The sequence below is a fragment of the Methylobacterium nigriterrae genome, from assembly GCF_037106235.1.
Lineage (GTDB): Bacteria > Pseudomonadota > Alphaproteobacteria > Rhizobiales > Beijerinckiaceae > Methylobacterium > Methylobacterium nigriterrae.
In genome coordinates this window covers 1-56,768 of sequence record NZ_JBAWTG010000029.1, presented here as the reverse complement: position 1 = coordinate 56,768, position 56,768 = coordinate 1, and the positions used below count along the sequence as shown (strand labels likewise).

Sequence of the window (56,768 nt, the reverse complement as noted above, 5' to 3'; positions counted from 1 at the left end):
TGCCGAGCGACAAGCTGCCGATCGACATCGATCCGGCCACCGGCGCCCAGACCACCTCGATCCTGCTGCTCCGCGTCGGCGAGGGCGAGCAGGGCGTGGTCGGCCTGCAGAAGTCGGGCGTGACCGGCGAGATCGAGCCCGGCCTGTCGGTGCGCTACATGGGCACCAACGACCACTCGATCGCCTCGCACCTCGTGACCCGCTACTTCTCGGCCGCCGTGCTGGTCGAGGACGCGATCGCCCGTCTCGATAACGTGCTGCTGGGCAACTACCATGACTACGCCTGACGCGTCGGCCTTCGGCCTGCCGATGGGCAGCCCCGTCGAGCTGGCGCACGCGGATCTCGTCGGGTGCCTCGCCCGCGAGATCTACGGGCAGGGGCAGGCGGCGAGCCAGCCCTTCGCACCGGAGCTGCCGACGAGCCCGCAGGCGCCGCAGGGCTTCGAGAGCCTGCCGCAGGGCTTCGAGAGCCCGCCGCAGGGCCCTGGCGGCGCAGCCCTGCCGGGCGCCGACCTCAGCGTCCCCTCGGCGCCCACGGCCGGCCCGCGGTTGGGCCTGCAGCCGGACGCCTCAGCGCTCGCCGCCCGATCCTTCGGAGCGCCCCCCGTCGCCCTGCCGGGCATGACGGGACCCTCCATGCCGAACCCCGTGCCCGCGGGCCCGGGCTCGTTCGACGCGGCGATCCCCTCGGTCCACCCGCTCGCCGACCCGTTCGGCTCGCGCCGGAGCCTGCCCGAGTTCTTCGTGCCGAGCGTTCCCGAGGTGGCCGCGGCGCTGCCGGGCGGGCGGGACCTGCACCGCCAGATCGCGGCCGACCACCCGCGGGCAAACGCCTTCGCCCACGCGCTCGCCCCCCAGCTCGTCCCTGCCGACCCGTCGCGCCAGGGCACCGACCAGGCGCAGGAGAGCTTCCGGCGCACGGGGCGCCTGTCGCGCGCGCCGGAGCCTGCCGCCCCGGCCGCCGACTACTACTTCCTGGCGCCCGCCCCCGCGCGGCCGGCGCGGGCGACCCACGCGCAGCCCCGCGTCGAGCCCTCGCGCCATCCCGGCCCCGCCCCGCGCGCCACCTCGCACGGATCGAGCCCGGTTGCCGCACCCTTCGACGTGGAGCGGGTGCGCCGGGACTTCCCGGCCCTCCACCAGAGCGTCAACGGCCACCCGCTCGTCTGGCTCGACAACGCGGCGACAACCCACAAGCCGCAGAGCGTGATCGACGCGACGGCCGAGTTCTACGGCCGCCACAACTCGAACATCCACCGGGCCGCGCACACGCTCGCGGCGCGCTCGACCGACCTGTTCGAGGGCGGCCGCGAGAAGGTGCGCCGCTTCCTCAACGCGCCGTCGAAGGACGACATCATTTTCCTGCGCGGCACCACGGAGGCGATCAACCTCGTCGCGAATTCCTACGGCCGCGCCACTATCGGGCCGGGCGACGAGATCATCGTCTCGACGATCGAGCATCACGCCAACATCGTGCCCTGGCAGCTGCTCTCGCAGGCCACCGGCGCGACGCTGCGGGTGATCCCGGTCAACGACCGCGGCGAGATCATTTTCGAGCAGTTCGCCGCGCTCCTGTCGGGCCGCACGAAGATCGTGTCGGTGACCCATGTCGCGAACGCCCTCGGCACGGTGAACCCGGTCCGCGAGATCATCGCGCTGTCCCACGCCTACGGCGTTCCGGTGCTCGTCGACGCGGCGCAGTCGACGCCGCACATCCCGATCGACGTGCAGTCGCTCGATGCCGACTTCGTGGTCTTCTCCGGCCACAAGGTCTTCGGCCCGACCGGCATCGGCGCGCTCTACGGCAAGAAGCACCTGCTCGAGGCGATGCCGCCCTGGCAGGGCGGCGGCCACATGATCGAGGACGTCACCTTCGCGAAGACCGTCTACAAGGGCGCGCCCGAGAAGTTCGAGGCAGGCACGCCCGACATTGCCGGTGCGGTGGGCTTGGGCGCGGCGCTCGATTACCTCGAGAGCGTCGGTCTGCCGGCGATCGCCGCCTACGAGCACGACCTGCTGGACTACGCGCAAGCGGGACTTGCCGAGGTGAAGGGCCTGCGCCTGATCGGCACGGCGCGCGAGAAGGCGAGCGTGATGTCCTTCACCATCGAGGGCCAGGAGAACGAGGCGGTGGCCCACCACCTCGACGCGCACGGCATCGCGGTGCGCTCGGGCCACCATTGCGCCCTGCCGGCTTTGCGCCGCTTCGGCGTCGACCAGTCGGTGCGCGCCTCGCTCGCCTTCTACAACACCAAGGCAGAGGTCGATGTCTTCCTGAAGGCGCTGCACACCCTGCCGCGCCACTGATCCGCGCCTTTGGCTCCGCTCCTCGCGGGATGCGGTGCCCGTGCGAGACGTTCTCGAGGATCTGCCCTCGAGTCTCGGTCCCGAGGGTCAGCACGAGCGGGGCCGCGATCAGGAAACCGGCTGCGCCGACCTGGAAGGCGGCGGCCATGCCGCCTGCCTGAACGAGGACCGGAACGATCATCGGGTCTCATCGCTGAAGCAGACGTCAAAAGCGACGCTCCGCGGCGTTCCCGTTTCCGGGTTCGGAGTTCTCCCGCATTGCCTGCGTTCGGAAGAAGCGAGATGGCGTCCCCGGCCGGGGCGTCCTCTTCAGACCGCTCGGGCCAAGGGGGTTGAGCCCGCACGGAAGGCATGGGCGGCGTGGCGGGCAGGCAGCCTGTCGCCTCGATCGAACAGCTTCGCCCGTAGCGACCCGTCCGCATAGGCGGTCTTGTAGAGCCCGCGATCTTGGAGCTCGGGGATCACGATGTCGATGAAATCGGCGAAGCTCTCCGGCACGACGATGCGGCTGAGGTTGAACCCGTCCACCTCGGCATCCTCGACCCAAGCCTGCAGTTCATCGGCGATCGAGACGGCATCACCGACGAGCACGCTATAGCGCCCGCCGAGTTCCAGTTCCCCGAGGAGGTCGCGCTTCGTCAGCCGGCGCTGGGCCGCCGCCGCCGTGGCCGACTGGATAGCATTGCCCGGGCCATAGGGAATCGGATCGTCGAGCCCGTAGCGGGCGAAGTCGATGCCGGTAGAGGCGGAGAAGTGCGCGAGACCTGCCTCCGGGCTCGCATGGCGCAGGTATTCGGCGCGCTTCTCCTCCGCCTCCGCCCGGGTGCGTCCGGGAATGACGGCAATGCCGACGAACACCTTCACGTCCTCAGGAGCCCGCCCGGCCTTCACGGCTTCGGCGCGGATGGCGCGGCTGGCCTCGCGCGCCGTCGTCCGGTCGCGGGCGGAGATGAACACGCATTCCGCGTGGCGTCCCGCGAAGGCACGGCCGCGGCCCGACGCTCCGGCCTGATAGAGCACCGGTGTGCGCTGGATCGAGGGCTCGGACAAGTGGTAGCCCTCGACGTCGAAGAATTCACCACGATGCGATACCGGACGGATGCTGGCGGGATCGGCGAACAGGCGTGCAGTCCGGTCGCGCCGTACGGCGTCGTCGTCCCAGCTTCCTTCCCAGAGCTTGTAGAGGACCTCGAGATACTCGTCGGCGAAGTCGTAGCGCCGGTCGTGGTCGGGCAACGTGCCGCCGCTCTGGCCCCGGTGAGCGCTGTCGAGATAGCCGGTGACGATGTTCCAGCCGATCCGGCCCCGGGTCAGATGATCGAGCGTCGAAAGGCGCCGGGCGAAGGTGTAAGGCGCCTCGTTGTGGACATTGACCGTGATGCCGAAACCCAGATGCTTTGTCGCTGCCGCCATCGCGGGGACGAGCAGGGTCGGTTCGTTGACGGGAAGCTGCGCGGCCTCCCGCGCGGTCACATCGATGCCGCCGCCATAGACGTCGTAGACGCCGATGATGTCGGCGATGAAGAGACCGTCGAACAGGCCGCGCTCCAGGAGCCTCGCCTGATCGATCCAGTAGTCGAGCGTGTTGTACTCCGCCGATCGGTCGCGCGGATGGGTCCAAAGTCCGTGATTGATGTGACCCACGCAGTTCATGTTGAACGCGTTCAGCCGGATCTGCTTCCTGACCGTCATCCGGGTGCTCCCTGCCGCGACCATCAGCGTGCTCTGAGCCGGCGCACGGCGGCGTCGCCCGCGAACTGCACGACGCAGACCAGCGCGATCAGGATCGCGATGACCGCCATCATCACCGCGGTGTCGAAGCGCTGATAGCCGTAGCGGATGGCCACATCCCCGAGGCCGCCTGCGCCGACCGCCCCGGCCATGGCCGAGGCGCCGATCATCGAGACGACCGTGATGGTGAAGCCCCCCACGATCCCCGGCAGCGCCTCGGGCAGCAGCACGTGGACGAGGATGTGCCGGCGCCGGCAGCCGATGGATTGGGCCGCCTCGATCAACCCGGCATCCACCTCCCGGAGCGAAACTTCGGCGATCCGCGCGAAGAACGGGGTGGCGCTGACCGAGAGCGGCACGATCGCCGCCCACACGCCGATGGTGGTGCCCGTCACCAGCCGCGTGAACGGGATTAGGGCGACGAGCAGCACGATGAAGGGCACGGCACGGAAGCCGTTGACGAGCGTGCCGACCACCTTGTGCGCCTTCGGCGCCGGGACGATGCCGCCGGGCCCCGAGGTGACGAGGAACAATGCGAGGGGGGTCCCGACGAGCACCGCGATGCCGGCGGAGATGCCGACCATGAACAGCGTGTCGAGGAAGGCCTGCCAGAGGCGATCAATCATCTGCGGCGACATAGCCGATCCTCTCGACCTCATCCCCGAGCGCCCGCAGCCGCTCCTCCAGGACCCGGTCGCCCTCGCCATCCGCGACGGCGATCAGCATCCGGCCGACCGCGCGCCCCTCGATCCGTTCGATGCCGGCCTGGATGAGCCGCACCGGCGCGGCCGCGGCCGCGGCCAGGCTTGAGAGATCGGGAGAGATTTTTCCGGAATAGGTGATCCGCAGCACGGCCGTCGCGCCGGGCGCGGGATGCGGCAGCAGCCGGGCGACCAGGTCCTCGGGCAGGCCGCGGATCAGAGGTTCGAGCAGCGCCCGGGTTGCCGGATGCTCCGGGCTCCCGAAGACGCTCCAGACCGGACCCGTCTCGGCAATCCGGCCCTGCTCCAGTACCACCACGTCGCTGCAGACCTCGCGGATCACGCTCATCTCGTGCGTGATCAGGATGATGGTGATCCCGAGGCGCCGGTTGATGTCGCGCAGGAGGCGCAGGATCGAGAGGGTCGTCTCGGGATCGAGGGCTGAGGTCGCCTCGTCGCAGAGCAGGATCTCGGGATGGCTAACGAGGGCGCGCGCGATGCCGACCCGCTGCTTCTGTCCGCCGGACAACCGCGACGGATAGGACTCAGCCTTGTTCTCGAGGCCGACCAATCGGAGCACCTCGTCTACGCGGGAGCCGATCTCCGCACTCGGAACGCCGGCGACCACGAGGGGCAGTGCCACGTTCTGGCGCACCGTCTTGGCCGAGAGCAGGTTGAACTGCTGGAAGATCATGCCGATCCGGCGGCGCAGGGCCACGAGCCCTGCCGTGTCCAGCGCCGCGATCGGCTCGCCGTCGACCAGCACCTGGCCGGACGTCGGCTCCTCCAGGCGGTTGACGGTGCGCAGGAGGCTCGACTTGCCGGCGCCCGAGCGGCCGATGACGCCGAAGATCGTGCCGGCTGGTATCTCGAGGTCGACGCGATCGAGTGCCCGAACCTCGCCGGACGCCGAACGGTAGGTCTTCGAGACGGCCTCGAACACCACGGTGCCGGCAGCCCGATTCTCGGCCGCCGTCCGCGCGGCTGGCACGGCGCGTGCCTCGACCGCGCTCCTCGCGATCCAGTTCGCAGGACCGCGGATCGCGTCGAATGCCAGGCCCGCCATCAGTTCAGCCACGCCAGCACGTAGAGCTTATCGCTGTTGGCGAAGGATCTGTGGATCTGCGTCCTCACGGCGTCCGATCCCTGGAAGATCTCCACGAACTTCCGAATCGCGGGGTCGTCCTTGCGCGCTGCCCGGGTGACGAAGCTCACTGCGAAGAGCCTGTCCTCGACTCCGGAATAGATGAGGCCGCTGGTCGGGTCGAAGGTGCCGGCCGCGACGATGAAGTGCGGATAGCCCTGCGCGAGATCGACATCACCGGTGATGCGGGCGAGCTGCGGTCCCTCCACCTCGGTGAACTTGAGCTTCTTCTTGTTCTCGACGATGTCGTCGAGGGTGCCGAGGAAGCCGACGCCGTCCTTAAGCCTGATCAGCCCGGCCTTCTGGAGCAGCAGCAGGCCGCGCCCCTGGTTCACCGGATCGTTGGCGATCGCGACGGTGCCGCCGAAGGGGACCTGGTCGAGGCTCTTGTGCTTCAGGGAGTAGATCCCGAGGTTCTGCAGGATCCCGAGGCCGACGACCTCGAAGTCGTAGCCCTTCTGCTTCTCGGCATTCTCCATGAAGGGCTTGTGCTGGAAGAAGTTCACGTCGATGTCGCCGGCATCCAGGGCGACGTTCGGCGTCGTCCAGTCGCTGAATTCGATGACCTTCACGTCGAGCCCCTTCGCCTTGGCCTCGCCCACCACGGCGTTGACGGCATCGGCATAGGCACCGGGCACGACCCCGATCTTGAGGCTCTCCGCCCGGGCGGCCATCGCGCCGAGCGTCAGGGCGGCGATGGCGAGCAGTCTCAGGAAGGTCATCGGACGGCACTCTTGGGGTTGCGGCTCGACCGAGCCAGGATGGGAGGTTGCGGACAGCGATCCGCAAAGCTACTCGGCAGCGTTGCGCAGGAGCGCGTGGCGCCGGTGCTCCGGCCGTTCAAGGCCGAGGTGATCCCGAAGAGTCGTGCCGGCGTAGCCGGTACGGAACAGGCCGCGGCGCTGCAATTCGGGGATGACGAGGGTCACGAAGTCGTCGAGGCCGCCGGGCAGCGTCGGCGGCATGATGTTGAACCCGTCGGCCCCGTAGGCCTCGAAACGCTCCTGCAAGGCGTCGGCGATGCGCTCCGGCGTGCCGACGAGCGTCCAGTGGCCGCGGGCGGTCGCGGCCCGCAGATAGGTCTCGCGGATGCTCAGACCCTCGCGCCGGGAGAGCCCGACGAACAGGTCCTGCCGCCTCTTGCCGCCGTCGGTCTCGGGCAGGTCCGGCAGGGGCGCCTCGTCCGGATAGCCCGAGAGATCGGCGCCGGTGAGTTGTTCGAGGAGCGAGCGGCCGACGACCGGATGGATCAGCTCCTGCAGCGCGCCGAACTTGTCCTGCGCCTCCGCCTCCGTCCGACCGATCACCGGGAAGGCGCCCGGCATGATCTTGAGCGAGGCCGGATCACGGCCCAGGCGCTCCAGGCGGCCCTTCACGTCGCCGTAGAAGGCGACAGCGTCCTCAAGGGTCGCTTGCGCGGTGAAGATCACCTCGGCGGTGCGTGCGGCGAGCGCCTTGCCGGCTTCCGAGGAGCCGGCCTGGACCACCACCGGATGTCCCTGCGGCGGGCGCGGCACGTTCAGGGGGCCGCGCACCGAGAAGTGCTCGCCCTCATGCGCCAGGAGATGCAGCCGATCCGGGTCGAAGAAGCGGCCGGATGCACGGTCGCGCAGGAAGGCGTCGTCCGCGTAGGAATCCCAGAGGCCGCGCACCACGTCCACGAATTCCTCCGCTCGCGCGTAGCGCTTGGCATGCGCGAGATGGCTCTCCCGGCTGAAGTTCCAGGCCTCGCGCGGATCCGCGGAGGTCACGAGGTTCCAGCCGGCCCGGCCCCCGCTCAGATGATCGAGCGAGGCGAACTTGCGCGCGACATGGAAGGGCTCGTTGTAGGTGGTCGAGGCCGTCGCCACGAGGCCGATGCGCTCGGTCACCGCCGCGAGATGCGCGAGCAGGGTCAGCGGCTCGAACTGCCCGACGTAGCGGATCGCGGTGCGGCTCAGCGCCTCGATGTCGTCACCGCGGATGCTGACGCCGTCGGCGAGGAAGATCAGGTCGAAATGCGCAGCCTCGGCCGTGCGCGCGAGTTGCCGGTAATGGGCGGGATTGACGCCCGCATCGGCCTGCGACGACGGGTGGCGCCACGCGGCGACATGGTGGCCGCCCGGATAGAGGAAGGCGCCGAGATGCAGGCGCTCGCTGCGGCGGGGCATGCGCGTCTCCCCTCAGGCCGTGCCGACGCGGTACTGGCGCGGCGGTTCGCTGCCGTTGACCGCGAAGGCGCCGACGATGCGGTCGCGGTAGATCCGTGGGTTGTGCGAGGCGATGGTGCGGGCGTTGCGCCAGTAGCGGTCGAGGCCCAATCCCTCCTTGACCGCGGAGGCGCCGAGCGCGTCGAACAGGCCGGTCGTCGCGTCCAGGACGAGGTTCGTCACCACCGTCACCGCCTGGTTGACCTCGACGTCGGCGAGCGCCGTGGCGCGCTCGGCCGCCGCGCTGCCGGCACCCGTCAGATGTGCCTCATGGGCCCGCTGCAGGGCGTCGGCCGCCTTCAGGACCACGGCGCCCGCGGCGTAGGCGTTGCCGCGCACGCGGCCGACCACGGCCTGGACCTGCGGGTCGTCGGCCGTGCGCCCGGCATTGCCGTGGCTGTAGACGCGCGTGCGCTCGGCCACGAGCCGGGCCACGTCATCGGCCGCAGCCCGGCCGATGCCGGCGAGCGTCGCCAGATGCACGAGCTGGAAAAAGCCCATCGCGTAGGGGAAGCGCGCCGGGTCCGGCTTGATCAGATCGGGTGCCAGCACGACACCCTCGAAGCGCGCCGTGCCGCTCGCGGTGAGTGCCTGACCGAACCCGTCCCAATCGTCCACGATCGCGACGCCGGGAGCCCGGGTCGGCACGGCGGCGACCACCGGCTGACCGTCCTCGTCCTGCGCCGAGAGATGGATGTAGTCCGCGAACAGCGAGCCCGTCGTGTAGAACTTCCGGCCCTCGACCACGCGCTCGGAGCCGCGCTGGCGCACCACCGTGTCGAACTGGCCGACCTTGGCCGGCCCTGTCTCGGATACGCCGCTGCCGACCGTTTCGCCCCGGCCGATCCGCTCGATCCAGCGGGCGCGCCACTCGGGCGAGGATGAGCAGAGCACGTCCTCGGTGAAGCCGAAATGCGCGCGCAGGGCGTTTGTCACGTTGGAATCGGCCTGCGAGAGCTCGATCAGCAGGTTGAACAGTTCCGGCAGGCTCGCACCATGTCCGCCGGATGCAGGATCGAGGCGCAGGGTGGTGAAGTTGGCCTCGCGCAGCCAGCCGATCTCCGCATGCGGCAGGCCATGCCTGCGGTCGCGCTCGACCGCCGTGGCGCGGATCTCGGCGAAGGCCGGGCGAAAGCGGCCGGCCAGGTCCTCGTAGCGCCCGCTCGGTCCGGCTCCCCAGCCCGCATCCGTCTGCGACATCGCTTCGGCGTCCCATCCTGGTTCGTGGCGGCGCGAGAGACGCCTGCCGCCCTGCATCGCGGCGGCTTTCGTCGGTCCCGCAGCGCCGATGTATCGCTGCTCCAGGCTCGGACGGTCAATGAAAACCGGATGCTTATTTGCAGACAATCGGAGATGTATTTGATCGTCTTGCTGTTATCGGCAGAACAATCGTTCTCGCGGCCCGCTCGACTCGGGTTACTATGCGCGGAGACGCGAGCGGGCAGGCTCGCGGGGTTTGCGATGTTGGGCAGGCAGAATGTCCCCTTCTGCGCGCGCCAGGGAGGACAGTCATTCCGAAGGGCGGGTAAAATTGCAAATACATTCCGTTGATCGGATGGCGCTTCCGCGTCTTTCATAGACTAGGCCGAGCAACGAGCAGCGTTCCGCTCGGCTTTTCCCTGAGCCGGAGCACACGATGACCGACGACGCCTCGCGCAGGCTTGCGACCACCCGCCGTTCGGTGCTGCGTACGGGTCTCGGCGTGGTGGCGGCCTCCGTTCTCGGGATGCCGGCCGTTCACGCCGCCGAGCGCGTGGTGAAGATCAGCATGCAGCGCTCCTCCGTGCTGTTCACCGTGCTCAAGGTTCGCGGCACTCTGGCGGAGCGCCTCGCCCCGCTCGGCTTCGCGCCGTCCTGGCACCTCTTCACCAGCGTCATCGAGCCCATGAACGCCGGTGCCGTTGATATCCACGCGGACGTGGCGGACGCGGTGCCGATCTTCACCCAATCCGCCGGCGCCCCCCTGACCTTCTACGCCCGCGAGCGCGGCGCCCCGTCTGCCGAGGCCATCATCGTGCCGGCCGATTCTCCGATCCGCACGATGGCGGATCTCAAGGGCCGCACGGTCGGCGTCTCGCGAGGCTCAGGCAGCCACTACGTGCTCGCCGCCGCCCTGAAGCGCGCGGGGCTCACCTTCGCCGACGTCAAACCGGCCTATCTCCAGGCGCCGGAAGGGGCCGCAGCCTTCGAGAAGGGCAGTATCGATGCGTGGTCGATCTGGGATCCCTTCCTCGCCTTCGCCGAGGCGAAGCGGCCCGTGCGCACCCTCGCCGACGGCAACGGGCTGACGAGCTACCACCGCTACTATCTCGTCAACGACGGCTTCGTCGCCGAGCACCCGGAGGTGGTCTCGGCGGTCTACGAGGCGCTCGTCGAGGCGGGGCGTTGGGCGAAGGCCAACCCTGACGCGGCCGTGGCGCTGCTCGCCCCCGTCTGGGGCGATCTGCCGCCGGCGGTGGTGGCGGCGGCGAATGCGCGGCGCACCTACGCGGTCGAGCCGGTGCAGCGGGCGCAGCTCGGCGAGCAACAGGACATCGCCGACGCGTTCCTGGAGGCCAGACTCATCCCGCGCCGGATCGACGCCACGGCGGTGACGATCTTCCAGCCGACCGCCGTGAAGGGCTGAGCGGCGATGTCCGACGCCCCCCGCTTCGGCATCTGGGCCGCCGTGCACGGCTCGCGCGCCGCCCACCACGACCCCGACGAGCCCGACGACGCCAGTTGGGAGCGCAACCGCGCCCTGGTGCTGGAGGCCGAAGCCCTCGGCTTCGATTCCGTCCTCGTCGCCCAGCACACGGCGAACCCGTACGACGACGCCCGCGATCAGCTGGAAGCCTGGACCTCTGCCGCCGCGCTCGCCGCGCTGACCCACCGCATCGAGATCATCGCGGCGATCAAGCCGGGGCTCTACCACCCGGTCGTGCTCGCCAAGATGGCGCTGCAGGTCGAGCACATCGCCCGAGGTCGCTTCGCCCTGAACCTCGTGAATGCCTGGAACCGGACCGAATTCGAGCGGGCCGGGCTCCCCTTCCCGGCACATGACGACCGCTACGCCTATGGCCGCGAGTGGATCGGCCTCGTCGAGCGACTGATGCGCGGCGAACGCGTCTGCTTCGAGGGCCGGCACTTCCGTGTCGAGGACTACCAGCTCCGGCCTGCCGGCACCTTCCGCCCCCGCCCGCGGATCTATCTGGGCGGCGAGTCCGAGCCGGCTCGGGCGCTGGCGGCGGACCACGCCGACGTCTGGTTCATCAACGGCCAGCCGCTGGAGGACGTGAAGGCGCTGATCGCCGACGTCGCCCGCCGCCCGGCCGCGAACGGACCGCTGCGCTACGGCCTCTCGGCCTTCGTCATCGCCCGTGCCACCGACGCGGAGGCGCTGGCCGAGCAGGCACGGCTCCTCGCCCTGGCGCAGCGCGACGCGGCCCTGCGCGCCGACACGCGGGCGCGCACGGACGCCGCGAGCGTGATGTTCGCCAAGACCGACGCGGCCTCCGCCCGCCATGTCGGCACCAACGGCGGCACCGCGGCCGGGCTCGTCGGCAGCTACGAGACGGTGGCGAACCGCATCCGCGCTTTCCACGAGGCCGGCATCGAGCTGTTCATGCTGCAGTTCCAGCCCTTCGAGGCTGAGATGCGCCGCTTCGCCGAGCACATCCTGCCCCGCATCCGCTGAGGGCATGGCCATGGTCGCGCGACAGTGCCGCCTCGAAGTCAACCTGCCGCATTCGGGCGTTGAGCCGCCGCCGACGCAGTCTTCTCGCTGGCCCAGACCGACGCCGAAGGCGTCGCCCGCGCGGAGGACCGGCGGGCGATAGACAGATTCCGCCGCGGGCCGGCCGATCGAGGACAGATCTCGGCAGTCCGGACGGAGACAATCGCCGCGTACGGAAGAGTTCCGACAAGTCCATCGGACGAACTTCGCGTTTTAGTTGCAGTTCTCTCCAAAAATGGAGCGAACCATGCGGCTCTCCACGATGGCCCTGATCGCGCTGGCCTCCACGGCTTCGGGAGCGCTCGCGCAGACCCGCGATCCCAAGCTTCTCGACGACGTGCCGCGCGCGCCGGCCACCAAGCAGCAATCCGATCTCGACCCGCTGACGCTCGCCTCGGCCCAGCGCGAGCGCGCCCGTTCGGTGGAGGAGCGCACCAGCGGCCTCTGGCAATCCTGGCTCGTCTCGATCTGCCAGGGCTGCGGTGAGGCGCCGCGGCGAACCTTCGTGCCGCCGAGCCTGCTGCAGGCCGAGCGCGCGGCCCAGAACCGGCAGGTGGCCGAGGCCCAGGCCCGGCTGCGCGCCGGCGGCTCGAGGCGGCACTTCGATCTCTATTCCAGCCTGTCGCCGGACGCGGTCGGCCAGATCCGCGTGATGCCGGGGCACTGAGGGGGCGGGCGTCACGCGGGTCGGCCCGGCCTCGGTGCGCAAGCGCTCCGACGCGTCGCCTCCGCCGTCGCTCCCACGAACCCGCGAGCATGCTCGGCCGTTACGGTAGGCGCAGCACGCGCGATGCCGAACCGGCTCGCCCGTCACCGGAGCCGGACGGCGCGAGGAGACGCCCATGCCCACGGAAGCCAGACGCGCCGAGTTTGCCCAGAAGGCGCTGGATTGCCACGCGCGCGCCCATGTCGCGATGCGCCGCTGGCGCTCGGCGCCGGCCAACGACGACATCGCCGAATGCGACATCGTCGACCTGATCACCGATCTCCTGCTGCTCGCGCGCCTCAAGGGCCACGACCCCGCGACCATCGTCAGCAAGGCGGAGCGGCACGTCTATGCGGAGACCGGCCATCAATTCGGGCCGTGAGGCCGCGGGGGGTCGATGTGCGGCACGGCACGCCGAAACATTCGGAGCCGTGCCACGAAACATTCGCGCAAACACCGTCCCGTACGACGCTTGCGTTCACGGACCCAGGCGGAGGCGGCACCGATGACCCTCGCAGTTCAGGCCCATCGCGTCATCGTCGTGGTATGCGCGCTCGCCCTGGCGATCGCGCCGATCGCCAACCCGCTTCTCGTCGCCCTCACCCTCATCGTCGGCGGTGCCTTCGCGGCCTACCGGGGCGCGGGCGATCTCGTGGCCATCGCCCGCGAGGACGAGGTGATGTTCCGCCACTACGTCTGAGCGGATCGCGCGGGTCGCCCGTCCCGCACGGGAGAGGTCAGGTCCGCGTCAGCGGACCGGGCGAGGGATCACGCGGACGCCGTATCGGCGAGCCCGCGCGGCGGCTGAGCGGAGCCCGGATCCGCCGTCCCGGATGGATCAGACGGCGGCTGTATCAGAAGAAGATCGGCCGCGCGCTCGCGAGGTGCTCGCCCAGGATGCTGCCCGTCGCCGGGTCGACCTCCTTCAGCACGACGTCGTAGCCCCACAGATCGGCGAGGTGCTGGAGCACGCGCCGGGCATCGTCCCTCTGCAGGGTGATGCGGTTGAGCGCCTTGTGATGCAGGATCAGGCGGCGGTCGCCCTCGAGGTCGACGTCGACCACCTCGATATCGGGATCGAGCCAGGCGACGTCGTACTGGCGCGCGAAGGAGCGGCGCAGCCTGCGGTAGCCGCGCTCGTCGTGGATCGCCTCGACCCGCAATTCCGGCTCGTCGGGATCGTCGACCACGTGGAAGAGGCGCAGGTCCCGCATCAGCTTGGGCGAGAGGAACTGCGCGATGAAGCTCTCGTCGCGGTAATTGGCCCAGATGTCGCGCAAAACCGCCATCCCGTCGCCGGTGCCGGCGATCTCCGGGAACCATTGCCGATCCTCCGCGGTCGGGTTCTCCACGATGCGGGCGATATCCTGCATCATGGCGAAACCGATCGCGTAGGGATTGTGGCCGCCGTAGGAGCGGTCGTCGTAGTTCGGCTGCCGGATGACGTTCGTGTGCGACTGCAGGAACTCGAGATAGGCCGCCTCGCCGATCTGGCCCTTCTCGGAGAGCGCGTTCATGATCCGGTAGTGGCAGTAGGTGGCGCAGCCCTCGTTCATCACCTTGGTCTGGCGCTGCGGGTAGAAGTACTGCGCCACGAGGCGCACGATCCTGAGGATCTCGCGCTGCCAGCGCTGCAGCCGCGGCGCCGCCTTCTCCAGGAAGTAGAGGATGTTCTCCTGGGGTAGTTCGAGGAGCGCGCGGCGGCGCTCGGCGGCGAGATCGGTGCGGGTGCCGCCGGCCTTCTGCGGCAGGGTGCGCCAGAGGTCGTTGTAGATCTGCTCGCCGTGCTCGATCCGCTCGCGCTCGCGGCGCTGCTCGGAGGCGAGGTCGGGGCGCTTCTTGCGGGGATAGCGGTGCACGCCCTGGCTCATCAGGGCATGGGCCGCGTCGAGCACCTGCTCCACGGCCTGATGGCCGTAGCGCTCCTCGCACCGGGCGATGTAGTTCTTGGCGAAGTCGAGATAGTCGAGGATGCCCTCCGCGTCCGTCCACTGGCGGAACAGATAATTGTTCTTGAAGAAATGGTTGTGGCCGAAGGCCGCGTGGGCGATCACCAGCGTCTGCATCGTCGCCGTGTTCTCCTCCATCACGTAGGAGATGCACGGGTCCGAGTTGATGACGATCTCGTAGGCCAGCCCCATCAGGCCGCGGCGGTAGCCGGCCTCGTGCTGGGCGAAGTGCTTCCCGAACGACCAGTGCTTGTAGAAGAGCGGCATGCCGATCGACGCGTAGGCGTCGAGCATCTGCTCGGCCGTGATGATCTCGATCTGATTCGGGTACCAGGACAGACCGAGCTCGGGCCCGGCGACGGCCTCGCAGGCGTCGTGGATGCGGCGGATCGTGTCGAAATCCCAGTCGTTGCCCGTGAACAGGGGCTCGGCGGGTCCCGAGGTCGTCCGGGGCTGTCTACGGGTCGGGCTGTCCAGCACGGAAAGGGCCTCTCTCGACACCATCCCCCTCCCCTCGCGGCGAGGCGAACGCTCCATCTAGCGGGTCTATCGCATTGTCTTGCGCCGAACCGGTGGCCATTCCGGCGTAGAATGCTCTCGATCATGCAGCCTTTTGACCAGATCGGTCAAAAGGCGGAAAACATGATCGATTCAATAAGTTAGGGCATGCTTTGAGCGAAAATCCGTCGCCACTTTTCCGCAGCATGCTCTAGGCCTCCGCCTCGGCGCGCGCATCCTTGCGGCCGAACAATTCGCGGAAGACCGGGTAGATCTCGCGCCGGTGATTGACCTTGCGCATGGCGATGGCGCCGCCCGCCTTGGCGATAGCCTCGTAGGTGCGCCAGAGCGTGGTGCGGTGCTCCACGAAGCCGGCGCGCGGGCCGTTCTCGTCGCCGACCTCCAGATAGGCGAAGTGCTGGCAGGCCGGGAGGATGTGGGAGCGCAGCAGTTCCGTCGCGGTCGGTCCGTCGCTCGACACGTTGTCGCCGTCCGAGGCCTGGGCCGCGTAGATGTTCCAGTCATCGGGCGAGTAGCGCTCGGCGATGATGCGCTTCATCTCGGCCAGCGCCGAGGAGACCAGCGTGCCGCCGGTCTCGCGGGAGCTGAAGAAGGTCTCCTCGTCGACCTCGGTGGCCCGGTCGGTGTGGCGGATGAACACGATCTCGACGTGCCGGTAGCGACGCGTGAGGAAGATGTGCAGCAGGATGTAGAAGCGTTTGGCGAGGTCCTTCATGTGCTCGGTCATCGAGCCCGAGACGTCCATCAGGCAGAACATCACCGCCTGCGCGACGGGGCGCGGATAGGGCTCGAAGCGACGGTAGCGCAGGTCGATCGGGTCGACGTAGGGGATGCGCTTCGAGCGCTCGCGCAGCATCTCGAGGGTGAGAAGGAGGTCCGGCAGCTCCGGGTCGCCCTCGCGGATCTCGGCGATGCGGGCCTCGAGCGCCGCGATCTCGTCCGGCTTCGGACGCTTCAGGGCGATGCGCCGGGACATCGAGTTGCGCAGCGTGCGCGTCAGCGCGAGGTTCGCGGGCGAGCCCGTCACCGTGAAGCCGGCGCGGCGCAGGCCCTCGGTCTCGACCACCGCGAGGCGGCGCTTGGCGAGGTCCGGCAGTTCGAGGTCCTCGAGAAAGAGCTCGAGGAACTCCTCGCGCGTCAGCACGAAACGGAAGGCGTCCTCGCTGTTCTCGCCGCCCTCGCCGCCCTCGCCGGAGCCGCCCCCTCCGCCCCCGCCGGGCGGACGCTCGATCCGGTCCCCCTCCACGTAGGTCTTGTTGCCGGGCAGGATGTGGTCCTGAAGGCCGGTCCCGGGCTGGCGTGAGAAGCGGGGCTCGCGCACCCCGTCCACCGGCACCGAGACGCGCCCGTCCTTGCCGAGGTCCTTGATGTCCTTCTCGCGGGCGGATTCGCGCACCGCGCGCTGGGCCACGTCCTTGACGCGGCGCAGGAAGCGCTGCCGATTGGCGAGGCTCTTGCCGCCTGGATTGAGCCGTCGGTCGACGATGTGCATCCGGTGTCTTCGCCTTCGCCCTCAAGTGCCGACCGGTTCAGAATTCCCGGCCGATCGCCCGAAACTGTGGCGGCGGAGGGTCCAAAACCGTGCCCCCGAGCGGGGGTGAACTCACCCCGCCTGCTTCACCCGCATGTACCATTCGACGAGGCGCCGCACCTGCCGTTCGGTATAGCCCCGGTCGACCATGCGCTCCACGAACTCGCCGTGCTTCTTCTCGGTCTCGCCATCCTTCTTCGAACCAAAGGAGATGACGGGGAGCAGTTCCTCCACCTGGCTGAACATGCGCCGCTCGATCACCTCGCGCAGCTTCTCGTAGGAGGTCCAGCTCGGGTTGCGGCCGCCGTGCTGGGCCCGCGAGCGCAGGGCGAACTTCACCACCTCGTTGCGGAAGTCCTTCGGGTTCGCGATCCCGGCGGGCTTCTCGATCTTGGTCAGCTCCTGGTTCAGGAGCTCGCGGTTGAGGAGCTGGCCCGTCTCGGAATCCTTGAAATCCTGATCCTCGATCCAGGCGTCCGCGTAGTCGATATAGCGGTCGAAGAGATTCTGGCCGTAATCGTGGTAGGATTCGAGGTAGGCCTTCTGGATCTCGTGGCCGATGAACTCCGCGTAGCGGGGCGCCAACTCGGTCTTGATGAACTCGAGGTAGCGCTTCTCGACCTCCGGCGGGAGCTGCTCGCGGCGCAGGGCCTGTTCCAGCACGTACATCAGGTGGACCGGATCGGCCGAGACCTCGGTGGTGTCGTGGTTGAAGGTCGCGGCCAGGACCTTGAAGGCGAAGCGGGTCGAGATCCCGTCCATGCCCTCGTCAACGCCGGCCGTGTCCTTGTACTCCTGCATGGAGCGGGCGCGCGGGTCGACCTCGCGCAAGGACTCGCCGTCGTAGACCCGCATCTTCGAGAACAGGTTCGAGTTGGCGTGCTCGCGCAGGCGCGACAGCACCGAGAACCGGGCCAGCATCTCCAGCGTGCCGGGCGCGCAGGCCGCGTCCGACAGCTCGGAGCCGGAGATCAGCTTCTCGTAGATGCGCTGCTCCTCGTGCACCCGCAGGCAGTAGGGCACCTTGATGACGTAGATGCGGTCGATGAAGGCCTCGTTGTTCTTGTTGGTCTTGAAGCTCTGCCACTCGGCCTCGTTCGAGTGCGCGAGGATCACGCCCGTGAAGGGGATCGCGCCGATATTCTCGGTGCCGACGTAGTTGCCCTCCTGCGTCGCCGTCAGCAGCGGGTGCAGCATCTTGATCGGCGCCTTGAACATCTCGACGAATTCGAGGATGCCCTGGTTCGCCCGGTTGAGGCCGCCGGAATAGGAGTAGGCGTCCGGGTCGGCCTGGCTCAGCGTCTCGAGGCGGCGGATGTCGACCTTGCCGACGAGGCTCGAGATGTCCTGGTTGTTCTCGTCGCCGGGCTCGGTCTTGGCGACCGCGATCTGGCGCAGGCGCGAGGGCCGCACCTTGATCACCGTGAAGCGCGAGATGTCGCCGTTGAACTCGTCGAGCCGCTTGAGGGCCCAGGGGCTCATCAGCCCGGTGAGGCGCCGGCGCGGGATGCCGTAGCGCTTCTCGATCTCGGGTCCCAGCAGCTCCGGGTCGAACAGGCCGAGCGGGCTCTCGAAGACCGGCGAGACCTCGTTGCCGGCCTTCAGCACGTAGATGGGGTGGACCTCCATCAGCGACTTCAGGCGCTCGGCGAGCGAGGACTTGCCGCCGCCGACCGGCCCGAGCAGGTAGAGGATCTGCTTGCGCTCTTCCAACCCCTGGGCGGCGTGGCGGAAGAAGGAGACGATGCGCTCGATCGTCTCCTCCATGCCGAAGAACTCGGAGAAGGCCGGGTAGGTCCGGATCGTCCGGTTCATGAAGACGCGCCCGAGACGCGCATCCTTCGAAGTGTCGACGAATTCCGGCTTGCCGATCGCGTGCAGGATGCGCTCGGCCGCGCTCGCGTACATCAGGGGCTCGTCGCGGCAGGCATCGAGATACTCGGAGAGGCTCATCTCCGTGTCGCGCCGAGCCTCATACCCGCGAGTGAAGCTCTGAAACAGGTCGTTCGTCGACTGCAACGGCATTCGATAACCCCTTTCACGACGAGGACAGCTTCATCCTGTCTCGCCTCGGATGCAACTGACAGGCCCGCTTTTGTCGCAGTGCGGTCAACACGCTGTTCCGGCGTGTGATGCTTGCAACAGGTCGCGCAACCACATGGCGCAATCCGAAATGTCGGCCGGCTCGATTTTCCGGCTGGCGAAGTCGATCAGGCCAAAAAACTGTGCATGGCCGCATCGCAACTGCCTCTCATCAGAGATCGGTGCCATCCTTCTTCGCATCGCCGTCCTTTTTGGCGGCTGCCGGCCCGACCGTGATCTTGATGTTCTGTGTCTGAACCTGACCGTCGGCATTCTTGATTTCGAAAGTCACCTCGTCGGCGCCCGTGAAATTGGCGTTGCTCTGATAGAACAGCGCCTGAACGGCGACCTCCTTGTTGGGGCAGCGGTAGCTCGCCGGAGTCTTCTGCTTGCCCGTTCGGCTGATCGTGGCGCCGTTCTTGGGCGCCCCCGTGACCTTGAATTCCGGCATCGGGCCGGCGGAGCAATCCTTCTTGAGGTTCGGCGCGATCGCGAGGCGGACCGCCTTGCCGCTCGCGACGGACTCGCTCTTCGTGATCGTCGTCTGCGCGTGGGCCGGTGCCGAGGCGAGTAGGCTGCCGGCGACGAGGGCGACGAGCGGGCGGGCGGCGTTCATGCGGCGGCTCTCCTGGGCTCAGCCGACCCTCCGTCCGGCTCCGGCGGATTCGGTCGCTGGCCCCTTCGATGTGGGGAGGCGCGGCGCCGCCGTCGAGGTGCGGCGGCCTATTCCTGCAGCGCTGCCGCCACCGCCCCGGTCACCCGGGCGATCTGCGCCGCGTTCAATTCGCCCGCGAGCGCGACCGAGATGGCCCGCTCGATCCGCGCGCGCTCGCCGATATCGGCGATCGGGGTCTGCGGGATGTCGTTCTCCTTGAGGCGGCAGGCCTTGCGGATGGTCTCGGCGGCCTTGAGCAGCGTCTCGCGGTCGGACGGGCCCATCTCCCAGAGGGGATTGCGCAGGCGGCTGATCACCCGCCGGGCGTCCCGGTACTCGCGGTCGATGCTCGTCAGCGCCTCGATCTGGCTGACGAGGAACATCAGTTCCAGAACCTCGGCCGCCGCATCCGGGCAGATCCGGACGATCCGCATCACGCGGCTGATCAGCTCCTGGGTCGGCGACATCTGCTGGCGGGGCGCGGTCATGCGCCGGTAACGCCGATCCCACCGCAAAGTTCGATCGGGAATCGCGGAGTGCGGTGGCCGAGGAATGCAAAAAAGGCGGAGGCTCGCCAAGGGCTTGACCGATCCGGCGCCGACCCGGGCGTCCGGGTTCAATCCTCGGGCGGCCTGCGCAGCGCGGCGAGCGCGTCGCGGCAGGCGTGGAGATCGGCGAGGGCCGCCTCCAGCGCGTCCCGATCCGCGCGGCTGAGCGGCATGCCCGGCTCGGCGCCCGGCATCCCCCCCGTCTCGAGCTCCTGCGCGGCCGGTGCGGCGACGTCCGCCTCGCCGCGGCCGACGGCCTGGACGAAGCGCACGCCGTTCTCCTTCAGGATGCGCTGGGCGCCCTTGATGGTGTAGCCCTGGCCGTGCAACAGGCGGCGCACCCCCCGCAGCAGATCGACGTCCTCGGGGCGGTAGTAGCGACGCCCGCCGGCGCGCTTCACCGGGCGGATCTGCGAGAACCGCGTCTCCCAGAAGCGCAGGACATGCTGGGGGATGTCGAGATCGTCCGCCACCTCCTTGATGGTGCGGAAGGCGCCGGGGCTCTTCTCCGCGCCGGCGCGCTCGTCCTCGGGCGGCCCGTCCTTCATGGCTGCAAGCGGCATGGTCGCCCCCTCCGCGAAGCTGTCCGGCCCGGCGCGCCGGGGATGTGGCGGTCTGAGGCCTCAGGGGGCGCCCCCGCTCGGGGCGCGCGGCCGCGCGAGCGCGTGCTCAGTCGTCGGATTCCGCGTGCTCGCCGGAACCGTTCAGGCCGTTGATGCGGGCCTTCAGGACGTTCGAGGGCTTGAACACCATCACCTGCCGGGGCTCGATCGCGACCTCGACGCCGGTCTTCGGGTTGCGGCCGACCCGCTTGCCCTTGCTGCGGACCACGAACGAGCCGAACGAGGACAGCTTCACGGTCTCGCCCTGCGCGAGGCAGGTGCAGATCTCGGACAGCACGGTCTCGACGAGGGCCGCCGATTCGGTGCGGGAGAGGCCGACCTGCTGGTAAACGGCCTCGCTCAGATCGGCGCGTGTGACCGTCTTCCCTGACATGCGTTCGCCCCCTCAAAGATTCGGTACCCGGACTCGGTATTTGCGGCGTATCTCTATGATCCGCCACGCTAATCCGCGCTCCAGCCCGGGTCAACCACGGGCCCGGGCATGCCGTCCGAAAATGTCAGGACCGGGTCCCCGCTCACCAGCGGATCAGGGCGGCGCCCCAGGTGAAGCCGCCGCCGATCGCCTCGATCATCACGAGGTCGCCCTCGCGGATGCGCCCGTCCCTGCGGGCGGCGTCGAGCGCCAGGGGAATCGAGGCGGCCGAGGTGTTGCCGTGCCGGTCGACGGTCAGCACCACCTTCTCGCGGGCGATGCCGAGCTTGTCCGCCGAGGCCTCGATGATGCGGCGGTTTGCCTGGTGCGGCACGAACCAGTCGAGTTCCTCCGCCGTGGTGCCCGATTGCCGGAAGGCGTCGGCGATCACGTCCGTGACGGAGCCGACCGCGAAGCGGAACACGTCGCGGCCCTCCATGCGCAGGTGCCCGGTGGTCCCGGTCGAGCCGGGGCCGCCGTCGACGTAGAGCTTGGACCGGTGCCGACCGTCCGAGCGCAGGCTCGCGGTGAGCACGCCGCGATCGTCCCGGGACCCGCTGCCCTCGCGGGCCTCGAGCACGATGGCGCCGGCGCCGTCGCCGAACAGCACGCAGGTGGTGCGGTCCTCCCAGTCGAGGATGCGCGAGAAGGTCTCGGCGCCGACGACGAGCGCCCGCGTGGCGCCGCGGGTCGTCAGGAACTTGTCGGCCGTGGCGACCCCGTAGACGAAGCCCGCGCAGACGGCCTGGAGATCGAAGGCCGCGCCCTGGTGGATGCCGAGCCCGGCCTGGATCTGGGTCGCTGTCGACGGGAAGGTGTGGTCGGGCGTCGAGGTCGCGCAGATGACGAGGTCGATGTCCTCGGCCCGCAAGCCTGCATCCGCGAGCGCGGCCTGCGCGGCCCGGATGCCGAGCACCGAGGTGGTCTCGGTCTCGTCCGCAAGGTGGCGCTGGCGGATGCCCGTGCGCTGGACGATCCACTCGTCCGAGGTGTCGACGCGCTGTGCGAGGTCGTCGTTCGTCACGACCCGGGCCGGAAGGGCCGATCCGCAGCCGACGACGACGGAACGCAGGGCTACCATGATGATCCTTCCCCCGCCTGCCTCACGCCGAGACCACCGCGGGTGTCTGGTCGAGCATGTCGCGGATCGTTCGCATCAGGTCGTGACGCGCCATGTCGTGGGCAAGGTCGATCGCGGCGGCGAAGCCCTGCGCGTTCTCGGAGCCGTGGCTCTTGATGACGATGCCCTCGAGGCCGAGGAAGACGCCGCCGTTGGCGCGGCTCGGGTTCATCTTGTCGCGCAGCGCCCGGAAGGCCTGGCGGGCGAAGAGATAGCCGATCCTGGCCGACAGGGTGCGGCTCATGGCCGAGCGCAGATAGGTCCCGATCTGCTTGGCCGTGCCTTCCGCGGTCTTGAGCGCGATGTTGCCCGTGAAGCCCTCGGTCACCACCACGTCGACGGTGCCGCGGCCGAGATCGGTGCCCTCGACGAAGCCGTGATAGGAGAAGTTCGCGGGTCCCGACTCGCGCAGGATCCGCGCCGCCTCCTTCACCGCCTCGTTGCCCTTCATCTCCTCGGTGCCGACATTGAGGAGGCCGACCGTCGGCCGGTCGAGGTCGAACACGATCCGGGCCATGGCCGAGCCCATCACGGCCATCTCGACGAGGTGCTCGGCATCCGTGCCGATCGTCGCGCCGACGTCGAGCACCACGCTCTCGCCGCGCACCGTCGGCCACAGGCAGGCGATGGCCGGGCGCTCGACGCCCGCCATGGTCTTGAGACAGATCTTCGACATCGCCATCAGGGCGCCGGTGTTGCCCGCCGAGACGCAGGCATCCGCCTGCCCGTCGCGAACAGCCTGGATCGCCTGCCACATCGAGGACTTCCCGCGGCCCTGGCGCACGGCCTGGCTCGGCTTCTCGTCCATGGCGACCGCCACGCTGGTGTGGCGGATCTCGACGGCCCCCTTCAGGCGCGGCTCGGCGGCGACGAGGGGCGCCAGCACGGCCTCGTCGCCGAACATCAGGAAGGTGGTCTCGGGATGACGCTCGCGCGCGATGGCGGCGGCGGGGACGACGGTCGACGGCCCGTGATCGCCCCCCATGGCGTCGAGCGAGATGCACACCCGTTGTGACATTGTGATTGCGTCGCGGCCTCGTGCGAAGGGCTGCCGGCCCGAGGCCCCCGATCTGGTGCGCAAACCCCCGCCCGGCGCGGCGGAAAATAGCGATCCGGGCCCGTCGGGCAAACGAAATCTGAGCCCGGGCGCCGCCGGATTCCGGCCAAGCTCCGCCTCAGGTCCCGTCGGGACGCAGGCGCCGCAGGGCGTCGAAGGGCTTCACGTCCTCGCCGATTCTCGTCTCCTCGAAGGCGGCGCCGGGCTTGCGCGGATAGGGGTCGAGGCCGAGCGCCAGGAACTCGGCGGTAAGGATCCCGAAATCGATGCGGCCCCCGACGATGGGGTCGGGCACGTCGGCGTCCTCGGCATCGGTGCCGGCGAGCTGGTCCGTGTCGGTGAACGCGACCTCGACGGATTCCGAAACCTTGGTCTCGAACGGGTCGAGCGTGACGGTGCAGACCTGCGTGACGACGGCCTCCACGGTGCCGGTCACCAGGAGGCGGTTCAGCGAGCCGGAGAGATCGAAGCGCCCGACGAGGTCGCGGATCGCGGGGATGCGGAAATCCTTCGCCAGCGCGTCGCACTCGGCCTGGCTCGCCTCGACCGTGACGACGCCGCTCCCCTGGGGAAGGCGCTCGACGCTGAAGGAGCGCGAGAGCGGGCCGGTCTGCTCATCTCGTGTCATGCGGGCTCTCCGGTGGCGGCTGGGTCGGGAAAGCTCGGGCCTTCCCCGAGCAGGGTGTCGAGGTCGGCGCCCCGGAGCGCGGCGTCGCTCGCCACCACGTAGGCGGCGAGCCCCGCGGCCGCGGCCGGCTCGTCGCGGCCGAGGACGTTGCGGGCGAGCGCGGCCGCGAGCGCGCCCGCGTCGCCGGCATCGAGGGCGGCGTCGTAATGGCCGGCGCGCCCGTAGAAGGCGGCGCCGAGCTTCTTCATGCGCTTGGGCACCCCGAAATCGCCGACGCCGAGCTCGCGCAGCGAGGCATCGAGCTGCAGGAAGACCGAGTTGACGAGGTCCTGCGCGACGTCGGCCGCCGGGGGCGGCAGCCGGTTGAGGCGCCGCAGGGCGAGGATGACGTGCAGCGTCAGGCACTCGAAGCGCCCCTCGACGGTGTCGGGCACGCCGAGCTGCGTGTAGAGGGGGGGCCGCCGCGAGGCCTCGTTGATGCGCAGGTGCAGGGTCTCGATCGCGCGGCGGCGCGAATCCCCGCGGCGAAGGAATCGGGCGATCATGCTGTCCACCGCAACCGCTGTGCGTCGGCTCGCGGCTGTGTCCGCGCTTGCCTTGTCAAAACCATAACCCCGCGGTACGGCAACCCACGGCCAAGGTGCAAGCGCCCGCGCGGCGCTGGCGACCCTGTGCCGCGAACGCGTCCGGTGTCGCAACACAACCAAGGGGGGCCGATGTCGCGCCGTCTCGTTTCGTCGCTCGCTCGTCTCGCCCTGATCGGCCTCGTCGCCGTCGGCGTCTCCGGATGCATCGGCGAGGACCTGCGCCACGGCTACCAGATCGACCAGGCCGCCCTCGCGACGATCAAGCCCGGGATGAGCCCGGAGCAGGTCCTGCAGATCCTCGGCTCGCCGTCCACGGTGTCCACGGTCGGCAACAAGTCCTGGTACTACATCACCCAGAACACGCGCCGCACGGTGCTGTTCCTCGGCGAGAGCGTCGAGGACCAGAAGGTGACGGCGGTGTACTTCACCCCCGCCTTCAAGGTGGAGCGCGTCGCCCTCTACGGCCTGCAGGACGGCCGGGTGTTCGACTTCATCGAGCGGACCACCCCGACGAGCGGCGCCGACCGGGCCTTCCTCAGCCAGCTCTTCCGCGGCCTGACCCGCTACGAGCCCTTCGGCAGCGGCCGGAGCAACGTGCCGGGCGCCAGCCGCGGCATGTAGGACGCCGTCCGGCTGCCCGGATCGCGGTCGGCCGCCTTCCCGCCGCCTCCCGTCAATCGAGGACGCGCGACCGCGCCCTCTCGCGGCGCGTCGCGGGCTGCGGCACGAGCGCGCGCACCACGTCACCCGGATCGGCGAACAGGAAGGCGGGGTTGCGGGCCGCGAGGGCATCCGCCCGCGTGTAGCCCCAGGCGACCGCGCCGAAATCGGCGCCGACCTCGGCCGCCGCATCCGCGTCCCGGATCTCGTCGCCGATGCAGAGCACCTGCCCGGGCTCGAAGCCGCTTCGGCGGATGACCGCGCGCAGGCGCCGCGCCTTGCCGAAGACCGAGGCGCCGCAGGCGTCATCGCCGATGCGGCGGGCATTGGCGGGGCCGAGCACGCGCCGGACGTTCGCCCGTGTGTTGGAGCTGACGACCGCGAGCCGCACGCCGCCCTCGTCGAGCGCCGCCAGCATGCCGGCGATGCCGGCGAACAGGTGCAGATCGGCTATGTCGCGGGCGGCGAGGTCGTGCATGTGGCGGGCGATGGCCGGCAGCTTCCAGAGCGGCACCCCGAGATGCGCGATGATCTCGCGGGCGCCGAGCGCGCGCAGGCTCTCGGTCTCGTGCCCAGCGACGCGGCGGAAGCCGTAGCGGTCGGCGACGCCGTTGATGACGCCGCAGAACCACGGGAAGGTGTCGGCGAGCGTGCCGTCGAAATCGAGGATGCAGAGGCGGTAGCGCGGAGGCGCCGGCGAGGTCTCCATCGCGCCGCGCGTCAGAAGCGCAGGTTCGCGAGCGGCAGCCGCAGGCGCATCACGAGGCCGTCCGGCGCCCAATCGTGCTGCAGGGTCCCGTCGAGCTGTCCCGCGACGCTGCGCTCGGCCAGCACCGTGCCGAAGCCGCGGCGCACCGGCGGGTCGGCGATCACGGGGCCGCCGGCCTCCGCCCAGGTCAGCTCGTAATGCGCGCCGTCGCGGCGCCCGTTGAGCGAGACCAAGCCCGCCTCCGTCGAGAGGCCGCCATACTTCACCGCGTTCGTCGCCTGCTCGTGCATGACGAGCGCGAGCGCGGTCGCGGCGCGCTCGCCGACGGGTGCGTCGTCGCCGGAGATCGCCACGCGCTCGCGCCCTTCCTGGGCGTAGGCCGCCATGATCAGGCGCATCAGGCCGAGCACGGTCTGCCCCGCCACCGCGGGGGCGCTCTCGGGCGAGTGCGGGCGCACGTATTCGTGGGCCTGCGCCAGGGCGCCGAGGCGCTCGCGAAAAGCCTCGACGAAAGGGCGCGCCGCCGGGTCGCTGCGCCCGGTCAGCTCCGCGATGCCGCCCACCACCGCGAAGATGTTCTTGATCCGGTGCGACAATTCCCGGATCAGCAGGTCCCGGGCCTCCTCGGCCCGCTTGCGCTCGCGCAGGTCGCGGGTCACCGTGGCGTAGCCCGCGGGCGCGCCCTTGGCGTCGCGCACCGGGAAGATGTTGTAGAGCACGGCGATGGCCTCGCCGGTGCCGAAGTGCCGGAAGGCGAGCTCGCCCTCCCACCAGCCCTCCCGCAGCACCGCGGGCATCACCACGTCCTCGAGGATGCGCTGGCTCGCCGGCATGAAGTACTCGGCGATCCGCGTCGTCCGCGCCGCCGCGAGGTCGGGCAGGCCGACGAGCCGGAGCGCGGCCTCGTTGAGGTGGACGATGCCGCCCGCCTCGTCGATGAGGCCGATGAAGTCCTTCGAGGTCTCGACGACGGCGGCGAGCTTGCGCGCCTCGGTCTCGGCCCATTTGAGATCGTCGATGTCGGTGCAGGTGCCGAACCAGCGCTCGATGCGCCCCTCGGCGTCGCGGATCGGCATGGCCCGCCCGAGCGTCCAGCGATAGGCGCCGCCGTGATGGCGCAGGCGGTACTCGATCTCGTAGGGCTCGCCGGTCGCGAGGCTGTGCCGCCAGCGCGCCCAGGCCCGCTCCTGGTCGTCCGGATGGAACATGCCGTTCCAGGCCTCGCCGTCGGTGGAGCCGTAGGGCACGCCCGTGAACTCGTACCAGCGGTCGTTATAGAAGTCGTGGAACCCGTCCGGCCGCGTGGTCCAGACCATCTGGGGCATCGCCGAGGCCATCACCCGGAAGCGGCGCTCGCTCGACGCGAGCTCGGCCTCGCGGGAGGCCACCTGCTCCAGGGTGAGGCGATGGTCGAGGAGCGTCGAGATCTGGCGCGCCAGCGACAGGAGCGTCGCGGCCTGCGCGGCGCCGAGCCCCTGTCCGCGCGGCGCGTGGTCGATGACGCAGAGCGAGCCGAGCGGAACGCCGCCGCCGCTGCGGATCACCGCGCCCGCGTAGAAGCGGAGGCCCGCATCCCCGGTGACGAGCGGATTCGAGGCCGTGCGCGGGTCGGCGGCGAGGTCCGGGATGACGAGAAGCTCGTCCGCCTCCAGGGCGATCCGGCAGACCGATCGGTCGAGCGTCGTCTCGCTGCAGCCGAGGCCGATCTCGGCCTTGAACCACTGGCGCGCTTCGTCGACGAAACTGACGAGGGCGATCGGCACCTCGCAGACCAGGGCGGCGATCCGGGCGAGATCGTCGAAGGCGGACTCTGGAGCGGTATCGAGGATGCGCAGGGCGCGCAGCTCCGCGATCCGCTCCGCTTCGGTCCATCGCATCTCGGGAGATCGCGTCTCGGGAGATTCCGTCTTGGCAGGGGCGCCGGGCGCGCTCACGGGAAAAGGATGCTCCTCGAACAGCCTCGCTCACTTATGTGCGATTGCGCGCCCGGCCTAGAGGCGCAGCGGGGGTGTGATCACATTATGCGCAGGAATTTCGGATGTGCCGCCGATAGAGGCAATACAACCGGAAAGTTTGTTTCTAAATTATTTCAACCAATCCCAGCTGCCGCGGCCGAATACTGTGTAGTATCATACAATTGGCCGGCCCGAGCGCTCTCCGGCTGCTGACCCGGCGGATGGGCGAGGCATCGGCCCCGCCCATCCCTGCTCACGCCGCCCGCGCCTCGTCGAGCGTCGGGTAATCGACGTAGCCCTCCGGCCCCTGGCTGTACCAGGTGTTCTGCACGTCCTTGTTGAGGGGCGCATTCTCGGCGATGCGCTCGGGCAGGTCGGGATTGGCCAGGAAGGTGCGGCCGAACGCGATCGCGTCCGCGCGCCCCTCGTCGAGGGCGTCCTGGGCGCTGCGGCCGTCGTAATCTGAGTTCAGGATCAGCGGACCGCCGAAGGCCTTCTTGATCACGGGCGCGATGGGCGGGCGGTTCGGCTTGCCGAATGTGCCGTCCGGCCCCGGCTCGCGCAGTTCCAGGAAGGCGATGCCGATGCGGCCGAGCGCCTCGGCGGCCGCCCCGAACAGCGTGTCCGGGTCGGAATCGTCGACGCCCTGGATGGCGCCGTTCGGCGACAGGCGCACGCCGGTGCGGTCCGAGCCGGCCACCCCGGCCACCGCCCGCGTCACCTCGGCGAGCAGGCGGACGCGGTTCTCGACCGGACCGCCATAGGCGTCGGTCCGGTGGTTGGAGCCGTCGCGCAGGAACTGGTCGATCAGGTAGCCGTTCGCGGCGTGGATCTGCACGCCGTCGAATCCCGCCGCGAGCGCGTTGCGGGTGGCGCGCTCGTAATCGGCGAGGAGGCGCGGGATCTCGTCGATTCCGAGCGATCGCGCCTCGGCGTAGGGCTTCTTGCCCTCGTAGGTGTGGGCCTGGTCCGGCGCCGTGGTGGCGGAGGCCGAGACGGGCTTGGCGCCGCCCAGGAAGTCGGGGTGGACGACGCGGCCCATGTGCCAGAGCTGGCAGACGATGCGGCCGCCGGCATCGTGCACCGCCTTCACGATCGGCGCCCACGCCTCGACCTGCTCGTCCGACCAGATGCCCGGCGCGTAGGGCCAGCCCAGCCCTTCCTGGCTGATGCCGGTCGCCTCCGTGAGGATCAGGCCGGCACCGGCGCGCTGGGCATAGTACTCCGCCATGATCGGGGTCGGCACGTGCGCGCGGGTGGCGCGGCCGCGGGTGAGCGGGGCCATGAAGATGCGGTTCGGCGCCTCGATGGCGCCGATGCGGATCGGGTCGAAGAGTGAGGGCATGCGTCTCTCGTGGTTTCTCGGCCCGGCACGAACGGGCACGGTCGGATCATCCCATGCGGGCTGGTCGCTCGTAGGTGGTCGCGGGCGTCCGGTCCGCCAGGGCGACGCTTGCCCGGGCGTGCGTCGGCGCACATCGGGCGCCGCCGGCGCGCGGCCGGGCGGGGGCCGCCTCGTCCGGCGGAGTTTCTGGATTCACGCATCGCGAGCGGAACCCGGCCCCTGAAACGAATCGCCTCGGCCCCTCCCCCTTGCGGGGAGGGACCAGGGGTGGTTCAGGACGGATCGAAGCGGTGCCTTCTGCGCGCCCTTTCCAACTCCTCCCCACCCCGATCGGGCCTGCCCGATCCGGGCCGGCAAGGGCCGATCTCGGGCAGGCCCGATCCGGGCCGGCAAGGGCAGATCTCGGGCAGGCCCGAGATCTGCGGGGGAGGAGAGCCGCCTCGGGAGGTGCGAACGTGCAGGCCCGTGCGAGAGATGGCGGATCCCTCACCCCGGCCGCTTCGCAGGCAAGCCCCTTCCGCCGGGGCGAGCGGACCCGCCGCCGAGATCAGCTGTGCGCCAGCACCGCGAGCAGCAGCAGCGCGATGATGTTGGTGATCTTGATCGCCGGGTTCACGGCGGGGCCCGCCGTGTCCTTGTAGGGGTCGCCGACGGTGTCGCCGGTCACGGCGGCCTTGTGGGCCTCCGAACCCTTGCCGCCGTGGTGGCCGTCCTCGATGAACTTCTTGGCGTTGTCCCAGGCGCCGCCGCCCGAGGTCATCGAGATGGCGACGTAGAGGCCGTTGACGATCACGCCGAGCAGCATCGCGCCGACCGTCGCGAAGGCCTGGGCCTTGCCGGCGATCGCCTGGATCACGAAGAACAGCACGATCGGCGAGAGCACCGGCAGCAGCGAGGGGACGACCATCTCCTTGATGGCGGCCCGGGTCAGCATGTCCACGGCGCGGCCGTAATCCGGCCGGTCGCGGCCCTCCATGATGCCGGGCTTCTCGCGGAACTGGCGGCGCACCTCCTCGACCACGGCGCCGGCCGCGCGGCCCACCGCCGTCATGGCGATGCCGCCGAACAGGTAGGGGATGAGCCCGCCGAGCAGCAGGCCCACCACGACGTAGGGGTTCGAGAGCGAGAAATCGACGGCGACGCCCTGGAAGAAGCGGTACTGGGTCGGGCTCGCGTTGGAGATGAAGTGGTTGAGGTCGGAGGTATAGGCGGCGAACAGCACCAGCGCGCCGAGGCCCGCCGAGCCGATCGCGTAGCCCTTGGTGACGGCCTTGGTGGTGTTGCCGACCGCGTCGAGGGCGTCCGTGGACTTGCGGACGTCGGCGGGCAGGCCCGCCATCTCGGCGATGCCGCCCGCATTGTCGGTGACGGGACCGAAGGCGTCGAGCGCCACGATGAAGCCCGCCAGCGCCAGCATGGCTGTGACCGCGATGGCGATGCCGAACAGGCCCGCCAGCGCGTAGGTGGCGATGATGCCGCCCACGATCACGATGGCCGGCAGCGCCGTCGATTCCAGCGAGATCGCGAGGCCCTGAATCACGTTGGTGCCGTGGCCGGTGACCGAGGAATCCGCGATCGACTTGACCGGCCTATAGTTGGTGCCGGTGTAGTACTCGGTGATCACCACGATCAGTGCGGTGATGACGAGCCCGATCACCGCGCAGCCGAGCAGGCCGCCGGAGGTGAAGGTGGTGCCGGTATTCGTCCTGAACTCGGTGCCGAGGCCGCCGAACAGCAGCACGTTGACCACCGCGATCGCCCCGACCGAGAGCACGCCGGCCGCGATCAGGCCCTTGTAGAGCGCGCCCATGATCGACTGGTTGGCGCCGAGGCGCACCGCGAAGGTGCCGGCGATCGAGGTCAGGATGCAGGCCGAGCCGATGGCGAGCGGGTAGATCATCATCGCCTCGAGGACGTTGCGGCCGGCCACCTCCGTCTGGCCTCCGAAGAAGATCGCGGCGAGCACCATGGTGGCGACGACCGTCACCGCGTAGGTCTCGAACAGGTCGGCCGCCATGCCGGCGCAGTCGCCGACATTGTCGCCCACGTTGTCGGCGATGGTGGCGGGGTTGCGCGGGTCATCCTCCGGGATGCCGGCCTCGACCTTGCCGACGAGGTCGCCGCCGACATCCGCACCCTTGGTGAAGATGCCGCCGCCGAGCCGGGCGAAGATCGAGATCAGAGAGGCGCCGAAGCCGAGCGCCACGAGAGCGTCGATCACCTCGCGGCTCGCGGGCGCGAGGCCGGCGAAGCGGGTCAGGTAGGCGTAGTAGAGGACGACCCCGAGGAGCGCGAGGCCGGCCACCAGCATGCCGGTGACCGCCCCGGACTTGAAGGCGACCTCGAGGCCGCCACCGAGGGAGGTGGAGGCCGCCTGCGCCGTGCGGACGTTGGCGCGCACCGAGACGTTCATGCCGATGAAGCCGGCAACGCCCGAGAGGACCGCGCCGATGAGGAAGCCGATGGCGACCTTGATGCCGAGGAAGTAGGCGAGGACGACGAAGAGGATGATGCCGACGATACCGATGGTCATGTACTGGCGGCGGAGATAGGCCTGCGCGCCCTCGGCGATCGCTCCCGCGATCTCCTGCATGCGCTGGGTCCCGGCGTCTCGTTTCATCACGTCGTTGATCGTGACGATTCCGTAGGCGACGGCGCAGAGCCCGCCCAGGATGATCAGCAGCAATGCGGTCATTCTACCGTCCTTGGATATGGTGCCTGGCGTTTGGCTTGTGGTTACCGAGCTTGGCCTGGACGGCCACGGGACGTCGCGCTCGGGTCGCGCACTCCTCCCCGGAAGTGCGCGTCCTGCTTGCCAAACTTCGCGGCTCAGCGCAAACACCGCGTCCGCTTTCGAACACCCTCTATTGCTGCAGTGCAGTATATCCCTCGAAATTTATACTGCATCGCAGCATAATGGTTGCCTCCGAGCCGTCCGGGCAGGACGGCCGCGACCGGCCGCGCGGGCTCGCGCGACGCGGCGCGGGTCTCCTCCCCGGCCTGATCGAAGCGGACGGCGTACGAGGTCCCACGGATTTGATCCGCGGCTCGTCAGAGCCGTTCGTCCCATCCGCCCCTCATGCTGCATCCCCCTCGTCCCGGGGTGCCTCGTCCGCGGCACCCCGGGACGAGGGGGATGGGTGGGATCACGATCCGGGTATTGCGTGAACCGCCAGGCCCGAAATGGGGAAGGACCCGCACCCGATCGAAGGACGGCCCGAGCCTGGAATCGGTGATCCCGTCACCCGGATCTCAGAAGTGGCTGAACGAACCCGCCGCGAAGATGCGCGGGACGCCTTCGCGCCCGGCGAATTCCGGCGGCCCGGGATCGGGCAGGACGGTGCCGATCGCCGCGACCGCGATCCCGGCCGCCGCCGCCTCGGCCCGGAATTCCGCGAGATTCTCCGGCGCGACGGTGCACAGGACCTCGTAATCGTCGCCCCCGGTCAGCGCCGTGTCGAGGAGGCCCGGCGCGGCGGCGATCGCGCGCGCGGCGGCGGTCGACAGGGGAATCTCCGGGATCGACACGGCGCCACCGCGGGCCGACGCCCTGAGCAGCTTGGCGAGGTCGCCCGCGAGGCCATCCGACACGTCCATCGCGGCGCCGGCGTAACGGCGCAGGATCGGGGCCAGGCTGAGACGCGGCCGGGGATGGAGGTAGCGGTCGAGGAGATGGGCCCGCTCCTCCGGTGCGAGCGCCGCCGCCCAGCCCGCATCGGGCGCCAGGCGCAGGGCGAGGCCGAGCGCCGCGTCGCCGATCGTTCCCGTGACGCAGATCCGCTCGCCCGCCCGGGCCGCCGGGCGGCGAACCATGCCGCCCCGCGGCACCTCGCCGATCGCCGTCACGCCGATCAGCGCCGGCCCGGCCGCCCGCACGGTGTCGCCCCCGAGGAGCGGGCAGCCGAAGGCGGCGCTCGCCTCGGCGAGCCCGGCGGCGAAGCCCGCGAGCCACGCCTCCGTCCAGTCCGGCGGGAGCGCGAGCGTGAGCAGGAAGCCGCGCGGGCCCGCCCCCTTAGCGGCGAGGTCCGAGAGGTTCACCGCGAGCGCCTTGCGGGCGATCGAGGCGGGCGGATCGTCCGCGAAGTAGTGGATGCCCGCCACGATCGCGTCCGCCGTCAGCACGAGGTCGTGGCCGGGACTCGGGGTCAGGGCGGCCGCATCGTCCCGGAGCGCGTCGGCGCCGGGGCCGGCGATCGGCGCGAAGTAGCGCGCGATCAGGGCGTCCTCGCTCGGACGCCCGCTGGCCGCCTCGCCGCTCACCCGCGCATCACCCGCGCCGAGCCTCCGGCAGCGCGAGCTCGGATGGCCGCACCTCGCGCGCGACCTTGTCGAGCACGGCGTTGACGAGGCCGGGCTCGTCGCCCGTGTAGAAGCTGTTGGCGACGTCGACGTATTCGGAGATCGCGGAGCGGGCCGGCACGTCGCGCCGGAACATCAGCTCGTAGGCGCCCGCCCGCAGGATGGCGCGCAGCACCGCCTCGAGCCGCTTGAGCGGCCAGCCCTGCGCCAGCGCCCGGTCCACCTGCGGGTCGATCGCGCGCTGCTCCTCGACGACGCCCCGCAGGAGATCGCGGAAGAAGGCCGCGTCCGCCGCGGGGTGCTCGACCCCGTCGACTTCCCGGCCGATCCAGAAGGCCTCGAACTCGGCCAGCGCGTCGAGCACGCCCTTGCCGGAGATCTCCATGTCGTAGAGGGCCTGCACCACCGCGAGGCGGGCGCCGCTGCGCTCGTTCAGCCTGCTCATCGCCTCACGCCTCTCCGACCGGGCCGGCCGAGGCCGCCCGCTTCAGGGCGAGCACGGCGAGCGCCGCCTCGGCCGCCCCGCCGCCCTTGTTCATCTCTTCGACGCGGGCCCGCGCCAGCGCCTGCGCCTCTGTCTCGACCGTCAGGATGCCGTTGCCGAGCGGGAGCCGCAGGGCGACCGACAGGTCCATGAGTGCGCGCGCGCTCTCGCCGGCCACGATGTCGTAATGCCCCGTCTCGCCCCGGATCACGCAGCCGAGCGCCACCGCGGCGTCGTAGGGCTCGCCCGCGCGCTCGGCCGCGTCGACCAGGATCGCGATCGCGGCGGGGATCTCCAGGGCGCCCGGCACGGTCACGGTGACGGACTGCCCGCCCACCGCCTCGATGGCCGCCTCGGCGCCCGCCAGGAGCGCGTCGGCGATGTGGTCGTAGAAGCGGCCCTCTACCACGAGGACGCGCGCGCCCCTGAGGGCGGGGTCCGGCCTCGGATCGGGGCGGGGGTTGGGTGCAGTCGAAACCATCGTGGCCTTCGTGGATGGAAAACGTCGCGCCCAGGCCGGCCGCTTCCCCCGCATGTCCCGTCCGGATCGTTGCCGGCGCGTCCTTGCCCGCGCCGGCCGATCGCGGAATCGCTGCGGGGCCGGTGGCGGGAGGCGAGCACTAGACCGAAGGTCGGCGCATCACAAGCGCGGCCTCGGCGCCCGCGTCGATGTGGGCCGGGTCAGCCCGGCCCGGTCGCCGTGCGGGCCTCGCTCAGGCGGGCGGCGTAGCGGGCGATGAGGTCGACCTCGAGGTTGAGCCGGTCGCCCTGCCGGCGCTCGCCCCAAGTGGTCACCAGCAGGGTGTGGGGGATCAGCAGCACGGAGAAGAGATCGCCCGCGACGCCGTTCACCGTGAGCGAGGTGCCGTCGAGGCAGACCGAGCCCTTCTCGGCGATGAACTTCGCGAGAGGGCCCGGCGCCCGCAGGGTGAAGCGCTCGCTCGCGCCCAGATCCCCCTCCCCGCCCGTCACGCTCTCGCGGGCGACGATCTCGGCGAGCCCGTCCACGTGGCCGGTGACGAGGTGCCCGCCGAGCTCGTCGCCGATCCGGAGGGAGCGCTCGAGGTTGATGCGGGTGCCCACTCGCCAGGACCCGACCGTGGTCCGGGCGAGCGTCTCGGCCGCCGCGTCGACGGCGAAGATCGCGCCACCCTCGGCGGGCTCGACCGCCACCGCCGTCAGGCAGGGACCCGAGCAGGCGATCGAGGCGCCGAGCGCGATCGAGGCCGGATCGTAATGCGACCGGATCGCGAGCCGGCGCAACCGGTCATCGCCGCTGATTTCATGAATTGTTCCGACGTCCGAGACGAGACCGGTGAACATCAGAGGCTCCGCTCGTAGGTGACGGCCCGGTCGGGACCGAGGTCGAGGGTCTCGACCGCGCGCAGGCGGCCGTCGCCGAGCGCCCGCGCCAGGGCCGGCCCGACCGCCGGAAGCCCGTCTCCGCCGAGGGGCTCCGGGCCGGTGATCAGCGTGCAGACGTCGACGAGGTCGGCCGCCGCCAGCGCATTCGCCAGATAGGGCCCCCCCTCGCTGCAGATCCGGGTTATGCCGCGTTCCGCGAGCGCCGTCAGCGCCGCCCGCAGGTCGACCCGGCCCGCCGCGTCGGCCGCCATACAAAGGACCTCGGCTCCGAAGGTCGTCAGCGTCCTCTTGGCGTGCGTCGGCGCCGCGCGCGTCGTGATGACGAGGGTCGGCACGTCGCGCGCCGCCCGGACCAGAGCGCTCGCCGGCGTCAGGCGCAGCTGCGAATCGAGGATCACCCGGAGCGGCGAGCGGTCGGACAGTCCCGGCAACCGGACCGTGAGCGAGGGGTCGTCGGCGCGTGCCGTGCCGATCCCCACCATGATGGCATCGGCATGCGCGCGCCAGAGATGCACCGCCCCGTCGGCGATCGGGCCGGTGATCCGCAGGCGCTGCTTCGGCGCCCCCGCCGCAAACCCGTCCCGGGTGCGGGCGAGCTTGAGAGCAACCATCGGCCGCCGCTCGGTCGCCCTCAGGATATGGCCGAGATGGTCGCGACGGGCCTCCGCACGCAGCACCTCCGCCGTCACGGCGATCCCGGCGGCGCGCAGGAGATCGTGGCCGCGGCCCGCCACCCGGGGATCGGGATCCTCGATCGCCGAGACCACGCGGGCAAGGCCGCTCGCGACGATCGCCTCGGTGCAGGGCGGCGTGCGGCCGTGATGCGAGCAGGGCTCCAGCGTCACGTAGAGCGTCGCCCCGCGCGCCGCATCGCCAGCCATGGCGAGCGCCAGAGGCTCGGCATGGGGGCGGCCTCCGGGGGCCGTGACGCCCTGCCCGACGATGCGCTCCCGGCCGGGCTCGCCCGCGACCACGACGGCGCCAACCGAGGGGTTCGGCCAGCTGCGCCCGAGATTGCGCCGCCCGAGCGCCAGAGCGAGGTGCATGAAGCGAAGATCGGCCGCGGTCACGGAGCCGCTCACGGGCGCGCCCGCGCTCTGCGCCGGCCGGTGGTGGACTCGGGCTCCGGCAGGCCACCGGTCTCGGCCAGCGTGCCGAGCAGGTCCTCGAAATCCTTGGCCTCGCGGAAATTCTTGTAGACGGAGGCGAAGCGCACATAGGCCACGTCGTCGAGCCCCTTCAGCCCCTCCATCACGAGCTCGCCAATGGCCTCGCTCGTCACCTCGGCCTCGCCGCCGCTCTCCAGCTGGCGGGTGATGCCGCTGACGAGGCGCTCGATCCGCTCCGGATCGACCGGCCGCTTGCGCAGGGCCACGTCGATCGAGCGCTGCAGCTTGTCACGGTCGAAGGGCACGCGCTTGCCCGAGCGCTTCAGCACGGAGAGCTCGCGCAGCTGCACCCGCTCGAAGGTGGTGAAGCGGCCCGCGCAATCGGGGCAGACCCGGCGGCGGCGGATCGCGGCGCCGTCCTCGCTCGGGCGCGAGTCCTTCACCTGCGTGTCGGAGCCGCCGCAATAGGGACAGCGCATCGGGCGGAAACCCTCGTGGAACAAACGACAACGGCCGCGGATCACCGATCCGCGGCCGTTCTCTAACGTGGAGAATGCCTGGCCGGAAGGTCAAGCCGCCGGCCACGTCCTCTCGGAAGGCTGGAGCCTCAGCCGTAGATCGGGAAGCGCCGGGTGAGCTCGTGCACCTTGTCCTTGACGCGGGCCTCGACCTCGGCATCGCCCGTCTCGCCCTTCGCGGCGAGGCCGTCCAGCACCTCGACGATGAATCCGCCGATCTGCTTGAACTCGGCGACGCCGAAGCCGCGGGAGGTGCCGGCCGGGGTGCCCAGGCGGATGCCCGAGGTGACCGTCGGCTTCTGCGGGTCGAATGGCACGCCGTTCTTGTTGCAGGTGATGTCGGCCCGCGAGAGCGCGGCCTCCGCCGCCTTGCCGGTGAGGCCCTTCTTGCGCAGGTCCACCAGCATCAGGTGGTTGTCGGTCCCGCCCGAGGTGATGTCGTAGCCGCCCGAGATGATCGTGTCGGCGAGCGCCTTCGCGTTCTCGATGACCTGACGCGCGTAGACCTTGAACTCGGGCTTGAGGGCCTCGCCGAAGGCCACCGCCTTGCCGGCGATGACGTGCATGAGCGGGCCGCCCTGCAGGCCCGGGAAGATCGCCGAGTTGAACTTCTTGGCGAGCGCCTCGTCGTTCGTCAGGATCATGCCGCCGCGCGGACCGCGTAGGGTCTTGTGCGTGGTCGTGGTGGCCACGTGCGCGTGCGGGAACGGCGACGGGTGCACGCCGGCCGCCACGAGGCCCGCGAAATGGGCCATGTCCACGAAGAAATAGGCGCCGACCGCGTCCGCGATCTCGCGGAACTTCGCGAAGTCCCAGTGACGCGGATAGCCCGAGCCACCCGCGATGATCACCTTCGGCTTGTGCTCATGGGCGAGGCGCTCGACCTGCTCCATGTCGATGCGCATGTCGCTCTCGCGCACCGTGTAGGACACGGGCTTGAACCACTTGCCGGAGACGTTCGGCGGCGCGCCGTGGGTGAGGTGGCCGCCGGCCGCGAGGTCGAGGCCCATGAAGGTGTCGCCGGGCTGCATCAGGGCCATGAACACGCCCTGGTTGGCCTGGGAGCCCGAGTTCGGCTGGACATTGGCGAAGGCGCAGCCGAACAGGCGCTTGGCGCGCTCGATCGCGAGATTCTCGGCGACGTCGACGAACTGGCAGCCGCCGTAGTAGCGCCGGCCAGGGTAGCCCTCGGCGTACTTGTTCGTGAGCACCGAACCCTGCGCCTCGAGGACGGCGCGCGAGACGATGTTCTCGGAGGCGATCAGCTCGATCTCGTGCTGCTGGCGGCCGAGTTCCTGCTCGACCGCCTTGGCGATCTCGGGATCGGCCTCGGCGAGCGACGCGGAGAAGAACGTGTTCGAGAAATGCTTGTCGGCGAGGGTACCGGCGGTCATGGATGGCCTCTTGCTCTTATGATCGGGTGACGCACCCGGCTGACCCGTCGGCGTGCACGGGCGGGCGTTCAAGCCAGGATATCTACACGGGCTGGGATGCCAGGCCAAGCACAGGTGAATTTGCCGCTGGCTTAAAAAAAAATGAAGTGCGGAGGCTGACAAGAGCGCACGGCTCAGTCAAGGAATATATTAAATTTCATAGGAATTTATGTTAAGCCTCGACCCTCGGCTGGAGTCGATGCGATGCTTGATCAGACCGAGATCAACCAAATAGATCTAGAACTCTCTTATCTCAATCTAAAATTGAAAATAATCAAGCTGCAATCTATTGTAAGCACAAAGGCCAACTTCAATCCTGATCAACCGAGAGACGAGTGCGGACGTTGGTGCCTTCAGGGCGGCTCCAGCGTTCAGGTCGTCAGGCGCGATCGGACCGGTGACCCAAAAATCGATGCGAAAACCGATATGCTTATTGATATTGTCAAGGAAGTGGTCGAAACGATGGGCCCTGGAGCCGGCCCGCTTTACGGTATTTATGTTCATACAGCTTCCGGAACTCGTATCAGGGAGTTGGACATTCCGGGAATTGGGAAGGATGGGGTTGAGCAAAGTTTCAGCGCCGGCGACCTCGTGAGATATGGCTTGGATGGCAGCGTCCGAACAGATGTCATTCTACGGGATGCCCAAGGCACAAATGGGCGAATCTTGGCGATCTGGGACATCAAGACTGGAAATGCGCGACTCACGAAAGCGCGCGCAACAGAAATCCGAGCTGGCGCGGGTGTCGGCGCTGACGTGCCGATCATCGAAATTCACGTTATTCGGGGCATCAGCGTGAAACAGATTATCTCGACGCTTTACCGTCGAAAGGCGTAATCTGCGAAAATAATAAATGTCGAATACAATCTTGCAGCCGAAAGCGACGGAGCCAATATGTCATTCGAAGCATACATATTTTGCGACAAAGTCATTCATTCCGTGAGTGAATGGCAGCGTCATATTAATGATCTTGGATTTCCGGTTCGCATCGAATCGAGCCGGGAATTGATGTCGTCGAAGGGGCATCTCCCCGCGGTTTGGAGCGATCGTGAAGTCGGGTTCGAATTCGGACCCATCGACCGCGACGACGTCATTGAAACCTACGATGACGTTGATCTCGGCGGCCCCTGGACGCACGCCTTCGCCCTTTACTGGAATACGTTGCCGGGCTTCATCGGCGCCTGGGTCTGCGCCGCAGCCTATGCCAAGGCGGTCAACGGCATCGTCTTCGACCCGCAGGAGAGCCTTGTCCTCCATCCGATCGCGGCAGCTCGCCACGCACAGGCGGCGATCGATACCCTCCCGAAAATCGAGGCACTGGCCGCCGCCAAGAAACGAACGTGATCGTCCATATTATAGCAATCGCAGCATCATAAGCCGGGAGACATCTTCGCGATCGGGTCTGCGTCCCAGGCTAGATCGGGCTACCGTCGCAAAGGACGGTGCGGCTTCATCCGCACCGCCTTGACGCGCAGGGCCTCAGTTCTCCTCGTCGCCCGGCTCGAAGCTCTCCGGCACCGTCGACTGCGCGCTCGCCACCGGCGTCGGCGCCGAGACGGTCGATGGCACGTTGACGCCGTCGCGCTTGTAGATGTCGTCGCGGAACTGCACGAGGCCGTCCGGCGTCGCCCAGGCGGTGATGTAGGTCCAGTAGACGGGCACCGGGGTGCTGAGCGTTGCGTCGACGCGCTTGCCGCTCTCGATCGCCTGCTCGACCTCGGCGCGGCCCCAGCCGGGCGTGTCCTTGAGAAGCCAGGTGATGTACTCGCGCACGTTCTGCACGCGCACGCAGCCCGAGGAGATGAAGCGGAAATCGTCGCCGAACACACCCTTGGTGTTCGTGTCGTGCATGAACACGCCGTAGGGGTTCGGGATGTTGATGCGCACGATGCCCATCGAGTTGAAGTCGGCGCCCGAATCCTGGCGGTAGCGATAGCGCGTGCCCTCGTCCGAGTTCCAGTTCACCGAGGCCGGCGAGATCTCGGTCTCGCCCGAGAAGATGCGGATCTTGTTCTCGGTGAGGTAGTTCGGGTCCTTCTGCATCTTCGGAATGAGGTCCTTCTTCACGATCGAAGCCGGGACCGTCCAGAAGGGATTGAAATTGATCTGCGTCGCCTTGGTGTTCATGATCGGCGACTGGCGGTCGATCTTGCCGACGCCCGCGGCGTGCAGCGTCACGACCTGACCGTTCTCGACGGTCTGGACGAGGGCCGCCGGGATGTTGGTGATGACGAAGCGTTGGCCGAGATTGCCCGAATAGGAGCGCAGCCGCACCGCGTTGATCTCGAGCTGGCGCAGGCGCACATCCGCCGGCACGTTCATGGCCTGCTGCGTGGCCATGCTCATCGTGCCGGTCTGGCTGAGGCCGTGGCGGGCCTGGAAGCGCTTCACGGCCGCGGCCACGTAGGAATCGTAGACGCCCGAGCCGCCCGAGACCGGATCGAGGTCGCCCGTGACGATCAGGCGCTGGCGCACGGCCGCGACCGCGGGTCCGCGCCCGCCGATGCGCAGACGGTCGGCGCCGGAGACCGGTCGCCAGCCGCCGCGGGCGACGATGTCCTTGTAGCGCTCGATCATCTGCTCGGTCGCCGCAACCGTCTGGGGCGACAGGATCGGCGTCGAGGAGCGCTGCACCTGCATGCCGGCGGGCGAGGCGTAGTCCTGCGCCCACTCGGCCTGGGCGAAGCCGCCCTGCTCACGGGCGATCGCCGTGTGGCCGACGAGGGCGGCCGTGGCGAGAAGGGCGAAGCCGAGCGCGCGGTGGGTGTGAGCCTGTGTCAGCATCGGTCGGAAGCTCTGGTCCATGGCTGGAGCAAGTCTGGATCGCGGGTGGGACGTCAACGCGCCGTGATCCCCATGCCCTCAAGGTGTCGCGGTACAGTTAAGAACCCATGCTCTCCGGGCCAGATTAAGGCGTGGCTGTGCTGGAGCGCACACGGACCGGCGGTGCGGCCCTGCGGCAACAGCGCTGCTGGGCCCGGTGTGGCAACAATGGCGCATCGGCCGCCCATCCCCTAAAGATGCGCCCATGGTTCCAGGCAACACGAGGACGGGCCGTTTGCGCGCGATCACCGCGGTGGTCGCGCTCTACGCGTTCGTGCTCCAGGCCTTCCTGGGAGGCCTGATGCCGATCCAGGGCGGCGGCCCGGACGGCGTGCTCTGCCTGCACGCGGCCGAGACCGGGCTTGCCGATCCGGGCCCGGGCACACCGCTTCCGGCCCATCACGGTGATTGCTGCACGGCCGCCCCCCTCGCCGGAAGCGCCGAGCCGCCGCGGCCCGTAGGCGTCGGGCTCGCCTGGTCGCTGCGCAACGTCACCAGGGTCAGCTGGCATGCGTCCGACGCGGTCGCCGCGCGGGCGCCCCCCAACACGATCGCTCATCCGCGGGGACCTCCCGTCACCTGAATCGATCCCGCCCGATCCCTTCAGACAGACGGACGTCCCACCATGCATCGCGTTCCCCGGGCCGAGCTCTACGCCGCCCTGTTCCTCACCGCCTCGACCACCGCCGCCCTCGCGCACGCCACGCTCGAGCGCAAGGAGGCGAGCCCGAACACCGCCTATCGCGGCGTCGTCCAGATCATGCACGGCTGCGACGGCAAGCCGACCACGCGGGTCAGCGTGACGATCCCCGAGGGCATCGTCGGCGCCAAGCCCATGCCGAAGCCCGGCTGGCAGATCGCCATCGCGCGGGGCGCCTATGAGCGGCCCTATCCTTCCTTCCACGGTACCGTGAGCGAGGGCGTGAAGACGATCACTTGGAGCGGCGGCGAGCTGCCGGACGACCAGATCGACGAGTTCACCTTCTTCGCCCGCGTTTCCGACGCCTTCGCGCCCGGCAGCACGGTCTATTTCCCGGTCGAGCAGGATTGCCGCACGGGCAGCTATCGCTGGAGCGAGATCCCGGCCGCCGGACAGAGCGCGCGCGACCTCAAGGCGCCGGCCCCCGGCGTCCTGATCGTCGCCGCTCCGCAGAAGGGCCCAGCGCCCGCCGCCGTGAAGGCGGGTGACCTCGCGATCGAGACGCCCTGGATGCGTGCGACGCCCGGAGGTGCCAAGGTCGCAGGCGGCTACGTCCGCATCACCAATGCCGGCACCGCGCCCGACACGCTGACCGGCGCATCGATTCCGATCGCGGATCGCGGCGAGATCCACTCCATGTCGATGGAGGGCGGCGTGATGCGGATGGCCGCCGTCGAGGGCGGCCTGACCATCAAGCCCGGCGAGACCGTCGAGCTGAAGCCCGGCGGGCTCCACCTGATGTTCCTCGACCTGAAGGCGGGCCCGAAGGCTGGCGAGACGGTGCAAGGCACCCTGACCTTCGCGCGCGCCGGCACCGTGCCGGTGACCTTCTCGGTCGCGCCGATCGGTGCGCAGGCGCCCGGCGGCGAGGCCGCGGGCGGGCACCACCACCACTGAGGCCGCCACGTGGCCGTCCTCTCTCCGCTCCGGAGAGAAGACATTCGTCTCGTTCGCGCGCGGCTCGCGCGTGCCGACCGACCTCGCATGGACGCGCAAGCCCCCGGCATGGCCGGGCGCCGTCCGGAGCCCATCTCATGCCTTCCCCGACCCGCGCGGGCGCCCTGGCGCTCGCCCTCCTCCTGCCGGCGGCGCCCCGGGCGCAGGCCGAATCGACCGCCAGCGCCGAGCTACCCGAACTCTCCGTCAGCGGAACCGCCGTCGCCGCCGGCTCGCTCACGGTGCCGAGCGTTGCCGAGCAGCGCGCCGCCGTGAACGCGACCGTCGGCTCGGTGGCCTTCGTCGATGCCAAGAGCTTCCAAGACCGCTACGCCAACACGCTGCGGGACGTCCTCAAGGACGTGCCGGGCGTCTATGTCGAGGAGCGCTACGGGCAGGAGTTGCGCCTGTCGGTGCGCGGCTCCGGCGTCAGCCGAGGCTTCCACCTGCGCGGGATCGAGCTCCTGCAGGACGCCATCCCCCTCAACCTCGCCGACGGCAGCGGCGACTTCTATCAGATCGACCCGCTCTCCCTGCGCTCGGTCGAGGTCTACAAGGGCGGCAACGCCCTGGCCTTCGGAGCAACGACGCTCGGCGGCGCGATCAACTTCGTGACGCCGACCGCCTACACGGCCTTCGCGCCGAACATCCTGCGCATCGACGGGGGCTCGTTCAACACGATCCGCGAGAACTTCCAGTTCTCGCGCATCTCGGGGCCGGCCGATTTCCTGATCAACGGCACGCTCACCAATTCCGACGGCTACCGCATCCACGAGACCCAGCGCACCCAGAACTTCAACGCCAATCTCGGCTACAAGCTCGCGCCGGGCGTCGAGACCCGGTTCTATGCCGGGGTCTACCTGACCGACCAGAAGCTGCCCGGCACGCTGACCCTGTTCAACGCGTTGAACAATCCGACACTCGCCAACCCGACCGCGATCACCGGCAACCAGTCCCGCAAGGTCGAGACCGAACGGATCGCCAACCGCACCTCCTTCGCGCTCGATGTCGGCCGGCTCGACATCGACAGCTGGGCGATCCACAAGTCGCTCTACCACCCGATCTTCCAGGTGATCGACCAGGGCGGCTGGACCTACGGCATCGCGCCCCACTGGTCGGGCAGCTTCGACGTCGCGGGTTTTCGCGACGACGTGATCCTGGGACTTCGCGCCTTCGCGGGGCAGACCTCGGCGCTGCAATTCGTCAACATCGCGGGCCAGCGCGGCGCCCAGACCTTGAACTCGGTCCAGAGCGCCTCGAACCTCGAGGCCTATGGCGAGAACCGTTTCTGGTTCCTGCCGGAGGTCGCCCTGATGACAGGGGCGAAGCTGTTCTCCTCGAACCGCACCTACAGCAACAAGGGCGGCTTCACGGGCACGAGCCAGTTTCCCTCCTTCGCCGACGTGACCTACGAGGGCGTCAACCCCAAGATCGGCCTGCTCTGGCAACCGCTGCCCGACATCCAGGTCTTCGGCGATATCACGCGCTCGCGCGACGTGCCGGACTTCACCGACCTCGTGCAGCAGAACACCCTCAACACCACCTTCGTGCCGCTGCAGGCCCAGCGCGCCTGGACCTACGAGGCGGGCACCCGCGGGCGGATCGACCGGCTGACCTGGGACGTGACCCTCTACCGCTCGGAGATCCGGGACGAGCTGATCAACTTCTCGGTCAATCCGGGCCTCGGCATCCCGGCCGCGACCTTCAACGCCCCGCGCACCCGCCACCAGGGCGTCGAGGCTGCGGTCAGCCTGGAACTCGCCCGCGCGTTGGCGGCCCAGGGCGATACGCTCACGGTGAGCCAGATCTGGACCCACAACGACTTCCGCTTCGTCAACGACCCGGTCTTCGGCAACAACCAGATCGCCGGCATCCCGCGGGACGTGCTGCGCACGGTCCTGACCTACGCGCATCCGAGCGGCTTCTACCTCGCGCCCTCCGTCGACTGGGTGCCGCAGGGGGCCTATGCCGACCAGGCCAACACCTTGCAGGTGCCGGGCTACGCCCTGTTCAACGTCCGGACCGGGATCGACTTCGCCAACGGCGTGTCGCTCTTCGTCGATGCCCGCAACCTCACGAATGCCCATTACGTCTCGGACATCTCGGTGGTCACGAACGCGGCCGCGACAGTGGGCGGGGCGGCGGCGCTCGCCGCCTTCTATCCGGGTAACGGGCGCAGCGTCTTCGGCGGACTGCGCGCCGCGTTCTGAGGATGTTCATCCCCAGGTGCCACCGACCTATTCGGGGTGGCCGGTCGGATACAGGAGTCCGGCTCCCGCAATGCTATTGATGGGATGATGGACCGGCAGGGCGGCGGGATGGCTCGGGAACGCGACAGGGTCATCACCGTGCTGCAGGCGGGCCGGGCGCTCGCGGCGCTCGCCATCGTGGCCTACCATTCGGCCATCGCGACGCGCGACTACGCCGAGGCGCTTCCCGCGGGCGCCTTCTACGCCTTCGAGCGCGGCGCCTTCGGGGTCGACTTCTTCTTCGTGCTGAGCGGCTTCATCATCCTGCACGCCCACCGAGACGACCCGATGGGGCCGGCGACGGCGCGCGCCTACGCGGTGAAGCGCCTGACGCGCATCTACGTGCCCTACCTGCCCGTCTCGCTCGGGTTGATCGGGCTCTACCTCGCGCTGCCGCAGATCTCGGGCAGCCAGCGCGACTGGAGCCTCGTCACGTCGCTCACGCTGCTGCCGACGGGCTCGCCCCCCGCGCTGGCGGCAGCCTGGACCCTCGTCCACGAGATGATGTTCTACGGGATCTTCCTGCTCTCCTACTTCGTCCGGGGATTCGCCTGGATCGTGGCCGCGTGGGTCGGCCTGATCCTCGCCGGGATCGGGCTCGGGCTTCAGACGTCGATCGCGGCACCGAGCTGGCTGAGCCTGTTCGCGCCGATCAACGCGGAATTCGTCGCCGGCCTGCTCGCGGCGCTCGCCTACCGTGCGGCCCCGCCGCGCTGGGCCCTTCCCGCAATCGCGATCGGAACGGCGGGGCTCCTCGGATTTTTCGCGCTGGGCGTCGATCCGGCGGGGCCCGGTCGCATGGGCTTCGGCTTCGCGGTGGCCTTCCTGGTGGTCGGCGCCGCCTGGCTCGAGCGCGCCGGCCGCCTCGCGGTGCCGGGCTGGCTGATCCTCCTCGGAAATGCCTCCTACGCGATCTACCTGGTGCACAACCCGCTGGCGTCGCTCGCCGCGCGCATCGCCGGCCGGTTCGAGGGCCTCCGCTCCTGGCCCGCGAGCCTCGCCCTCTGCATCCTGCTCGGTGTCGCCTGCGGGTTGATCTACCATCTTTCCATCGAGCGGCCGGCGCTCGCCGTCCTCAAGCCCCGGCGGCGCCTAGCGGATCAGGGCGAGGCGGAGGCGATCGTCCGCTCGTAATCGGCCAGCGATGGCCGACGCAACGGCCGCGGGGCGGGCGGCGCGATCTCGCCGAGCCGATCGCGGGCGGCGAGGAGATGCGCGAGGAGTTCGCGCGTGTCGCGCGTCGGCGGGATCAGGAGGCCGCCGCCATGGTCCCGGATGCGGTCGGCCGCTTCACCGAGATCGAAGGCGAGGATCGGGTAACCCGCCTCCCACACCTCCGACAGCGCGTAGGAATGCGGCTGTGGCCACAGGCTCGGCAGAAAGACGAGATCGGGGTCGGCGGCTCGAAGCTGGGCCCGCAGATCCGCCGCCTCGCAGGGAGCGGCCACCGAAGCGTTGCCGTGGCGCACCAGCGCCTCGGCATCCGGAACGGCTCCGAGGACGACCAGGAACAGCGGCGCCTCCTCCTGGGCCGCACGCTCGGCGAGCTTGCGGATCAGGTCTGAGCCGTCCCGGCGGTGGCGCGCGCCGACCACGGCGACCCGCAATCCGCCGACGCCGGCGGCTCGGCGTCCCACCACACCGACCGTGGTGGGCGGATCGGGCTCCGGGTGCGGCAGCACCGCGATGGTCTGAAGGCCCATCCGCCCCGCGTATCGGTTGGCGGTGTCCCGGCAGGGCGCGAGAATGTGCTCCGCCCCTTTCAGGAACCCTGCATTGAAGGCGAGCCAAGCCTCGAGATCGCTGTCGATCAGCGCGCCCTCATCGGCGAAGGTGTGGCGGATTCCGCTCGCGATGCAGGTCTGGCAAACCGCCGGCGGCGGTTCGCCGCAATAGGCGTTTCGCCCATCGATCAGGTCCACTCTCGGGCAATACCACTGGAAATCGTGAAGGCGCACCGTGTAGGGCCGCGCGCCCGATTGAAGATGCCTCAGGAACTCGCTCGGGAAGCCAAGGCGCGAATTCACCTGGATCGTGACGGTGGCACCCTCCGCCTCCAGGCTCGTGAGGAGTTCCTCCAAGCCGACCGGCTCCAGGGGCACGGTGATGCCCGCGCCGTCGAGCGCGAGGCGAAGGCGCGGCGCGCCGGGCGGGCCCTCGGCCGCCGTGAGGACCGCGACCTCGTGGTCTGGCTCTCGCGGCAGGCTGCGGATATCGGCGAGGTAGCGTGCGAGTTCCTCGGTGTCCGCATGCGCGAGGTGAAGCGACAGGCGGCGCACCCGGCCCGCCAGGAGCCGGATCACGGCGCGCAAGCGCGCGGGACTGAACGGGTCCGACGCAGCGAAGGCCCGGCATTCGGCCGCGTGTTCCGGATAGAGCCGATCCAGGCGGGACGCGTCGCGCATCGCGTCCGAACGGGAACCGCCCGCGAAGACGTCGGCGGCGCCGAGATGGCGCCAACCGAGGTCCCGCGCGCGCAGGCACCAATCGGCGACCGCAGCCGCTGCGCCCGTCCAGGCGTCGGAGAAGGCCCCGACATCGTCGATGGCCGCGCGGGCAAGGTACAGGCAGGCGGCGTCGCCCGCCGGCAGGATCGCCGGCCCTGCCCCCTCAGCCGCCAGGGCGCGATCGATCCCGGCCGCATCGAGGCTCGGCGGGAGCGGCTTCGAACGGGCACGACGGGCCAGGCGGATGCCGAGATCGGTGTTTGCCAGGGGCGAAACGGTGGCGATGGAAGCCCGGCCGCAGTGCCGGGCCAGCCGCTCGGCGAATCCGGGCGGCGGCACCGCGCTCGGGCTGAGAATCAGGGCGTCCTCGCCGGGTTCCAGAAGGGCGATCGCACGGTTGGCCAGCGCGGACCAGCCGGGGGCATCGGGCTGATGGAGGATCGTCAGTCCCGGAGGCCCTTCGGCGCCCTGATCGGCCGGATCCGTCCCGCCCGAAGGCTCGGGCACGCGATCATGCATCACGATGGCGCGCATCCGACCCGGATCGAGCTGGGGTGTCAGGGCTTCGAGGCAACGCCCCAGATCGGCGGCCTCGCCCTGGACCGGCACGATGACGCAGACCCGTGGGATCGGGCCCGGCTCGTCGCGTTCGCCTCCTTCTCGCATCCGACGCGGCGGTGCCGGATCGGGACCGGCCTGGAACGCCAGCCGCGTCTCCGGATCGGCCCGCTCGATCGCGACGATCGCGCCGCGGATCGCTTCCCGCTCAGCCCGGCTCGCCGCCGGCGGACCCGGCATCGCGAGGTAATCCTGTGCAGCGGCGCGCTGCCTCGCCACGCGATCGGCCTGCGTCAGCCCTTCGAACCGTCCCAGGACTATCTCAGAACCCTCAGGCCCCGCGACGAGGGTGCTGCCCGGCGCGACGGCGCAGCCTCGAAAGACGAAGCCCGCCGCCTCGCGCCCGAACACGGCCTTGAGATCGGCGCGGAAGCCCGTCCCGATGCGCGCCACCGTCCGGCCCTCGGCGACGATGCGCAGGGTCGCCGGCGCGTCGCAGGCCGCCTCGTCGAAGAACCAGCCGGACAGGCGGTCGGGCTCGGCGGAGTCGACGTGGAAGCGCGGCTTCGAGGTCCATTCGCCGAAGTCGAACTCGGCCGCACCGGCCCGCACCCCGAGCCGGTGCGGGCGCCCGTCGAGGGCCCCGCGCGGCAGGGGCAGCCGAAAACCGTCCCAGCCGCCCTGACCGCTGAAACCGATCAGCTCCGGACGGAGCCGGTCGAGCCGCGCTGATCCTCCCGGAACGCCATCCACGAGAAGAGAGATGTCCGGCTTCCCGCCCGGGAAGAGCGGGGAGATCCATCCTTCGAGCGCCGAGTCGCGTACCCCGTCGATATGGGCGCAATAGCAGCCCGGGCCAATCTCGAACCGACGGCGGCGCAGGCGCCCGCGGATCGCCACGCCGAGCGTGCAGGTGCCGGGTCTTGAGAACAGCTCGGATTCGAGCTTTGCGACGGCGATCAGCCCGCGGTCGGACCGGACCACGCGCGCGATCGGCACGGTCCGCGGCGCTGCGCGATCCGCTTGGACCGTGATGGCAACAGCATCGGCCCCCTGGGACGGCAGCAGCTCGACCAGCACGCCGCTGTTGAAGATGGTGAAGAACGGCGCGGCATCCCGGCGCCGTCCGAGCCACCGGTGCAAGGGCTTCAGCGGATTCAAACGTCGACTCTTCTGCCAGACGGTCTCAGGACGCGCCCGGGTCAGCGGCGAGAGCCCGGGCGGACGCCCTTCTAGCGGGTCTTCGCCGCCCTGGGAAAACATCGCCGCCCGGCGGGCGGTCACGCGTTCCGGAGCGGATCGGGCAGGCCCGGCGTGTCGCCGTTGATCCAGCCGCGGCGAGCGAGCAGCCGCACGCAGGAGCCGAGGAAAGCCCCGAGGCCGAGCTCGATCGCGTAGGCACGTCGATAATGGTCGCCCCAATCGGCGCCCGAGGCGGCGAAGGCGACGGGGCCGAAGCCGCGGCAGAGGCGGCTCACGGCTCGGTTTCGCGCCGGCTTGAGACCTGGGGCTGCCTGGAGCCGATCCGCCAGAACGCGCAGCCGGGTCGGCTCGAGGACAAGCCAATGGTGGATGGAGGATTCGCGAAGCGCCTCACGCGGCTTCCGGCCGCGCAGTCCCACGCGGTAGAAGCGATCGATTCGGCGCAGCGCCTGGCGGGTGATGAAGGCGACCCCCGGCCAGCGCCCGAGCGCCCCCGTGTGGTTCGCGCCGTGCTGGATATAGCGCACCAGGGGTTGGCCCAAGTAGCGAAGGCCACGATGCCGCTCGGCCACCAGGGCGATCCAGTGGTCGTGATAGGTCAGGTTCGGGGTCGCGGGAAACGGCAGGGCACGCGCGATCAGGTCGCGGCGGGCGAGGATGGTCATGCCGGTGACGACATTGGCCAGGAGAAGCCCCGCGAGGCTTCCGTAGCGGGCCTTGCGGTTGATCCAGAACGTGCCCGACAGGGTCTCGCCGTCGCGGCTCGCGATCTCGAGGTCCGAGTAACAGCAGCCGAACGGCAGCTGAGCGATCACGTCGAGCTGCCGGCTCAGCCGGTCCGGCAGCCATTGATCGTCCTGATCGCTGAAGGCCACGAAGGCGCAGCCGCTGGGCAGCGCCGCGCAGGCCCGTTCGAAGTTGCGGTAGAAGCCGAGATTGGGCCCAGGCGGCAGCAGCCGGAAACGCGGATCGCCCGCGATCGTCGCCTCGATCATCTGGCGGCAGGATGCCGCCGAGCCGTCATCCGAGATCACGCAGATCCAGTCCGCGTGGGTCTGCGCCCGGATCGAGGCGATCTGCCCTGCGAACAGCTCGGAATCCGGGTTGTAGGTCGCCATCGCGATGCCGACCGAGCGGCCTGCGATGCCGGCGGGATCGGGCAGCGGGTCGATGCGGATGAGGTCGACGCTGCCAACGGTCAGGATCGCCTCGCCGCCACTGCGCCAGACGAGCGTCGCCTCGATCCGGACCGGGCCGCCGTGCAGGCCGGGATCCGCCGGGAACACGGCCGACGCGTAGAAGCCGCCGTCGAGCCGGTCGCCGGCAGCCGCCTGGAACGGCCCGAGAAGGTCGGTCTGCAGGAAGACGCGGCCCGCCTCGACGCGGTGCTCGCCCTGGATCAGATACAACCGCAGGCCGGCAAGCCGCTCGGACCAATGGTGGACGAAACCGCCGATGCCGAGCGCCGTGCCCTGGGGCGTCTGGACGAGCGGCGCCGCGAGGCGGTCGAAGCTGATCCGAACGGTGCCGCCCGACATGATGCCTCGCCTCGCGCGGCCGACCCGCGGCGACCTCAGTAGAGACCGCCGGCCTGCGCGGCACGGTCGGCATCCGGCGGGACGGCGCCGGCCGGCGGGGCGGCCGGCTGGGCCACGTAGGCGTCGGGCGGGGCGGTGCCCGGCTTGAAGGCCTCGAGGATCGTGCCGCCGCCCTCGCCCGAGCCGGCGCGCATGCCGGAGGCGACGTTGACGCGGATCAGCTTGATGCCCGGAGGCACGCGGAACGGCGTGGGCGGCTTGTCCTTGAGCGCCTGCTTCAGGAAGTCGAGCGCGATCGGAGCCGCGAGGCCGCCGCCCGTTGCCCGGTCGCCGAGCGAGCGCGGCTTGTCGAAGCCGATATAGACGCCGACGGCGAGGTCCGGCGAGAAGCCCACGAACCACGCGTCCTTGGCATCGTTCGTCGTGCCGGTCTTGCCGGCGAGCGGCTTGCCGATCTGCTTCAGGATGGTGGCGGTGCCGCGCTGGACCACACCCTCCATGATCGAGACCATCTGGTAGGCGGTCAGCGGGTCGAGCACCTGCTCGGAATCGTCGACGAGCTTCGGTTCGTCCTGGCCCGACCACTTCTCGGCGTCGCAGCCGACGCATTTGCGGTTGTCGTGCCGGTAGATCGTCTCGCCGATGCGGTCCTGGATGCGGTCGATCAGCGTCGGGCGGATGCGCCGCCCGCCATTGGCCAGCATCGAGTAGGCGGTGACCATGCGCATCACCGTCGTCTCGCCGGCGCCGAGCGACATCGGCAGAACCGGCAAGAGGTCGTCGTAGACGCCGAAGCGGCGGGCATATTCCGCGATGAGCGGCATGCCGACGTCCTTGGCCAGCCGCACGGTCATCAGGTTCTTCGAATGCTCGATCCCGTAGCGGAGCGTGTGCGGCCCGCCGGACTTGCCGTCGTAGTTCGAGGGCGTCCAGGCCTCCTGGCCCGGACCGGCTTCGATGGTGATCGGCGAATCCTGCACGATCGAGGACGGGGTGTAGCCGTTGTCGAGCGCCGCCGAGTAAACGATCGGCTTGAACGAGGAGCCGGGCTGGCGCTGGGCCTGCGTCGCGCGATTGAACTCGCTCTCGTCGTAGGAGAAGCCGCCAACCATCGCGTGGACGCGCCCGGTATAGGGATCCATCGCCACGATGGCGCCGGATACCTCGGGCTTCTGGCGCAGGCGGAACTGGCCGCGCCCGCCTTCCATCGCCTCGACGTAGACGACATCGCCGGGGCTCAAGGCGGTAGCCGCGCTGCGGCCGGTCCACTTCAGGCCCTCGGGCGGGATCATCCCGGTCTCGCGCTCCTTGGAGACCGAGCCGCCGGCCTCGCGCCGGGGCTGCAATCCGATCTGGGCCGAGCCGCCGCTCGTCGAGAGCACCACGGCAAGGCGCCAGGGGGCGACGTCGCCGAGCGCGGGCACCTCGGCCACCGCCATGCCCCAGTCGCGGCCGGTCAGGTCGACCTTGGTCTGCACGCCGCGCCAGCCATGGGCCTGGTCATAGCGCACGAGGCCGTCGACGAGCGCCTTGCGGGCCCAGGCCTGCATCTTCGGATCGAGCGTCGCGCGAACCGACAGGCCGCCCTCGTAGAGCTTCTTCTCGCCGTAGCGCTCGGAGATCTCGCGGCGGACCTCCTCGGTGAAGTAATTGGCGTTGGCGGCGTTCGGGAAGGCGACGCGCGGGTTGATGCCGAGCGGCATCTTCTTGGCGGCGTCGGCCTCCTCCTTGGTGATGTAGCCGTTCTCCGCCATCAGGCGGATGATCTCGTTGCGCCGGTCGAGCGCCGCCTGGGTGCGGCGGTAGGGATGGTAGTTGTTCGGGCCCTTGGGCAGGGCGGCGAGGTAGGCGGCCTCGTTGATCGTCAGCTCGTGGACCGACTTGCCGAAATAGTCGAGCGCGGCCGCGGCGACGCCGTGCAGGTTGCGGCCCGGCACGATCGTGCCGAGGAAGATCTCGTTCAGGTAGAGTTCGAGGATCTTGTCCTTCGAGTAGGCCGCCTCGATACGCAGCGCGATCAGCGCCTCGCGGATCTTGCGGTCGAAGGTCTGCTCGTTCGTGAGCAGGAAGTTCTTGGCGACCTGCTGGGTGATGGTCGAGGCGCCCTGCTTCTTGCCGCTCTTGGCGTTCGTCAGCGCCGCGCGCACGATGCCCTCGGGATCGATGCCGCCGTGCTTGTAGAAGTTCTTGTCCTCAGCGGACAGGAACGCAGCGACCACGATCTTGGGCATCGCCTGGATCGGCAGGTAGAGGCGACGCTCGCGCGCGTACTCGGCCAGCAGCGAGCCGTCGGCCGCGTGGACGCGCGTCATCACGGGCGGCTCGTAATTGGCGAGCTGCGCGTGGTCCGGCAGGTCCTGGCTGTACTTCCAGTAGAAGAAGGCGCCGACCGCCGCGAGCAGGACGAACACCACCGCGCCCGCGCTGAACAGGAAGGCGAAGAAACGAAGGATGAAGCGCATCCGGTGTCCCGTCCGTCGATTGCTCTGCCGCCGTCCGCGGACGCGGGCGCACCCTGGCAAATCCGCCCGATCGAGCGGGGCGCGAAGGGCGTTCAGGCGCTGGTAACGTGCCCGCCGACGGATGCCGATTGCGCAGCGCCGCGGCCGGGGCTTGGTTAAGCGCGTATCGACACCGGATCTATGGTGAAACTGGGGCGATGGAGGCTGCGCGCCGGGTCTGGCCGGCAGGTCGGACCAGGGTTGCGCGGTTCGTGAAGAACAGGTCGACGGCCTTCGCCATCGAGCCCGTCACGCTCTCGCGCCAAGCCTCCGACTGCAGCAGATCGAGGTCACGCTTGCTCGACAGGTAGCCGAGTTCGACGAGCACGCTCGGCACGTCGGGCGAGCGCAGCACTCTGAATCCGGCCTCTCGATGGGGCTTGGCGCTCATCTCCATGACGGGACCGAGCTGGCCCATCAGGGTACGGGCGAAGCCCGAGGAGAAGCCGCGCGTCTCGCGCAGGGTCAGTTCCTGCAGGATGTCGACGATGTCGCTCGGGCCCTCGCTCGAATCGGTGCCGGCAGCAGCGTCCGCCTTGTTCTCGCGGTCGGCGAGCCGCGCCGATTCGGCGTCGGTCGCCTTCTCCGAGCCCGTGTAGATGGTGGCGCCGCGCACCTGCGGCGCGGCCGAGATCGAATCGGCGTGGATCGAGACAAAGAGGTCCGCCTTCGCCTCCCGGGCGAGCCGCACGCGTTCGCCGAGCGGCACGAACACGTCGCGGTCGCGCGTCATGCGCACGCGGTAGCGCCCTCCGGCCTCGAGGCGCTTCACGAGCGCTTGCGCGAAGCCGAACACGATGTCCTTCTCGAAGGCGCCGGTCGCCGCGATGGCGCCGGGATCCGTGCCGCCGTGGCCGGCATCGACCATGATCAGCGGACGCAGGTCGGCGGGCTCGACCGGCACGGCGAGCTTGCGCTGAGCCGGCGCCGGGTCGCTCGCAACCGCGGCCCTGCGGAATGTCTCGCGGTCGGAGCGTTGGAACTCGATCGAGAGCAGCACGGCGCCGTCGCGCGGACGCGTCGCAGTCTCTATCCGGCCGACCGTGGCCGCCCCGGTCAAGTCGACGACGATGCGCGACCGGCCCGGCGCGAACAGGCCGTAGCGGAAGGATTGGACGAGGCCCTCGCGGCGGCGTCCGGCCTCGGCATCGAGCTGGAAATTGACTTCGGCGAGGTCGATCACCGCCCGATCCGGGCGCTCCATCACGAAAGCGCGAGCCTCGACGGGCTTCGAGAGGACGAGGGTGAGCTTGGTCGGCCCGCCCGGGCTGCTCGTAAGGTCCGCCGCGATGGCGACCGCACCCGTCCGGGCTCTGTCGCCGTCCTGCGCGCCCGCCGGGCCGGTCCCGATCAGGACCAGCGCGAGAAGGGCGGAACGGATCAGGCGCGTGCGTGCGAGCATCGGTCTGCGGTGGTTTCCCCGTGCCTTCCGTTAGGGCATAGGGCGGCCAGGGTTAACGGGTCGTTGTCGTGTCGGTTTCACTCCGCCGCACGCTGTTGCCGTGGCGCGACACGCGCCGGACCGGTCGGCTCCGCTTGCACGGGACGTGGGGCGCCAAGAGTGGGGCGCCATGAGCGGTCGGACCGTCAAGCGGTCGGACTGTCAGCGAGTTCAGAGCCGGGACGATGATGGAGAGGTCGTCCGCCCGATCCGCGGCTCTCGTCGTCTGCCCGGCCGGGGAACGCGCTTGGAGATAGGAACGTCGCGCGCTCAGCCCTCGCGGGCGAGGCGCAGCAGGTTCTGCCCGTAGGCGGTCTTGGCGAAGCACTCGCCAGCCGCCACGAGCTGGTCGCGGGTGATGAAGCCTTGCAAGTAGGCGATCTCCTCCAGGCAGGCCACCTGCAGTCCCTGCCGGTTCTGGATCGTCCGGACGAACTCGGAGGCCTCCAGGAGGCTGTCATGCGTGCCGGTGTCGAGCCAGGCGTAGCCGCGGCCCATCCGCTCCACGTGCAGCTGCCCGCGCTCCAGATAGGCCTGGTTGACGCTCGTGATCTCGAGCTCGCCCCGGGCGGAGGGGGTCACGCTCGCGGCGATATCGAGCACGCGGTTGTCGTAGAAATAGAGGCCTGTCACCGCCCAGGTCGAATCGGGCTCCCTCGGCTTCTCGACAATCCGCGTCGGCCGCCCTCCGGCATCGAGGCTCACCACGCCGTAAGCCTGCGGGTTCTCGACATGGTAGGCGAAGATGGTGGCGCCCTCGCGCCGCGCCAGCGCCGATTTCAGAAGCTCCGTCATGCCGGCGCCGAAGAACAGGTTGTCGCCGAGGATCAGTGCAACGGAATCGTCGCCCACGAAGTCGCGCCCGATCAGGAAGGCCTGCGCAAGACCTTCCGGCCGCGGCTGCACCGCGTAGGCGAAGCGCACCCCGAACTGCTCGCCGGTGCCGAACAGGCGGCGGTAATTGTCGAGGTGCTCGGGGCTTGAGATGATCAGGATGTCCCGGATGCCGGCGAGCATCAGCACCGACACCGGATAGTAGATCATCGGCTTGTCGTAGACCGGCAGCAGCTGCTTGTTGATCGACAGCGTGGCCGGATGCAGCCGCGTGCCGGAGCCGCCGGCCAGAACGATGCCCTTCATGTCAGACTCCTGCGCGCTCGGCCGGCCCGACGAGCCGGTCGAGAATGTCGTCGAGCGCGCTCTCCCACGGCCGCGGCGCGAGTCCGAAGGCCCGGCTCAGGCTCGCGGTCGAGAGCTGCGCGTTCATCGGGCGCCTGGCCGGAGTCGGGTAGGCGCTCGTCGGGATCGCGTCCACCGGGACCGCCCGCCCGCCGCGCCGGGCTGCGCCCGCCAGGATGGCACGGGCGAAGCCGCACCAGGTGGTCGACCCCGCATTGACACAGTGGAACGTGCCGGTCGGCGCCCCCGGGTCCCGCGCGAGGCGGGTCGCGATCACGGCGAGCGCCTCGGCGAGGTCGCGGGCGGAGGTCGGGCAGCCGCGCTGGTCGTCGACCACGGCGAGGCGGTCGCGCTCGGCCGCGAGCCGCAGCATGGTCTTGACGAAGTTGCCCCGGTGCGGGCTCACCACCCAGGCGGTGCGTACGATGGCGTGGCGCGGGCCGGCGGTGCGCACCGCCCACTCGCCGGCCGCCTTGCTGGCCCCATAGACGCTCTGCGGGTTGACGGGCGCGTCGGGCTCGTAAGGACCGGAGGCCGTGCCGTCGAACACGTAGTCGGTCGAGACGTGGACGAGGGGAATGCCCGCCCTGGCGGCCTGCGCGGCGAGGAGCGCGGGCGCCAGCGCGTTGAGCCGCCACGCCTCGGCCACGTCGCTCTCGGCCCTGTCGACGGCCGTGTAGGCCGCCGCGTTGACGATTCCCCCGTAGGCGCGTTCCGCGAAGGCGCGGGCGAGCGCCGCCTCATCCGTCGCGTCGAGCTCCGCGCGGGTCGGCGCGTGCACCCGGATATCCGCGTCCCAGGCGATGGCCTGCAACTCGGTGCCGACCTGGCCCGCCCCTCCGAGGATCAGGATGTCCATCGGGCTCAGCCCGCCGTCGCGTGCGATCTGGCCGGGGCGAGGCCGAGCCGCTCGCCCGCGTAGCGGCCCTCCCGGATCGGGCGCCACCAGCCTTCGTTGGCGAGATACCAGCGCACCGTCTCGGTGAGCGCCGCCTCGAAGTCCTTCGCGGGCGCCCAGCCGAGCTCGGCTTCCGCCTTGGACGGGTCGATGGCGTAGCGCCGGTCATGGCCGGGCCGGTCGGGCACGAAGCCGATCAGGCGCTCGTGCGGCC

Annotated in this window: 50 protein-coding genes (1 of these 50 running past the window's edge); 14 read left to right on the top strand and 36 right to left on the bottom strand. The window is 69.8% G+C overall.

The genetic code is table 11. The annotated features are described in order from the left end of the window. Positions 1-287, top strand: the 3' portion of a protein-coding gene (locus tag WDW90_RS16720; protein ID WP_336488533.1) for a family 2B encapsulin nanocompartment shell protein. The gene continues 1,105 nt to the left of window position 1, outside the view; the window shows 287 of its 1,392 coding nt (coding positions 1,106-1,392); the start codon falls outside the window, past its left edge; the stop codon is at positions 285-287. Then, entirely contained in the window at positions 274-2,307 is a 2,034-nt protein-coding gene (locus WDW90_RS16715) for a family 2A encapsulin nanocompartment cargo protein cysteine desulfurase (RefSeq protein ID WP_336488532.1), read from the top strand. The genes WDW90_RS16720 and WDW90_RS16715 overlap by 14 nt, the downstream gene beginning before the upstream one ends. 309 nt (positions 2,308-2,616) lie before the next feature. Here WDW90_RS16715 and WDW90_RS16710 read toward each other — a convergent pair whose 3' ends face one another. The 6 genes from WDW90_RS16710 to WDW90_RS16685 all read right to left on the bottom strand — a co-directional run bounded on the left by WDW90_RS16710 (position 2,617) and on the right by WDW90_RS16685 (position 9,272). Beyond that, a complete protein-coding gene (locus WDW90_RS16710) occupies positions 2,617-3,999 on the bottom strand; it encodes an LLM class flavin-dependent oxidoreductase (RefSeq protein ID WP_336488531.1) in 1,383 nt (460 codons plus the stop codon). Positions 4,000-4,022: 23 nt separating this feature from the next. Beyond that, the gene (locus tag WDW90_RS16705; RefSeq protein WP_336488530.1) at positions 4,023-4,676 is read right to left on the bottom strand and encodes a methionine ABC transporter permease; all 654 of its coding nucleotides are present in this window, start codon (positions 4,674-4,676) and stop codon (positions 4,023-4,025) included. Then, positions 4,657-5,805 (bottom strand): methionine ABC transporter ATP-binding protein, encoded by a 1,149-nt coding sequence (locus tag WDW90_RS16700; protein WP_336488529.1) that lies wholly within the window; start codon positions 5,803-5,805, stop codon positions 4,657-4,659. Before WDW90_RS16700 ends, WDW90_RS16705 begins: the two co-directional genes overlap by 20 nt. After that, positions 5,805-6,605, bottom strand: a complete 801-nt coding sequence (locus WDW90_RS16695; protein ID WP_336488528.1) for a MetQ/NlpA family ABC transporter substrate-binding protein — start codon at positions 6,603-6,605, stop codon at positions 5,805-5,807. The genes WDW90_RS16700 and WDW90_RS16695 overlap by 1 nt, the downstream gene beginning before the upstream one ends. Before the next feature lie 69 nt (positions 6,606-6,674). Then, the gene (locus WDW90_RS16690) at positions 6,675-8,033 is read right to left on the bottom strand and encodes an LLM class flavin-dependent oxidoreductase (protein WP_336488527.1); all 1,359 of its coding nucleotides are present in this window, start codon (positions 8,031-8,033) and stop codon (positions 6,675-6,677) included. Positions 8,034-8,045: 12 nt separating this feature from the next. Further along, a complete protein-coding gene (locus tag WDW90_RS16685; RefSeq protein ID WP_336488526.1) occupies positions 8,046-9,272 on the bottom strand; it encodes an acyl-CoA dehydrogenase family protein in 1,227 nt (408 codons plus the stop codon). A gap of 436 nt (positions 9,273-9,708) precedes the next feature. Here WDW90_RS16685 and WDW90_RS16680 point away from each other — a divergent pair, with 436 nt between their 5' ends. The 5 genes from WDW90_RS16680 (at position 9,709) to WDW90_RS16660 (ending at position 13,193) form a co-directional block, all read left to right on the top strand. Further along, positions 9,709-10,698: an aliphatic sulfonate ABC transporter substrate-binding protein gene (locus WDW90_RS16680; RefSeq protein ID WP_336488525.1), complete on the top strand. Its 990-nt coding sequence runs from the start codon at positions 9,709-9,711 to the stop codon at positions 10,696-10,698. Between the two features lie 6 nt (positions 10,699-10,704). Then, complete coding sequence (locus tag WDW90_RS16675; protein WP_336488524.1) at positions 10,705-11,748, top strand: LLM class flavin-dependent oxidoreductase; 1,044 nt, start codon at positions 10,705-10,707, stop codon at positions 11,746-11,748. Between the two features lie 286 nt (positions 11,749-12,034). Then, on the top strand, positions 12,035-12,454 hold the full coding sequence (locus WDW90_RS16670) for a hypothetical protein (RefSeq protein ID WP_336488523.1): 420 nt from the start codon (positions 12,035-12,037) through the stop codon (positions 12,452-12,454). Between the two features lie 175 nt (positions 12,455-12,629). Beyond that, a complete protein-coding gene (locus WDW90_RS16665; protein ID WP_336488522.1) occupies positions 12,630-12,875 on the top strand; it encodes a hypothetical protein in 246 nt (81 codons plus the stop codon). A 123-nt stretch (positions 12,876-12,998) separates the two neighbouring features. Further along, entirely contained in the window at positions 12,999-13,193 is a 195-nt protein-coding gene (locus WDW90_RS16660; RefSeq protein WP_336488521.1) for a hypothetical protein, read from the top strand. A 154-nt stretch (positions 13,194-13,347) separates the two neighbouring features. Here WDW90_RS16660 and WDW90_RS16655 read toward each other — a convergent pair whose 3' ends face one another. The 11 genes from WDW90_RS16655 to WDW90_RS16605 all read right to left on the bottom strand — a co-directional run bounded on the left by WDW90_RS16655 (position 13,348) and on the right by WDW90_RS16605 (position 24,162). Further along, positions 13,348-14,946, bottom strand: coding sequence for a SpoVR family protein (locus WDW90_RS16655; protein ID WP_336488520.1), 1,599 nt, complete (start codon positions 14,944-14,946; stop codon positions 13,348-13,350). Between the two features lie 205 nt (positions 14,947-15,151). Beyond that, positions 15,152-16,453, bottom strand: a complete 1,302-nt coding sequence (locus WDW90_RS16650) for a YeaH/YhbH family protein (RefSeq protein ID WP_336488519.1) — start codon at positions 16,451-16,453, stop codon at positions 15,152-15,154. Positions 16,454-16,564: 111 nt separating this feature from the next. Further along, positions 16,565-18,517 carry a PrkA family serine protein kinase gene (locus WDW90_RS16645; protein ID WP_336488518.1) on the bottom strand — a complete coding sequence of 651 codons (1,953 nt, stop codon included), beginning with the start codon at positions 18,515-18,517 and terminating at the stop codon, positions 16,565-16,567. Between the two features lie 229 nt (positions 18,518-18,746). Beyond that, the gene (locus tag WDW90_RS16640; RefSeq protein ID WP_336488517.1) at positions 18,747-19,190 is read right to left on the bottom strand and encodes a 4-aminobutyrate aminotransferase; all 444 of its coding nucleotides are present in this window, start codon (positions 19,188-19,190) and stop codon (positions 18,747-18,749) included. A 107-nt stretch (positions 19,191-19,297) separates the two neighbouring features. After that, on the bottom strand, positions 19,298-19,717 hold the full coding sequence (locus WDW90_RS16635; protein WP_336488516.1) for a hypothetical protein: 420 nt from the start codon (positions 19,715-19,717) through the stop codon (positions 19,298-19,300). Between the two features lie 128 nt (positions 19,718-19,845). Beyond that, a complete protein-coding gene (locus WDW90_RS16630) occupies positions 19,846-20,340 on the bottom strand; it encodes a MerR family transcriptional regulator (protein WP_336488515.1) in 495 nt (164 codons plus the stop codon). A 106-nt stretch (positions 20,341-20,446) separates the two neighbouring features. Next, the gene (locus WDW90_RS16625) at positions 20,447-20,773 is read right to left on the bottom strand and encodes an integration host factor subunit alpha (protein ID WP_336488514.1); all 327 of its coding nucleotides are present in this window, start codon (positions 20,771-20,773) and stop codon (positions 20,447-20,449) included. A gap of 142 nt (positions 20,774-20,915) precedes the next feature. After that, positions 20,916-21,893, bottom strand: a complete 978-nt coding sequence (locus tag WDW90_RS16620) for a beta-ketoacyl-ACP synthase III (RefSeq protein ID WP_336488513.1) — start codon at positions 21,891-21,893, stop codon at positions 20,916-20,918. A gap of 22 nt (positions 21,894-21,915) precedes the next feature. Beyond that, positions 21,916-22,950, bottom strand: coding sequence for a phosphate acyltransferase PlsX (plsX, locus tag WDW90_RS16615; RefSeq protein WP_336488512.1), 1,035 nt, complete (start codon positions 22,948-22,950; stop codon positions 21,916-21,918). Positions 22,951-23,107: 157 nt separating this feature from the next. Further along, the gene (locus WDW90_RS16610) at positions 23,108-23,617 is read right to left on the bottom strand and encodes a YceD family protein (protein ID WP_336488511.1); all 510 of its coding nucleotides are present in this window, start codon (positions 23,615-23,617) and stop codon (positions 23,108-23,110) included. Further along, entirely contained in the window at positions 23,614-24,162 is a 549-nt protein-coding gene (locus tag WDW90_RS16605; RefSeq protein WP_336488510.1) for a ubiquinol-cytochrome C chaperone family protein, read from the bottom strand. Before WDW90_RS16605 ends, WDW90_RS16610 begins: the two co-directional genes overlap by 4 nt. A gap of 171 nt (positions 24,163-24,333) precedes the next feature. On the opposite strand from WDW90_RS16605, the gene WDW90_RS16600 reads away from it, so the two are divergent. Further along, entirely contained in the window at positions 24,334-24,825 is a 492-nt protein-coding gene (locus WDW90_RS16600) for an outer membrane protein assembly factor BamE (RefSeq protein ID WP_336488509.1), read from the top strand. Between the two features lie 52 nt (positions 24,826-24,877). Here WDW90_RS16600 and WDW90_RS16595 read toward each other — a convergent pair whose 3' ends face one another. The 11 genes from WDW90_RS16595 to glyA all read right to left on the bottom strand — a co-directional run bounded on the left by WDW90_RS16595 (position 24,878) and on the right by glyA (position 38,042). Continuing rightward, the gene (locus WDW90_RS16595; protein ID WP_336488508.1) at positions 24,878-25,573 is read right to left on the bottom strand and encodes an HAD hydrolase-like protein; all 696 of its coding nucleotides are present in this window, start codon (positions 25,571-25,573) and stop codon (positions 24,878-24,880) included. An 11-nt stretch (positions 25,574-25,584) separates the two neighbouring features. After that, entirely contained in the window at positions 25,585-27,450 is a 1,866-nt protein-coding gene (locus tag WDW90_RS16590) for a PAS domain S-box protein (protein ID WP_336488507.1), read from the bottom strand. Between the two features lie 331 nt (positions 27,451-27,781). Beyond that, the gene (locus WDW90_RS16585; protein WP_336488506.1) at positions 27,782-28,873 is read right to left on the bottom strand and encodes an alkene reductase; all 1,092 of its coding nucleotides are present in this window, start codon (positions 28,871-28,873) and stop codon (positions 27,782-27,784) included. A 547-nt stretch (positions 28,874-29,420) separates the two neighbouring features. Then, entirely contained in the window at positions 29,421-31,568 is a 2,148-nt protein-coding gene (locus WDW90_RS16580) for a sodium-translocating pyrophosphatase (protein WP_336488505.1), read from the bottom strand. A 557-nt stretch (positions 31,569-32,125) separates the two neighbouring features. Further along, positions 32,126-33,133 carry a thiamine-phosphate kinase gene (thiL, locus tag WDW90_RS16575; RefSeq protein WP_336488504.1) on the bottom strand — a complete coding sequence of 336 codons (1,008 nt, stop codon included), beginning with the start codon at positions 33,131-33,133 and terminating at the stop codon, positions 32,126-32,128. Positions 33,134-33,140: 7 nt separating this feature from the next. Next, on the bottom strand, positions 33,141-33,617 hold the full coding sequence (gene nusB, locus WDW90_RS16570; protein ID WP_336488503.1) for a transcription antitermination factor NusB: 477 nt from the start codon (positions 33,615-33,617) through the stop codon (positions 33,141-33,143). Positions 33,618-33,621: 4 nt separating this feature from the next. After that, on the bottom strand, positions 33,622-34,137 hold the full coding sequence (gene ribH, locus WDW90_RS16565; protein ID WP_336488502.1) for a 6,7-dimethyl-8-ribityllumazine synthase: 516 nt from the start codon (positions 34,135-34,137) through the stop codon (positions 33,622-33,624). Positions 34,138-34,337: 200 nt separating this feature from the next. Then, entirely contained in the window at positions 34,338-34,979 is a 642-nt protein-coding gene (locus WDW90_RS16560; protein ID WP_336488501.1) for a riboflavin synthase, read from the bottom strand. Then, entirely contained in the window at positions 34,979-36,067 is a 1,089-nt protein-coding gene (gene ribD, locus WDW90_RS16555) for a bifunctional diaminohydroxyphosphoribosylaminopyrimidine deaminase/5-amino-6-(5-phosphoribosylamino)uracil reductase RibD (protein WP_336488548.1), read from the bottom strand. The genes WDW90_RS16560 and ribD overlap by 1 nt, the downstream gene beginning before the upstream one ends. Before the next feature lie 32 nt (positions 36,068-36,099). Continuing rightward, positions 36,100-36,609 (bottom strand): transcriptional regulator NrdR, encoded by a 510-nt coding sequence (gene nrdR / locus WDW90_RS16550; protein ID WP_336488500.1) that lies wholly within the window; start codon positions 36,607-36,609, stop codon positions 36,100-36,102. 128 nt (positions 36,610-36,737) lie between these two features. After that, a complete protein-coding gene (gene glyA, locus WDW90_RS16545) occupies positions 36,738-38,042 on the bottom strand; it encodes a serine hydroxymethyltransferase (RefSeq protein ID WP_336488499.1) in 1,305 nt (434 codons plus the stop codon). A gap of 243 nt (positions 38,043-38,285) precedes the next feature. Here glyA and WDW90_RS16540 point away from each other — a divergent pair, with 243 nt between their 5' ends. Together WDW90_RS16540 and WDW90_RS16535 are read left to right on the top strand one after the other, a co-directional pair. Then, on the top strand, positions 38,286-38,918 hold the full coding sequence (locus WDW90_RS16540; RefSeq protein WP_336488498.1) for a hypothetical protein: 633 nt from the start codon (positions 38,286-38,288) through the stop codon (positions 38,916-38,918). Between the two features lie 57 nt (positions 38,919-38,975). Beyond that, positions 38,976-39,425 (top strand): hypothetical protein, encoded by a 450-nt coding sequence (locus tag WDW90_RS16535; RefSeq protein WP_336488497.1) that lies wholly within the window; start codon positions 38,976-38,978, stop codon positions 39,423-39,425. Positions 39,426-39,560: 135 nt separating this feature from the next. Here the strand turns inward: WDW90_RS16535 and WDW90_RS16530 are convergent, their stop codons facing one another. Beyond that, positions 39,561-40,865, bottom strand: a complete 1,305-nt coding sequence (locus tag WDW90_RS16530; protein WP_336488496.1) for a L,D-transpeptidase family protein — start codon at positions 40,863-40,865, stop codon at positions 39,561-39,563. 274 nt (positions 40,866-41,139) lie between these two features. On the opposite strand from WDW90_RS16530, the gene WDW90_RS16525 reads away from it, so the two are divergent. The 4 genes from WDW90_RS16525 (at position 41,140) to WDW90_RS16510 (ending at position 45,923) form a co-directional block, all read left to right on the top strand. Further along, positions 41,140-41,487, top strand: coding sequence for a hypothetical protein (locus WDW90_RS16525; protein ID WP_336488495.1), 348 nt, complete (start codon positions 41,140-41,142; stop codon positions 41,485-41,487). Positions 41,488-41,529: 42 nt separating this feature from the next. After that, complete coding sequence (locus WDW90_RS16520) at positions 41,530-42,501, top strand: copper chaperone PCu(A)C domain-containing protein (RefSeq protein ID WP_336488494.1); 972 nt, start codon at positions 41,530-41,532, stop codon at positions 42,499-42,501. A gap of 137 nt (positions 42,502-42,638) precedes the next feature. Next, positions 42,639-44,750: a TonB-dependent receptor family protein gene (locus WDW90_RS16515; RefSeq protein ID WP_336488493.1), complete on the top strand. Its 2,112-nt coding sequence runs from the start codon at positions 42,639-42,641 to the stop codon at positions 44,748-44,750. Between the two features lie 108 nt (positions 44,751-44,858). After that, positions 44,859-45,923 (top strand): acyltransferase family protein, encoded by a 1,065-nt coding sequence (locus WDW90_RS16510; protein WP_336488492.1) that lies wholly within the window; start codon positions 44,859-44,861, stop codon positions 45,921-45,923. Here WDW90_RS16510 and WDW90_RS16505 read toward each other — a convergent pair. The 7 genes from WDW90_RS16505 to WDW90_RS16475 form a co-directional block, all read right to left on the bottom strand. After that, positions 45,890-48,955: a hypothetical protein gene (locus tag WDW90_RS16505; RefSeq protein WP_336488491.1), complete on the bottom strand. Its 3,066-nt coding sequence runs from the start codon at positions 48,953-48,955 to the stop codon at positions 45,890-45,892. The genes WDW90_RS16510 and WDW90_RS16505 overlap by 34 nt on opposite strands. A 119-nt stretch (positions 48,956-49,074) precedes the next feature. Further along, a complete protein-coding gene (locus WDW90_RS16500) occupies positions 49,075-50,535 on the bottom strand; it encodes a glycosyltransferase (RefSeq protein WP_336488490.1) in 1,461 nt (486 codons plus the stop codon). Between the two features lie 35 nt (positions 50,536-50,570). Further along, on the bottom strand, positions 50,571-52,997 hold the full coding sequence (locus WDW90_RS16495) for a penicillin-binding protein 1A (protein ID WP_336488489.1): 2,427 nt from the start codon (positions 52,995-52,997) through the stop codon (positions 50,571-50,573). 178 nt (positions 52,998-53,175) lie between these two features. Beyond that, the gene (locus tag WDW90_RS16490; protein WP_336488488.1) at positions 53,176-54,438 is read right to left on the bottom strand and encodes an N-acetylmuramoyl-L-alanine amidase; all 1,263 of its coding nucleotides are present in this window, start codon (positions 54,436-54,438) and stop codon (positions 53,176-53,178) included. 309 nt (positions 54,439-54,747) lie between these two features. After that, positions 54,748-55,617: a glucose-1-phosphate thymidylyltransferase RfbA gene (rfbA, locus tag WDW90_RS16485; RefSeq protein ID WP_336488487.1), complete on the bottom strand. Its 870-nt coding sequence runs from the start codon at positions 55,615-55,617 to the stop codon at positions 54,748-54,750. Position 55,618: 1 nt separating this feature from the next. Beyond that, positions 55,619-56,515, bottom strand: a complete 897-nt coding sequence (gene rfbD, locus WDW90_RS16480; RefSeq protein ID WP_336488486.1) for a dTDP-4-dehydrorhamnose reductase — start codon at positions 56,513-56,515, stop codon at positions 55,619-55,621. 5 nt (positions 56,516-56,520) lie between these two features. Further along, positions 56,521-56,768, bottom strand: a 248-nt coding sequence (locus WDW90_RS16475) for a GDP-mannose 4,6-dehydratase (RefSeq protein WP_336488485.1), incomplete at its 5' end; no start/stop codon positions are given.

Coding starts and splice junctions, on each gene's coding strand:
- WDW90_RS16715 (WP_336488532.1), top strand. CDS start 274: ATGACTACGCCTGACGCGTCGGCCTTCGGCCTGCCGATGGGCAGCCCC.
- WDW90_RS16710 (WP_336488531.1), bottom strand. CDS start 3,999: ATGACGGTCAGGAAGCAGATCCGGCTGAACGCGTTCAACATGAACTGC.
- WDW90_RS16705 (WP_336488530.1), bottom strand. CDS start 4,676: ATGTCGCCGCAGATGATTGATCGCCTCTGGCAGGCCTTCCTCGACACG.
- WDW90_RS16700 (WP_336488529.1), bottom strand. CDS start 5,805: ATGGCGGGCCTGGCATTCGACGCGATCCGCGGTCCTGCGAACTGGATC.
- WDW90_RS16695 (WP_336488528.1), bottom strand. CDS start 6,605: ATGACCTTCCTGAGACTGCTCGCCATCGCCGCCCTGACGCTCGGCGCG.
- WDW90_RS16690 (WP_336488527.1), bottom strand. CDS start 8,033: ATGCCCCGCCGCAGCGAGCGCCTGCATCTCGGCGCCTTCCTCTATCCG.
- WDW90_RS16685 (WP_336488526.1), bottom strand. CDS start 9,272: ATGTCGCAGACGGATGCGGGCTGGGGAGCCGGACCGAGCGGGCGCTAC.
- WDW90_RS16680 (WP_336488525.1), top strand. CDS start 9,709: ATGACCGACGACGCCTCGCGCAGGCTTGCGACCACCCGCCGTTCGGTG.
- WDW90_RS16675 (WP_336488524.1), top strand. CDS start 10,705: ATGTCCGACGCCCCCCGCTTCGGCATCTGGGCCGCCGTGCACGGCTCG.
- WDW90_RS16670 (WP_336488523.1), top strand. CDS start 12,035: ATGCGGCTCTCCACGATGGCCCTGATCGCGCTGGCCTCCACGGCTTCG.
- WDW90_RS16665 (WP_336488522.1), top strand. CDS start 12,630: ATGCCCACGGAAGCCAGACGCGCCGAGTTTGCCCAGAAGGCGCTGGAT.
- WDW90_RS16660 (WP_336488521.1), top strand. CDS start 12,999: ATGACCCTCGCAGTTCAGGCCCATCGCGTCATCGTCGTGGTATGCGCG.
- WDW90_RS16655 (WP_336488520.1), bottom strand. CDS start 14,946: ATGGTGTCGAGAGAGGCCCTTTCCGTGCTGGACAGCCCGACCCGTAGA.
- WDW90_RS16650 (WP_336488519.1), bottom strand. CDS start 16,453: ATGCACATCGTCGACCGACGGCTCAATCCAGGCGGCAAGAGCCTCGCC.
- WDW90_RS16645 (WP_336488518.1), bottom strand. CDS start 18,517: ATGCCGTTGCAGTCGACGAACGACCTGTTTCAGAGCTTCACTCGCGGG.
- WDW90_RS16640 (WP_336488517.1), bottom strand. CDS start 19,190: ATGAACGCCGCCCGCCCGCTCGTCGCCCTCGTCGCCGGCAGCCTACTC.
- WDW90_RS16635 (WP_336488516.1), bottom strand. CDS start 19,717: ATGACCGCGCCCCGCCAGCAGATGTCGCCGACCCAGGAGCTGATCAGC.
- WDW90_RS16630 (WP_336488515.1), bottom strand. CDS start 20,340: ATGCCGCTTGCAGCCATGAAGGACGGGCCGCCCGAGGACGAGCGCGCC.
- WDW90_RS16625 (WP_336488514.1), bottom strand. CDS start 20,773: ATGTCAGGGAAGACGGTCACACGCGCCGATCTGAGCGAGGCCGTTTAC.
- WDW90_RS16620 (WP_336488513.1), bottom strand. CDS start 21,893: ATGGTAGCCCTGCGTTCCGTCGTCGTCGGCTGCGGATCGGCCCTTCCG.
- plsX (WP_336488512.1), bottom strand. CDS start 22,950: ATGTCACAACGGGTGTGCATCTCGCTCGACGCCATGGGGGGCGATCAC.
- WDW90_RS16610 (WP_336488511.1), bottom strand. CDS start 23,617: ATGACACGAGATGAGCAGACCGGCCCGCTCTCGCGCTCCTTCAGCGTC.
- WDW90_RS16605 (WP_336488510.1), bottom strand. CDS start 24,162: ATGATCGCCCGATTCCTTCGCCGCGGGGATTCGCGCCGCCGCGCGATC.
- WDW90_RS16600 (WP_336488509.1), top strand. CDS start 24,334: ATGTCGCGCCGTCTCGTTTCGTCGCTCGCTCGTCTCGCCCTGATCGGC.
- WDW90_RS16595 (WP_336488508.1), bottom strand. CDS start 25,573: ATGGAGACCTCGCCGGCGCCTCCGCGCTACCGCCTCTGCATCCTCGAT.
- WDW90_RS16590 (WP_336488507.1), bottom strand. CDS start 27,450: ATGCGATGGACCGAAGCGGAGCGGATCGCGGAGCTGCGCGCCCTGCGC.
- WDW90_RS16585 (WP_336488506.1), bottom strand. CDS start 28,873: ATGCCCTCACTCTTCGACCCGATCCGCATCGGCGCCATCGAGGCGCCG.
- WDW90_RS16580 (WP_336488505.1), bottom strand. CDS start 31,568: ATGACCGCATTGCTGCTGATCATCCTGGGCGGGCTCTGCGCCGTCGCC.
- nusB (WP_336488503.1), bottom strand. CDS start 33,617: ATGAGCAGGCTGAACGAGCGCAGCGGCGCCCGCCTCGCGGTGGTGCAG.
- ribH (WP_336488502.1), bottom strand. CDS start 34,137: ATGGTTTCGACTGCACCCAACCCCCGCCCCGATCCGAGGCCGGACCCC.
- WDW90_RS16560 (WP_336488501.1), bottom strand. CDS start 34,979: ATGTTCACCGGTCTCGTCTCGGACGTCGGAACAATTCATGAAATCAGC.
- ribD (WP_336488548.1), bottom strand. CDS start 36,067: ATGCACCTCGCTCTGGCGCTCGGGCGGCGCAATCTCGGGCGCAGCTGG.
- nrdR (WP_336488500.1), bottom strand. CDS start 36,609: ATGCGCTGTCCCTATTGCGGCGGCTCCGACACGCAGGTGAAGGACTCG.
- glyA (WP_336488499.1), bottom strand. CDS start 38,042: ATGACCGCCGGTACCCTCGCCGACAAGCATTTCTCGAACACGTTCTTC.
- WDW90_RS16540 (WP_336488498.1), top strand. CDS start 38,286: ATGCTTGATCAGACCGAGATCAACCAAATAGATCTAGAACTCTCTTAT.
- WDW90_RS16535 (WP_336488497.1), top strand. CDS start 38,976: ATGTCATTCGAAGCATACATATTTTGCGACAAAGTCATTCATTCCGTG.
- WDW90_RS16530 (WP_336488496.1), bottom strand. CDS start 40,865: ATGCTGACACAGGCTCACACCCACCGCGCGCTCGGCTTCGCCCTTCTC.
- WDW90_RS16520 (WP_336488494.1), top strand. CDS start 41,530: ATGCATCGCGTTCCCCGGGCCGAGCTCTACGCCGCCCTGTTCCTCACC.
- WDW90_RS16515 (WP_336488493.1), top strand. CDS start 42,639: ATGCCTTCCCCGACCCGCGCGGGCGCCCTGGCGCTCGCCCTCCTCCTG.
- WDW90_RS16510 (WP_336488492.1), top strand. CDS start 44,859: ATGGCTCGGGAACGCGACAGGGTCATCACCGTGCTGCAGGCGGGCCGG.
- WDW90_RS16500 (WP_336488490.1), bottom strand. CDS start 50,535: ATGTCGGGCGGCACCGTTCGGATCAGCTTCGACCGCCTCGCGGCGCCG.
- WDW90_RS16495 (WP_336488489.1), bottom strand. CDS start 52,997: ATGCGCTTCATCCTTCGTTTCTTCGCCTTCCTGTTCAGCGCGGGCGCG.
- WDW90_RS16490 (WP_336488488.1), bottom strand. CDS start 54,438: ATGCTCGCACGCACGCGCCTGATCCGTTCCGCCCTTCTCGCGCTGGTC.
- rfbA (WP_336488487.1), bottom strand. CDS start 55,617: ATGAAGGGCATCGTTCTGGCCGGCGGCTCCGGCACGCGGCTGCATCCG.
- rfbD (WP_336488486.1), bottom strand. CDS start 56,515: ATGGACATCCTGATCCTCGGAGGGGCGGGCCAGGTCGGCACCGAGTTG.